This is a genomic window from Nostoc sp. S13 (genome assembly GCF_029379315.1).
Lineage (GTDB): Bacteria > Cyanobacteriota > Cyanobacteriia > Cyanobacteriales > Nostocaceae > Nostoc.
In genome coordinates this window covers 1-49,659 of the sequence record NZ_JAQYWQ010000041.1, presented here as the reverse complement: position 1 = coordinate 49,659, position 49,659 = coordinate 1, and the positions used below count along the sequence as shown (strand labels likewise).

The following is a 49,659-nucleotide window of genomic DNA, read 5'->3' as shown; positions in this document are numbered from 1 at the left end:
ATACAAGGTCAGTACCAAGTCGAGCGTTTTACATTTAATTAGGTTGAGCTACTTAACATTTACAACAGTTTTAATTTAATTTAACCACATATGTGTTGTAAGGGCACAGCAATGCTCATTGGTGTCAATTTAACGTGAATTCAATAGACCTCTCCCTCCCAGGCTCCCTCTTTGAAGCGGAAAGGGAGAAGCAAGACAAAAATCAGTTTTTTAAGCGGATAAAAAAATCGCCCCCTGAATTCAGGAGGCGCATCACCTTATGGAGACGTAGCATTGCTACGTCTCTACATTTAACTAGCAACGTATTCTTGCACATTGGCACGACGGCGACGCAGATGAGCCAAAGCTTGATGCTCTAACTGACGGACGCGTTCACGGCTGAGACTCAATCTCTCACCCACTTTTGCCAATGACATTTCATTACCATCCTCTAAACCAAAGCGTAGGGCTAAAACTTCTCGCTGTTGAGGGGTTAGTTCTGCTAGCAGGTTGTTCAAGTCTTGGCGTAAGAATTCCTGATTGGTGTAATACTCTGGTGATGGGCCGTCATCTTCAAGCATTTCTTGCAACTCAGTATCCTGGTTATCGCCAACTCGCACATCTAAAGACACTGGTTGACGCGCCATATTCAGGTACTCGCGGATCTGAGCAGGTTCTAGTTCCAGTTCTTTGGCAATTTCGGCTGGAGTCGGCGATCGCCCCAAGGTTTGAGCCAACTCGCGCTGCACTTTTTTGATTTTATTCAGTTTCTCAGTAATGTGGATCGGTAAGCGGATGGTGCGACCTTGTTGGGCGATCGCGCGGGTAATTGCTTGGCGAATCCACCAGTAAGCATAGGTTGAGAACTTATAACCCCTAGTTGGGTCAAATTTCTCCACACCCCGCTCTAATCCTAGTGTTCCTTCCTGGATTAAATCCAGAAACTCCATATTCCGCTTTTGGTACTTTTTGGCAATAGCAACTACCAAGCGCAAATTCGCTTCGATCATTTTTTGCTTTGCCCGCTTACCTTGCGCCACCGTCTGTTGTACCTCGGTTTCCGATTGTTCAACCTGGTCAGCCCACTCTGACATATTCGGCTCACGTTGCAGCTTCTTCGCCAAAGCTTCCTTAGCATCGATGAGCGTCATCATTTGTTGCACCTGCTTTCCATAGACAATTTCTTGTTCACGGGTTAGCAATGGTACACGACCAATTTCCCGTAGATAGGTTCGCACCATATCAACCGTGAATTTGGTATTGAGGTTTTCCGTTTGGGTGTTGACAGTAGGCATTGGTGCGTTATCCTCTACTCCGTAAACACAATGTATATTTTCTTACTAAAAACAATGGATAAAGGTAGTACATCTATCACTAAATATCGGGAGCTAGCAAAAGTGATTATCAATTGATACAGCCGCTTTTAAGACGGTAAGCCCCCAATTATAGGTTCCCCTACCTCCCCTAAATTTTCAATCTCTTATAAGCACGCTGGTTGTTTTTGAGAATTTTTCTTTTGGGTAGTTACTGACAGTATCGGAAAAATCCGAAGTCGGTATGAGTTCTACTTAGCTTTATAGTACGATAAATAAGGCAGATCGTAAAGTATCTTCAGATAAAGCTTAAAATTATAATTCAAAAGCGGTCATTTAGAGAAAAAAATTTAAACTTCCTTGAAATTACTGACTACATCTATAGTGACGCCAAAAACCCCTCTTCTGTAGCTAAAACCTAGCGGGATAACCGAACTTAATTTGCTATGACAATGGACGGATGTTACGAATTGGGGATTGGGCATTGGGCATTGGGCATTGGGCATTGGGCATTGGTTAGAGACTCATTATTTAACCAAGGACAAATGACTAACGACCAATAAGAAATAACTATCTAGAATCTAGAATCCCAGGTCAGCTTTCGCTAGTTCAGCAGCCGCGAATACTTCTGCGTCAGGTTTTTCTTCCCAGGCTGGCTCACCAATCTCTTCGTAAAAAGTTGCGTCGTAAGGACGGGTACGTACTACTACTGGCATCGGAACGGCATGACCCAAAATTAAGGCTTGTTGCTTCGAGTCTAACTTTGCCAACACCGATCGCAGTCCACTACCACCAGAGACACCCGTGAAAATCGCGTCAATGTCTTTTTCATCATTCAGCAAAGCGGTAATCCGAGTCCCAATCTGGGACATAACTTCATTATCTATGCCTGATGGACGTTGATCAACTACCAAAAGTGTGACGAAATATTTCCGCAGTTCACGGGCAATAGTCCCAAAAATAGTACTTTGTACCACTCCTGGGTCAAGGAAACGGTGCGCTTCTTCAATGGTAATCATCAATGGCGTGGGGCGATCGCTGGGATTTTTGCTCTGTAAAAATTTATCGGCTTTTTTGACGTAATGCTCGTGAATCCGTCGGGTGATCATATTCGTCACCAACATATAAGAGAGCATATTAGACTGGGAACCAAATTCTATCACAACATTCTTCCCAGATTCCAGGCACTGGACAATTTTACTAATGTAATTTTGGGGGCAAACCGCTCGCATATACTTCAAGCTGTCCATCCGCAAGAGTTTGCGCTGCAATGCCATAATCGAGCCTTTGTGTCCGCGCTTCTCGTCGCAGAACATCTCAATTTCTTCATTAGTCATATTCAGCAACTGGACAATCCAAGATTTGCCAAACTCACTATATAGAATATTGGCGTTATCTAAGGCTGCGTCAGAGAGTCCTAAATCTCGGCTACATAACTTAATATCTTCAACTTCAATTTGCTCGTAACTCAAATAAAGTTCTTGAGCATCACGCACACCCCGGCGCTTTGTCGATTCCGGGTCGAGGGTATAGACTTCAACTTTACTAGGAAAAAGTTGTTTTAAGCCCTTAACAGTACTGACGTTTTTACCTTCTGCGACTGCTTCCCAGCCATACTCAGAGTGCATATCAAAAATCAAGTTTACTGCCGCATTTTTACGGATAACCCCAGCTAAAATTAGCCGTGTTAGAAAGGATTTCCCAGTACCAGATTTGCCAAAAATCCCATTACTCCGTTCCACAAAGCGATTTAAATCGATGCAAACGGGCACATCCATATCTAAAGGTTTTCCGATGGAAAAATTGCGCCTTTGGGGGTCATCTTCCCAGCCAAATACGCGGCGAAAATCGTCAACACTTGCATCGTAAACTTGACTAAAGTGGCTAGGAATAGTTTTAACAGGCAACAATTCCATCGTCGTGCTCGTTTGTGGCACAAATGAAGCCAAACCCGTCATTGATGGGACGAAGGGATTTGCCGACTTGCCATTTGTGGGAGAGAAAGATTCTTCAGATTCGGGAGTGAACATCAACATCGGCGCGAGGTTGATAGTACCATAAGTACCACTTCCGGCTAAAACATCTCGTAAAAAAGTGTCTTCCCAATTGGGGGGATTAGCAGTAATTCGTGCATTAGCAGCTCCCAATGCTACATCTGTCAGCATACAAAAAAAACGCGATCGCATCCCTTGCACAACGAGAAACTTACCCACCCGCATATCTTCCACAGAAATGTCAGGATGCAATCGTACTTCTAAACCTTCAGTCAGAGAACCTTGAATGACCGAACCTAATGGCTGTCCCGAATTCATCTAATTAATTACATGATTGTTGGTGCGCTATCTTATGTTGAATTGTAATTGGATAGGGCAGAAGTTGCGAATTTGTCATTAGTCATTAGTCATTAGACTTATCCGGAAATGAGAACTTTATTTGGCTGAAACCTAGCTCTGGAGAGGGTTTTAGAGGTTCCTGTTTTATATAAGCTAAAAAGCCAGCTATGTAAGGGTTTCAGCTATTTTGAGGTTTATTTGTGGATAAGTCTATTAGTCATTAGTCATTTGTCTTGAGTTATTCTCTCCCAATGCCCCATGCCCAATGCCCCATGCCCCATGCCCCATGCCCAATGCCCAATGCCCCATTACCTAGTCAATCTCAATTGAAGTTGGCGCACTTGGGGTTGTTGGAGTGGTAATAATTAATGGTTTACGGAATTGGGCGTAAAGGCGATCGCGCCAGGTGAAAAATGGTTCATAATCTATATTCTCTGTAAAGATTGGCAATCCTTTTCCTCTAATAGAAGCTGGTAAATCCAGATAGGGGCCAGGGGGAAACTTGAGCAATATCGATAAGCCAGCCACTGCCAAGTCAGCTAAAGTCGGCTCATCTCCTGTTAAATAAGGACTATCTGCCAGTAACAATGTCAACGCTTCCAAGTCTTGTTTTAAGGATGCGATCGCAGACTGTATCACATCTGGGCTATAACCTACCCCAAAACCCAACAGTGTCAGGAAGTCAGTAGGTACTCCTCCAACCAGACTTTTAAATATATCTGGTGTTGAGGTGGGTAATAAAGACTTGCGGAAATTTTGATCTTGACTTATTGCAGCAAATAGTGCTTTGCGACCTTTGATGCCTATGGACTCATCAGCCCATTCTTCTATTAATAAAGTTAAACCCCGTTTTTTGGGATCTTGCGGTATTATTGGGCGATCGGGATATTCTAAGTCTAAATACTTAGCTATTTCCGTAGAATCCGCAATATATCTATTACGATCCTTTAATACCGGTACTTGTTTCTGACCAGTCAGCCGAAACAGTTCTACTTGTCCAATCCCAGGTGTAACCTCTATTTTGCGGTAATCTAGTCCTTTATAATCTAGAATTAGGCGCACTTTCTCTGAGTATTGAGATAGTTCCCATTGGTATAATTCCAGCATGTTGTATCCCTTGTAACTGGTCAATTTCTTAACTTTACAATTGTATCTTTAGTTAAAGTAATTTTTTTGACATTAGTTGCTTGTTGTCTATCTAATTGACATTATGGTTGAACTCATACCTGATTTTGGACAAAATTATCGATTTAGAAAAATAATATTATTTTTTGATTCATTAAAATATCAAATAACTAAATAATTTAATTTGGCATATTCTAGATTAACCATAACTGCTTAGTTGTAAGTCTTCAGCCGTTAATTTAATTTATACCACCCTGATGCTACTACTTTGTCTACCTAGTTTTGAAGGTTTATAGTCAGGACTTTAGTGTTTAGAAAATCACGACTAAAGTCCTGACTACCAAGTTGCTTACTCATCAATTTCAACTTGACAGACTACTAGATTAAAATATCTAGGTACTTAATTTCTGTAATTTTGCCGAATAATCAATGATTAATTCCGAGATATAGCCTTCTTTTGTATGAGATTCAGGATTTTTGAATCAACTATTAATTTACGTACAAGTTTGTATATAAATTGGCTTTTAAGTATAATCTTTCTGACAGCTTATTGTAGCTCATGATTTGTAGATGTGAGATTTTCCCACTTTCTTAAAGTTGGCGTTACCCCATCTGAGGCTTTTTAAATCTTTTTGGTGTGATAGAGGAAATTTGCTCAATTTACATAAAATATGTGCTAGATATATTTCATACTTATCAGCCTCATCTGAAGTTAGATATTTTATCTCATTAGCACAAATTATTTTGGGAAAAATCTTATTTCCCTCTTCCGTTAGATTTTGTACATAGTAAAATGTTATAAATCTTTATGTAGTGTGTGGACAAAAAGACAAACAAAATTTATGAAGACAAATTACAGCAAATTGCTGACTACGTTGACAGGCATAGCAGGATTTATTAGTTTCAGCCATCTCATTACTTTACCATCTGATGCGAAAGAGGCACTAAATCCTAACCCCAGTATTTTCAACGAAGCCCCCTATAACAAGGGCCAACGCCTTCAAGCAAACGCTCAATACACACCTGCTGAGGCTGCTTCCGAAATAGAAAAGGGCAATACCAAACGCCAAACAGTAGTACAGAAAAGTGGTGGAACCCTAAATCCCAAACCAAGTATTTTTAACGAGCCTCCCTATAACCGTGGTGGTAGTGTTACACCTAGTGAACCTGTACCCCGTACCCCACGTACTATCCCGGAAACTCAACCTACCACACCACCAACACAAGTACCATCCACTGATACACCTACTACAACTCCACCAGGGCCAGGAGCAAGCGATAATCAAGGCAAAAACTTGTTAGCGTTGGCAGAATCAAATGCTTCCTTTACAACCTTAACCAAGGCTTTGAAAGCAGCAGGATTGACCGGAGCTTTGCAAGGGAAAGATAACTTAACTATTTTTGCCCCCACTGATGCAGCTTTTGCTAAGTTGCCAGCAGATGCTTTGCAAGAATTGTTCAAACCAGCTAACAAAGAAGTATTGATCAAAATCTTAACTTACCATGTAGTACCTGGTAAGGTATTGTCCACTGATTTGAAGTCTGGCGAAGTTAAAAGCCTAGAAGGCGGTACAATCAACATTAAAGTTGATCCTGCTAACGGTGTAACTGTCAATGATGCTAAAGTGACACAGGCAGATATCACAGGCACTAACGGTGTAATCCACGCAATTGATCAGGTGATTTTACCTCCTGACTTGTAGTTTTTAGGTACAAGTACAACCTGCAACAGAGCTAGGTTGGTATAAAGTATTAATACGTAAAAATTCCCTTCACCGTTCAAATGTTAATTTTGGACGGTTTTTTGTAAGAACGGTGAGTTAAAAAGGAATTTTAACGATACCAGAAATAGCTCATTGTTCAGCTAGATTCTTCGCTAGTTAAAACCTCAAAGGAGCAAGTGACTACAATTGGCTGAGTTTCTAATCTAAATCACTGAGATATAGGCAGACTACCTTGTAGTATCATCTGACTTGCCCTAGCTTGACAGATGGGGCAGGCACAGCCAAACATCTGCATAGCAAGCTGTTTAACTCTTTCATTAGCACGTATTGATGGGTCTTGGCGATATTCTTGTGAAATAGGTGCAGCAACTGTCTGTGTGTCAGTGGGTGTTAAGGTAGGATTGGCTAAATCTTGGGGAGAAAGCTTCTTAGCAAAAGCTGGATTGACAGTTAGTAATATTAGAGCCAAAAAGCTTGAGCCGCAAAGCAAAGTCATTACAATTTTATTCATGATTTACACCAGTAGTAGACTAGATCTTTAAGTTGAGCTTAGACGAAAAAACTATAAATCGCCATAAAAATTCTTAATATCAATATCTGTCATAATTTCATTTCAGACACCAGTTTTATTTAAGTTGAGGCAAACTACCTTGTAATACCATCTGACTTACACGAGCTTGACAGGCAGGGCAGTCACAGCCAAACTTCTGTATAGCAAGCTCTTCGAGTGATTGAGTAGAGCCGATTGATGGAAATTCGGGCGATTTTTGAGTTACAGATATATTAATTGTCTGCGTCTGGTCGGAGTTCAACTTGGCAGAGGTTAAATTTTGAGGAGAAAACTCTTTCGCAAAAGCTGGATTGACAGTTAGGAGCGTCAAAGCAAAAAAGCTAGAGCAGCAAAGTAAAGTTATTACAATTTTATTCATGATTTTCCTGAGTGTTAGACCTTATTATTGGTTGACTTTAGCTAAAAAACCTAGAAATCGCCAGAAAAATTCAACTTGTTTTTAGTTACCAAGCGGCAATTGATAGAGCCGCTGATTTGCATCGAAATAACAATTACTTTTTGTTTGCAATCAGCTTTTGATCTTTATCTTGCATTTCCAAAAGTTCAGGGATAGTAACAAAGCTATAGCCCTGTTTCCGAAAGTTAGCAATAATTTCTGGTAAAGCCTGCACAGTTTTAGAGCGATTACCACCACCATCATGCATCAGCACAATTCCACCTGGTTTGGCCTCCCTGAACACATTATTAATTAATTTTGGTACAGCAGGACGCGAGTAGTCTACAGAGTCAGATGACCAGAGAATGATGGCATATTTGCTATTTCTAGCGTAAGTAGCCACCCCATTGTGCATGATTCCTCCTGGTGGTCGAAACAAATTTGTTTTAATCCCTGTGACTTGATAAATCAGGTCTGCTGTGTGGTCAATTTCATAGGCAGCTGCTTGTGGATTCAAGAATTGATACCAATGATGCCAAGTATGGTTGCCAATTACGTGACCTTCAGCAATCTCCCGCTTTACTAAGCTTGGATAATTCTTCACATTTTGTCCAATTAGGAAAAATGTGCCTTTGATTTGATTTTGTTTAAGAATATCCAGTACTTGCGCGGTACTCTCAGGCCATGGCCCATCATCAAAGGTGAGAGCAATTACTTTCTGAGCGGGAGTAAGTTTTGCTGACTCAACTATTGCTCCTTGAAAGCGTAGTGGCACAACATAGGAAAGACCCTTTATTTGTGCTTGTTGCTGCCAACTTTTAAGCATCGTCGCTTTTAGTTCTTCAATCTGCTGCTGAGTTCCAACCTTGCCTGCTAGATTGTTTACATTTATATTTTCTGTACTTTGAGCCTCAGATGAGCTTGACTTGAGAAGCATCATCATGCTTACACTCAAACTGGCACTCAAGACAAGCAACGTAATTAATATTTTTTGCAGACCAAAAAATGATTTATAGTTCTGCACTTCCTAGCTCCTTCAAGGGTCGAATCATCTTTTTTTCACAATACTTCGGGCAGTTTTTTAGACTTTTGTAAGACTTGTCATGGAACCTACAGCATGATTGGCATATTTTTTCAAGTTAGCTCCAACCCTGATTCGGAAAAAATGCCTGACTCTATGGATAATCTAATATCTACAAGCAATCCGATTTGATTCTTGAACTTATTTGCGTAGGCAGGGAGTAGGGAGTAGGGAGTAGGGAATGGGGAATCAGCCCTTTCGAGTTGTATGGAGTTTTTTCAAAAATCAAATAGGAGTCCTATATAAGCAAAACACTCACAATAAAGGTGAGAGCCTTCTTGCGCGTTAATTTTTGTAGACTATCGGGTGGTATGAGGGAAATTTCGAGAACTGTAAAAGCTAATTGCTCCCGCTTTATTAATATGAATATACTTAATGTAAGTTAAATATTTTATATCCTATTGACGAAGCCATTGCAAAATTATGACGAGCATGTGACTTTCCTTAAGTAATGAGGGCACAGGGCAAACCGTTAAAATAATTCGTAATTCGTAATTCGTAATTCGTAATGACGCTCTACGAGACTAAGGCGTAGCTTGCTTGGACGCAGGAGTACGCGGACTCGCTAACGTAATTAAGTTTTGTAATGGCGATTTGGCGCAAAGTCGGACTTCCAATAAATCATCCATTTTGTGAGGTAGGTAAGATGCTATTGGTGTCAACTTAACGTGAAAACAAGCCTAGAACCAGGTTTTAGAGATTATCTCGTTTATCTCGTTAACAGTCTCCGACTGCGAATGCCCGTAGTTGAGGCTCCACCTCCCTGACTTGCGGCAGAGCCGCCAGGAACACCATTTCCAGCCAGAGGCTGGAAACGAGGTTTTAAAGGAGTTTGGGCTTAAGTTGACATCAATGGTAAGATACCCACCCCACAAGAGGTCAGTGGATACTTTTTTATTTGAAAATCCCTTAACAGGTTACAGACTAGATATTACATCTCGTGCTACTGCTAAAGTCTGATCAATATCCTCTTCGGTGTGAGCAAAAGACGTAAACCCAGCTTCAAATTGAGAAGGTGCTAAGTAAACACCATGCTCTAACATCCCGCGATGGAAGCGTCCAAATTTAGCTGTATCAGACTTTTTCGCATCTTCGTAGTTATGAACTGGGCCAGAGGTATAGAATAAGCCGAACATCGCGCTGATTTGACCGCCGCAAATCGCATGACCATTTTCTTTGGCAATTTGCAGCAAACCATCTGCAAGCTTTTTAGTTATCCGGTCAAGATACTCGTAAGTACCTGGCTTTTGCAACAATTCTAAAGTCTTAATCCCAGCAGTCATGGCCAAAGGATTACCAGAAAGAGTCCCAGCTTGATATACGGGGCCGGCGGGTGCAACCATTGACATAATATCTCGACGACCACCATAGGCTCCCACTGGCAAACCACCACCAATCACCTTACCCAAGGTTGTTAAATCGGGAGTGAGGCCAAATTTTTCCTGAGCGCCACCGTAAGCAATACGGAAGCCTGTCATCACTTCGTCAAATACCAATAACGCTCCATGTTCGTGAGTCAGTTCCCGTAATCCTTCTAAGAAGCCAGCATCAGGTGCAATAAACCCAGCATTGCCGACGACTGGCTCAAGAATAACGCCAGCAATCTCGTCGCGGTTTTCTTCAAACAAGGCTTTGACGGCTTCTAAATCATTGAAAGGCGCAGTTAAAGTGGTGCTAGTTGCCGATTTAGGTACTCCCGGTGAGTCTGGCAAACCAAGTGTAGCAACACCAGAACCTGCCTTCACTAGAAACGCATCGGCGTGTCCGTGGTAGCAGCCTTCAAACTTGATGATTTTATCTCGGTTGGTGAAAGCCCGCATCAGTCGCAAAACTCCGATACAGGCTTCAGTTCCAGAGTTGACAAATCTAACCATTTCGATGCTAGGAACGGCATCAATGACCATTTCTGCCAAAACATTTTCTAAGACTGAGGGAGCACCGAAACTGGTGCCTTTTTCTAAAGCTTCATGCAACGCTGCAATGACTTCTGGATGGGCATGACCGCAAATAGCTGGCCCCCAGGTGCCTACATAGTCTATGTATTGGTTGCCATCTACATCCCAAATATATGCGCCTTTAACACGATCAAAAACTATGGGTTGTCCGCCCACAGATTTAAAGGCACGAACTGGAGAACTGACTCCTCCTGGCATGAGGTTTTGAGCAGCGGCGAAGACTTCTTGTGATTTTGTTGTTTTAATTGTGGTATTTACCAAGGTTCTCTCCTAACAGTGGGCAATAAAAAGCTCTATCTTAGGATAGGGTCAAATACTGATTAGAATTTCTATCATATAAAATTAGCTGAACCATAAAAATAACAATCACAATATGTTATACAAGTCGAATAAAGACTTGCCTTTAGATATTCAGACCCGATTATCTGAAGCATACCAGGATCTTTACCGAGCAGCTTTTAACTCGGCGATCCATTGGTATGGTGAAGCCTCAAAAGCTCACCAAGTAGCGTTGAGTGCTGTAAAGATGCAGTCTGCTATGGAACGGAATGCTCTTGTTTAGAGGTAGATACGATAGTGCAATTCAAAAAAAACATGCCAGTTGCTCTATTGAGAATGGTATCGTGAATCCATGAATTATTCTCATTAGAGCAAACTAGCTGGTATGTCTTCTAACGATTCGCGCTTACTACATTACGCCATCCCCGTTGAGGAAATTCGCTACGATGAACGAGGTCTAGTACCTGCAATTGTCCAAGATTATTTGGATGGTACTGTCCTGATGATGGCGTGGATGAATCAGCAGTCGTTACAAAAGACTTTAGAAACTCAAGAAACTTGGTTTTGGAGCCGTTCCCGGCAAGAATTGTGGCACAAGGGGGCGACTTCTGGACATATTCAGAAAGTGCAGAGTATCCGTTATGACTGTGATAGTGATGCGCTGCTCATAGGGGTAGAGCAATTAGGAGATGTTGCCTGCCATACTGGAGAACGCAGTTGCTTTCATCAAATAGAAGGGAAAATTGCCCCACCACCAGGGGATACATTGTCGCAATTGTTTCAAGTAATATGCGATCGCCGCGACAATCCGATTGAAAGTTCTTATACCTGTAAACTATTGGCAGGTGGCGATAACAAAATTTTGAAAAAGATCGGTGAGGAAACTGCTGAGGTGGTAATGGCCTTTAAGGATGATGAGGCAGATGCGATCGCAGGTGAAGTGGCTGATTTGCTATATCATACTTTGGTTGCCTTGGCTCACCATCAAGTTGATTTGAAATCGGTGTATCGCAAGCTCCAAGAACGTCGCAAATAAAGAATATAGATAAATGAGAGTAAAATGAGTGAGTAGGGAAAGTAGATAAAAAATCTTTGTTCCCCAACCTCGCCAGTCTCTAGAATTAAACAAGCAGGCCCTTTTTTATTGCCTATGACAGGTTAACTTAACCGTGTACCTAGAGATTAAACCTCTCTGGCTAAACCAATATGTGCCAACGACAATGAGATATTAGCATAGAATCACGCACACGTAATTTATACTTATAGCTGTTTGCAAATAAGTGAGGTACAAAATGCAGGACTCACGCATCAGATACAACGTTTTTCAGGTAAATGAAGTACACAGGTAGGGGCACAGCACTGCTCATTGGTGTCAACTTAAGGTGAAAGCCTTTTAAAACCTCGTTTCCAGCCTCTGGCTGGAAATGCACTTCATCGCGGCTCTGCCGCAAGTCTTGAGGCGGAGCCTCTCGGAATGCCTTCCCAGTCAGAGACTAGGAACGAGACAATCTCTAAAAGCTGGTTCTAGACTAACTTTCACGTTAAGTTGACACGGATGAGCACTGCTGTGCCCTTAAGATCATCTGTACGTTAGTTACCAAGTTGCAATCTGCTGTATAAAGAGTTTCTATCTCTTGCCTCCTACCTCAAAACCTGTAGCTTTGTACTTTATGCAAAAGAAAACTGCTGTATTAATTTCCAAAAGAAGGGGGCGAGCGCTTTTTGTTCTTGTCTCAGAAAAAATGCAAAGTACGAGCAATGCCTGCGGTTCTTGCTAGCCTACATACTACAGTTCATTTGACCCCATTCCTCATTCCCGTTTCTAGAAAATAAAAAATTTATCTGATAGCTAAACATTAGTATATATTTTATTTTTATCTATATAATTAACATTTTATTATTATTGCAAAAAAAATCTAATAATGGACTATTTTAAATAATATAATCTGTCCCAAATAATTATAGCGAAAAAACATGAAAAAGATAGCAATTGCCACCTTTGAAGCTCTTTAACTTTTAGCTATAGGAAGTATTTTTCCAGAATTAGCAAATGCAGCTACTGTAAAAATTTCTTCTTACGATGTTACTAATACACACCTGTCAGGCTTTGGTGGTTGGAATCATAATTATAATGGAACAATTAACAGTAACGGCAATGGAACTTATAACTACTCTGATGGCTCTGGAACACTAAATGATGGTCTTATAGGAACTGATCTTGGTAACACTCATCTTTTCTTCAAGTCAGATAACTCGACAATCAGTACTTTTCTCAACCAGAAATCAACAATTGCAAACATCAAGCTATTTTCATATGGCCCTACTGATAATGGTATTCCTGGCAACATTGACGCTGTAAATATAACAATCAATGGAATAAGTCAGACTTTTTCTACTATAGGGTTTCAGCCTGAAGGAATACCTCCTAATAATATTAATAGGCTAGTTAATGAACTAATTGACTTTTCTAATTCAATATTTCCAAACGTTGTAAGTGATAAAGTAACCTTCTCCAATTTTCAGACAAGTGGTAATTTCCCAGAGTATTACAGCATTTCGGAAATTGTTTTTGATCAAGCTGCTGCTTCTGTCCCTGAACCTCTTAGCCTTGGGGGTATAGCTGTTGCTGGTGCAATGGGATTATGGATGAAACGCAAGCGGAAAGCATCTTCAACTGTATAAAGATTTGTTTAGACTTTAGCACAAAGAATTAAAAAGAATGTGGAGTTGAATGCTCATATTTGGGGTTACAAACTTCTATCTAAAAGAGTTTCAGTCATTTAGTCAAATTTTTAACTGAAACTGAAACTGAGAAAATTGCTAAACATAAGAGTGATTAATCAGCCAAAATTCGATTCAGATACTGTAAAATTGCCACGACAATCAGCACACTCAAAGAAAAGCCGAGCCAGAAACTATCAGTAATAATTCGCGGTTGATCTAATGCCCATCCACCCAAGGGATGACCAATAAAATAGCCAACAGCCCAGCACACAGCGTTGATGGAGAAATAAACGCCGCGTTGATTTTCCGGGGCTAACTCAGTGACTAAAGAGGCAGCAGATGGGGTATAAGAAACAATCGCAACAGCAAATACTCCCAATGCCAATGCTACCCAAACCAGATTATGAGATGGGGCAGTACCGCTTACCCAAATCAGGCCAAAACCAATTGCCCACAAAATAGCAGACACAGTAAGTGCAAGTGTATGAGAACAGCGTTTTAAGGCACTAGTAACAGGCAATTGACAAATGATGGCTATCACTAGATGCCAAGCAAATAGAACGCTAATCGTAGTTTGGGCTAATCCTTCGGTAGTACTTTTAATAACAAAGTTTTTGAAGTAAAGCGGCAGGATGCTATGGATTTGAGAAATATAGATTGTGAAGAATATATTAACTGCTATGTAGACCAGGAAGCGGCGATCGCTTAATACTGCCATCCAAGAAGCAAAATGTTCTGTCTTTTCAGATTCCCCCATCTGCTGTTGTTCGGTTTCAATAATTCCCGCATAAATAACACCAAAAAATAACAGAAAAGAGATGGCATCAATCACAAATAGCCATCGATAACTTCCAATTATCGCGATCAAAAACCCTGCTAGCACAATTCCGATCGCTAACCCCAGATTATCTGCTAATCGGGCGATCGCAAAAGTTTCGCGGCGATTATCAATCTCACTGGCATCAGCAACAACAGCTTCAGCCGCCGGCCAATAAAAACCTATCCCTAAACCGCTAATCAAGCTACCAATTACCAAAATAGTAAAATTATTGGTTGCAGCTAAAACTAGAGAACCACTTGCTGAAATCGCCGTGGCTAGCAACAAAGTCCGGCGGCGTCCCCAGTGTTCAGAATCAGCTAAAGAACCACCTACAATCCGCCCTAGAATGCCGGAAATCGAGCCACTACCCAAGGCTACCCCGACACTGGTTGCAGATAAACCAACTTCATTGACAAAAAAGATGGGAGCGTAAAACAGGGTAAAGCCGGTGCCAACTTCCGAGAGAAATCTACCAATTGCGAAAATCCAAACCTGGGGATGTATCGAGGGCAGCCACGATGATAACTGGGATTGAGAAGCTAATTTCATCAGTTTAAATGTCATAGTTTCCTGACATTTTGGTAATTCTTATCATTGGCTACAATTTTCCTCACTCATTCCACAAGGTTTCCACAGGGATTTTAGCAGTTTTCCACAGGTGCTCAACGAACTAATGGGCTTCTTAGAGTCTGATTGGGGATTGTTAATTGACAGTGACAAGGAACTTTAAAGACTGAGTTTTTGTAAAGTAAAGTAACGAAAAATCGGCTTGAAACCTGATTATTTCGTTCGTATTTATTTTTTATACAATCGTTTTTAACATTTCGCAGCATTGACAAACCCACCCCCTCTTGGCGCACAATGATTCGGCTTGCTTTTGTAGTCCGTTCAACCGTTGGCATCAAATGTGTAAAATATATTACCACCAGATGTGGGCGCAGATTGTCGGGCTAGCGAAAGAGCGTGTGAGGTAGCCCTAAGCCGCTTCACCGCAAGCAACTTGTCCCTCTTGATTATCCTCATAGGAGGAAAATCTCATGAAAGCAACGGTTAGCATCTTTACAGAAATTCCCGAAACACTCCACGAATCTTTAAAAAACTACTTAGAAAAGCATCCCGATTGGGATGAAAACAGAGTGTTGACGGCGGCGTTATCATTGTTTTTACTCCAAAATGGAGATAGCGATCGCCGTGCTGCCCGAGTCTATCTGGAAACTTTGTTCCACCACTCCTCAGTAGAAATGCCCAGCATCGATTCACCCGCAACGGCTAATCTACTAGACACCCCATAGGTACTGGTATGTAGGGCGTTATTCTAACTCATGCCCTAATATGGGCACGGTTTGCCGTGCCCCATTAATACTGTCCGTTCGCTCATTCTTTTGACATCAGATCAATATTTAATAAAACCTATATCTGATATAGGTTTTAACTTTTGTAGGCAATTTCTGATTTCCCTTTTTATTACAACTTACTAGTTGAAATCAACTATAGCAATCCGATTTGATTTGTGAAAAAATCTAAGTATATGTAAGGTGTGTTATCGCGTAGCGTAACGCACCTGGAATCAGAGGTGGTGCGTTAGCCTTTGGCGTAACGCACCCTACGTATATTTCAAAAATCAAATATCAGTCCTATAGTAAGTTGTAATGTTTACGACGGGCTACGCCTACACTATTTTGGCAAAGCCTGAAACAGTAATTCTGTCGTCAGTAAGAAAGAAAAGTCAGATCGAAATAAGCGAACGGACAGTTAATCGGATTTTGAGCCGAAGCGATCGGCCATCTGGAGGCAATATTACAACAAAAAAGATCAGTAGATTCTGATCCTTAAAGAGGTTCCAACAGTTTCTGGTGTTGCTAAAACTAATTGGTAATAGTGCAAGATTTAGAATTGAAGCAAGACTTGAATATATTCGCTGGTCGTTAGTAGTTGTTATCTAGCGGTTTTCTTTTGGATACAAACACGTTCAGACAGTAGCAGACCTATGCGTGCCTAGGAACTCCACCTTAAGCACCGCCATATCTACCAAAACAGTCACAAGCAAAGAAATATTTTCCAGTGGACTATCTTCCCTGTCCACTGTCTTAAAGGGATAAATCGATATCTCAAATAACTACTTAGTCTGTATTTGAGGAATATCTACCTATTTTGATTGTCTAAATTTGTCTTTTACTAAAGCCAAAGAAATTCACCACCAACTCCCCCAAAAGTTAACAGTCAAGAGTTAAAAAACTCTAGACTATAAACTCAGGACTTGGCTTCTAACTGCTGGGGATAGCTAGGAGATTCAAACTTATACCCTACGCCACGTACAGTTTGAATTAATGCTGGCTGACTAGCATCAATTTCAATCTTCTTGCGAATTTGGCCTATATGCACATCTACAACTCGCTGGTCGCCGACATATTCATAGTCCCAGACCTCTTGGATTAGTTCTGCACGCCGCCAAACTCGACCTGGATGACTGGCTAAAAAATGCAATAAGTCAAATTCCAGAGCAGTTAAGAGTACTGGTTGGTTATTAAGTGCCACCTCCCGTCGCACCGGATCAATCATAAGTTTTTCAAATACCAAGCGTTTCTGCTCGGCGCTAGTTATCACTCGCTGACGCCTCAAAATAGCTCCGACTCTGACTTCTAGCTCTCCCAGCCCAAAAGGCTTGGTGAGATAGTCGTCAGCACCTTTAGAAAAACCGCGAATTTTGTCAGCTTCATCAGCACGGCTAGTCAACATCAAAACAAAAACACCATTACGACTTTGCATCTCTTGGCAGAGGTTAAACCCAGTGACATCTGGTAAATTCACATCTAAAATTACCAAATCAGGGTTAAATTGCTCAAATAGAGCTAAGGCTGTCTTTCCATCTTCGGCAGCCTCCACCTGATAGTTCTGCTTAATCAAAAAGCGTTGGATTAGATTCCGAACCGCAGGGTCGTCGTCAACTACAAGAATCTTGGCAGGAGCCATGACCATTACTTTGCACAAAAATTCGTAAGATTAACAAGAGGGTTGCTTAAAAACGCAGTTGCCACTTTGGGACTAACTAAGAACCTACATAGCTACGGTACAAGAATCCTGATCATTTTAAAGATAAATACTGTAATCAGGATTGTCAGCGATGAGAACACTAAACTTCTGTTAGCCACAGTATATAGGCGCTCTGGTTTTAGCCGCAACAACTGTTGCGGCTAAAACACCTTTTTGATCCCAGTTAGGTGGTAACTTAAAACGTTTTAATTTTAAATCGAGATGTGGATATATACCACAAGCGATTATTCAGTATAATTAAAAAAACTCTGTTAGGGTACAGTGAGTCGCCAAATCTGAAACAGTAAAGTTGATTTTTTCATCAAAACTATGTGTTTTAGGTATTCTCCGTTCAAATTCTAGATTAGAGCCAGAACTAGGCAACGACATGAGGGTATATACGGAGTTATGGCGATATGTTAAAGTGACTACAGTTGAAATTATAAAGTCGATCAAACTAACCCGTGCTACTATCCTGGTAGGGCATAAGATAGATCGAGACTTTAGTTGAGATCAAAACAAAACCTAAAGCTGTTTTTTCTTCGATAAAAGACTGCCGCTGACTGAGGCTGAAGTAACAAACTCCCATGAGCGATCAAAATCCCTACGAAAAACTTGGGGTATCAGAAGAGGCTAGCTTCGATGAAATTCAGGATGCTCGTAATCGCCTATTCGAGCAACATAGTGGCGATTCCAAGCATTTAGAAGTAATTGAAGCGGCTTACGATGCGATTTTAATGGATCGCTTACGGATGCGCCAGGAAGGTAAAATTAAAGTCCCTGAGCGTATTCGGTTTCCAGAGCTGCGAGTGCAATCGCCTCCTAAAGAAAGTCCAACCCCTAGCGAGCAGTCACCTGCATGGCTGCAACGGATGCTGGATCAGCCAACGCCTGCGGATATTCTCTTACCAGGAGCTTGGTTTCTTGGTTTGAGTTCTATTAGCCTGTTTTATCCAGAGGGAGGGGATCAGGTTTTGCAGTTAGCATTGGTGGTTGGGGTAGGTACCAGTATTTACTTTCTCAATCGCAAGGAAAGCAAATTTGGTCGAGCAGTTTTGTTCACCCTGGTCAGTTTAATAATTGGCTTAATCGCTGGTGGACTAGTTGCTAGCTGGCTTTTACCACAAATATCATTTACCAGTCTGGGAACGAATCAGTTCTCTACTGTAGTAACGTTTATATTGTTGTGGTTGGTTAGTAGCTTTCTACGCTAAATTGCTACCCGTAAGCAAGTTTCTATAAAGAAGACGTGGTTTATATGTGTTCTTCTTAAAATTTGAGAGTCAGGAGCCAGAATACCTTTTGTGGCTCCTATTTTAATTTGCGACCTGAATGTTGATTAATTCAATCTGTTACAGCTACAAAGCCTTTTTAGACAAGGTGTTTAGCTTTTAGATTCACTTTGCAAAAGCATTACACTGTACCTAAAAAGTCAGTGTGAGATGGATAGCAGGCGGTGACGATTCTATCTTTGCTCATGAGTAATGGTCAGCCCCAACTCTTGGAGACGCTACGCGAACGGGGAAGTCAAAAGTCAAAAGTCAAAAGTTAAAAGTAAGAACCCCCCACTGTATTGTTTGCAATCAGTGATGGGAGTATGTCATAACTAAATCTACAGCAGCGCTGAAATCCTTAACGATTAAGTCGGGGTGGTAAAGTTCCAATTGGGTGCGATCGCGGATGCCAGATTCCACAGCCATCACCTTAATACCATAATTTTTAGCTGCGGTGATATCGGCTTCGGTATCTCCCACCATCCAGGTATCAGCAGCCGGGGGTAGTTCTTCTAATGCCCTAGCCATTAACAAGGGCTTATCTTCAATATCGCGAGTTTTAACGTAGTCGTTATTCAGGCAATAACAACGATTTTCCGGGAAAAATCTGCCTAAATCGTGTTTTTTAAAGGCATAATCTAGTTCTCGAAATCGGCGCATGGTCATAACAGCCAAATCAATTCCAGCTTGTTGAATTTTTAACAATGCATCCACAGCACCAGGCGCGAGAGTGTCATAGTGAAAGTAAGGTTCTGTATGCACAGTTTGCCGCCGCAACTGGGCAAATTCTTGGGCTTGGGCTTCGTCTAACCCAGAATTTAAGGCAATTTGTTTTTCGGGAATGCGCGATCGCTTTAACTGCCAAAATTCCGCTTTCGGAAGTTCTTTCACTACTTGGTTTGGGCGATGGGTTTTCTCCAAACAGAATTGATAAACACGGTAGTACCGTTCGGAAACATCAATAATTGGGCCGTCGAAGTCAGTAATCAGTCTTAGCATCGGCGGAAAATGTTAATTCTTATTAAAATTATCTCAGATATATGGCTATTTTTCGAGAGTAACAAGCTACTCAACAGTCACAATCAGTTTTTTAAAATATTCACTGAAAGCGGGGTGAGCTTTTAATGTCCAGCCATTAACATTCATACAAAAATAAAGCCATCTGGTAGCTGCTGATTAAAATCAACTGTCATACCTTTGGTAAGAGCTTCTGCACAATGATACAAATCTTTAGTGAGAGGTTCAATAAAACTAGGGCTATGAGCAATATCTTTGTCAATTAAGTCTAAGAACGTTTCTGTATAAAATTTGGCTTTAATTTTGTGAAATTTTTTATTGGTTCTTTTTGCCTTTACATTGCTTTGGCTAGAGTAAAAGACTACCTGACTTTTAGCTTTCTAAGAAAAGCTATAAAATACTTACGTGGGTGTGCGTGACTAGTAACTTCTACAATAGCAATATAATTATGTCTATCACGAGACTTGACTTTCATCTTTTTTAGTTTAGTTTTCGCCTTCTATATCTAATTAATCTCAATATCTTTGACTCTGCAAGTTACTTACAAATCCAGGCTATCATCATTAAGTCCATATAAATACTACAAAAAAGGTAAATTGTACTGGGGCATCATTGCAAAGTACCGCGTTTGATTTGTTCGCTTTCAATAGCTTCAAATAAAGCGCGAAAGTTGCCTTCACCAAAACCTTTAGCTTGGAAACGGCGCTCAATAAACTCAAAGAAAAATGTTGGCTGTTCAAAAATGGGCTGGGTGAAAATTTGCAGTAGTAGGGGCGCAATTTGTTCTGCCCCTACAAGAGGATATTCTTGCCAATCCACCAGAATTTCCTGTTGAGCGATCGCTTCCAGTTCTAGGGGTGATAAGGTGAGTCCTGGGCGCTGTTTTAGTTGCGAGTAGTAGCTTTCGGGAACTGAGAGTAAGGATAAACCACTGGCACGAAATTTAGCAATCGCACTTACAAGATTAGTCGTCCGCAAGGCAATATGTTGAATTCCTGCCCCCCGGTTGACATCAAGAAACTCTTGAATTTGGGAATTGCTGGAAGCCGGTTCATTAATGGGCAATTGGACGCTACCATTGCGCGAAACCATCACCTGGCTGTGTAAACCAGAACGATCAGTTTTAATTTTAAATGCTTGCTGGGGTTGAAAATCTAGGATCTTTTCATACCAACCGACAGCAGACTCTAATTCACCAACTGCCACGTTCAATACTACGTGATCTATGGCGGTAAAAGTGTTGTCATTTGTCATTTGTCCTTTCTCAAAAACTAATGACGGATGACTACTGACTAATGACCTTTCTATCAACGTATGAGTCAGTCCACCCCAGGCGGCAATTTTGCCACATTTGAGGAATACCGTACCCACCTGGCGTTCCTGGATCGGTTGTAAGATTGTAGCACCGTGCATTTGAGCTAGTGCGATCGCGCCTTCGACATCTTCGACAGCAAAAGCGACATCTGCGACACCTGGTGGATATTGACGGAGAAACTCAGCTACTGGACTTGTGGGCAACAGTGGTGAAGATAGAAAAAAGCAGACAGTACCACTTTCCACCACTTCTGTACAAGTATGAAATGAACTGATGCGATCGGCTACTACTTGAAAACCAAGATGGTGTACAAACCAATCCCGCCATACTTTGGCGTCTTCTACATAGAAATGAACGTGATCAATTTTCATAGATACTGAAAAACCAGCATAAAAGTTTATATATCTGTAAATTTTGCCTTTTTTGCTAGATTTTCAGGTCTTTCATAAGCAAGAATTATCTAGGCGTTCTCTCACTTTAAAAGAACAAATGACTATCAGGTTGAATATTAATTTCCATTGGCACAGCTTGCGGTTCGGCAGAAAGGGCAAAGAAAATCGCATTGGCGGCAGTTTCAGGACTGAGCATTTTTTTCCGGTCTACTTTTAGGTTGACATTATCCCAGAAAGGAGAATCTACCCCACCAAAGTAGAATAGCGTGAACTTGATACCAAAACGCTTGAGTTCCTCTGCCATGCACTTGCTGAAACCGACAACACCAAACTTAGAAGCAGAATAAGCTGCTGCCATCCCCATCGAATGCTTGCCCAGAATTCCTACCACATTACAGATGTGACCAGACTTGCGCTTTTGCATCTCTTCAGCAGCCGCTTGAGTGGTGTAAAAGCTGCCTTTTAAGTTGACATCTAGCATCTTGTCTAAATCAGCGGGTTCCAGGCTGTTGTAAGGCTTGAGTATACCGGCACCAGCTGCATTCACCAAAATATCGATTTGACCAAACTTAGCGACGGTCTTTTGGATCAAAGTATCTACTTGTTGGGGGTCAGTAATATCGGTGGGAATACTCAAAACTTGCCCTGGTAAATCAGCTGCCAGTATTGTTAAACGAACCGCATCTCTCGCAGCCAGTACCAAGCGTACTCCGGTAGGTGCAAGTTTGTGTGTTAAAGCTGAACCAATACCACCAGTAGCACCGACAACGACAACAACTTTATCCTGCATTGGATTATTTACATTTATTTATATCTTTTTACATAATACTGAATTATAGGCTCAGGCTGTACGTAGACATTGAGAAAATATTTACTCACCGAGTAGCGCTGTTACCTCATATTCCTTGCCACTTGCTTTTAATGTAAATGTCGGAGATGATTCTAAATATTTGGTAAAACTAGAACCTAACTTTAATTTTTTGACAATTGAACTAGGAGATTCTCCGGTTATTTTCTGTAACTCTGAACCTAGCTTAGATACAGATAATTGAGTTTGGGGAGACTTTATTTGTATATCTTGAATAATTTTTACTAGTAATTTATCTAATGTTTTTCCATTAAGAATTTCTGCCGAATCTGATTTTTTTTCTTGCTCTTGAATAGATTGTGTAAATGAGTTATCTAGAACAGGGATTATTTCCTCAATTTCTGGTTGTTTGGGATTATGTTTAATATTGATATTCCATCTTTCTTGAAATAAACTCGCAATAGCCGCTAAACTACTTAATCGAGCATTGATTGATTCTTGCTCATTTTTAATTAAATCTTGAATTTGCTCAACCACTTTTTCAAAAGTTGGAACTTCTGCTGCCATTGCTAAGGAATAATGAGTTAATTTGTTAGTATTTCGGTTTTGTATATGCAAAGTTTGCCCTTGTCTACGTACCCAATAGACAATCAATCCCTGGTTTTGGAGTTCGTTACAGAGGTGAATTAAAATTCCATCGCTAGAACAGACTAAGATTTCTTTGACTGTTGGATAAGAGCGTAAAATACAAGCACCAAATGGGATCATTTTTGCATCAGCATTATTCTTACCGTCAGGCACATGGATAAGTTGATAACCACGATTATATAGTTCAATATCTTGTTTGCCAATACTGGGGTTTCTCCAGTTAGCAAATGCCATTTTAACTTGGAGAGGATACTCACATACACTGGCTAAAAATAATTCTGAATTAATATCTAATTTTAAGTTTTCTGCATCCAAAAGTAGAAGAGATATTCCTATTTCTAATTGATGTTTAATTTCATTTTTTTGCTGAATTCTCAGGAGCAATTTACTGAACGCAGCAGATTCTAACCAATCAGGCGATAATATAGTTTGCAGCAGTTCTTCAGCTAATGTCAAACTACAAGAGTCAAGACTTTTCTCTGTGGCTTTTTCTTCTAGCAGGTTTTTTACTAAAGGAACTTCCGTTGCTTCAGCCATAAAGACTTTAGTATGCCCGTTGCCGTTAGCAAGCAAGTCAGTTTCCAAGGAATCAGGGAATAGAGGCTCAAGGAATTGTTTACCACAATTTTTGCAGAAGTAATTCTGCTTGTCATTCCGACGACCATTTTTACGATATGAAGTAGATTCGCACCGGGGACATTTCATTTTGTGATTCAGGTGGTCTAGAGCAGATACTTGTCTTTAAATATATAGTATAAAAAAATACTGTCAATGTCAGATGGTATTGCCCAACACAAGAAAAACTCAAAGCAAAGGGAAATTAAATAATTCATAATTCTCACCTCCGGCGAGAAGCAAGCTACGTAATTCGTAATTCGTAATTTGTAATGACGCTCTCTACGAGACGCTACGCGAACGCTAACGTAATTCGTAATTAAGTTTTGCATTAGTGAAGCTTTAGCTAGTCCGCGAGCGTCTGGGGATTTTAATCCCACCGCAAAACTTGTCGCTTGTTGCGAGGGACTTAGACCCCTCAAAAATGTTAAATTCAACCCCTAGTTTCTGCTTGCACCATGTAGTAGCCCTCTAAGCAGCTAGAATTTAAGAAACACTTCAATTGACGCGGGCGAAAACGTAGTCGCGGGTGCGAGAATCCAGGGGGTTAGTAAAGATTTTATTTGTAGTACCAAATTCAACCATTTGAGTAATCCGATTTTCATTCCTACAAAAGAAAGCCGTAAAATCAGATAGGCGAGTTACTTGCTGCATATTGTGAGTAACCATCACAATTGTCAACTTAGAACGCAAGTTATGGATCAGATGCTCAATTTTCATGCTACCGACAGGATCAAGACCTGAACAAGGTTCATCCATCAACAGAACGTTTGGCTTGACTGCTAAAGCACGGGCAATACATAATCTTTGTTGTTGACCACCAGAAAGCTCTAAAGCAGATTTGTGCAGCTTATTTTTCACTTCATCCCAAAGTTCGGCAGTTTTGATGGCAGATTCAACGATTCCATCTAATTCTACTTTTGGATGCCATCCAACTAATTTCACCCCATAAGCAACATTATCGTAAACGCTCATGGGAAAAAGGTTTGGCTTGGGAAAAACCATACTAACTTGGCGACGTAAGCGATTGATGTTAACACGACGCTCATAAATACTCTGCCCAAAAAATTCTACTTTTCCTTCAACCCTCACTTCTTCTTCTAATTCACTCATGCGATTTAACGATTTAAGAAAAGTAGACTTGCCACAACCACTAGAACCAATAATTGCCGTGACTTGGTTTTGGTAAATATCCATTGACACGTCTTCAACTATCTTTTGAGTGTCGTAATAGAAGCTGAAGTTTTTGACTCTGATGGCTGGAATTAGTTTACTCATATTCCCAAAACGTGTGAAATAAAACTTGACTAAGTAAAACACTACAAATCAGCACTGTTGTTTCACTATGTTACTCCTAAAAGGAGATATTCATAGAAATTACGTAGCTATACGGTAGTCATACAGCAGATAAACTGCTATTAAGTACTTATTACATAAGATTATTCCTTTGTACAGTGCGTAAGTTATAAAGTATCCTCTGGCACCAGATGGTTCCACAAAAATTCTTAAGCCACGCTAGGACATACCTTAACCGAAACGCCCTGAAATGTAGTCGCGGGTGCGGGGGTCTAGTGGGTTGTTAAAGATTTGCTCTGTAGCGCCAAATTCAACCATTTGCCCAATCCGACTTTCATCGGTGCTGAAGAAAGCCGTAAAATCAGAGACGCGAGCGGCTTGCTGCATATTGTGAGTAACGATCGCAATTGTCAACTGAGACTGCAAACTATGGAGCAGTTCCTCAACTTTCATCGTAGCAATGGGGTCAAGAGCCGAGCAAGGCTCATCCATCAGCATAACTTTCGGCTTGACTGCTAAAGCACGAGCAATACATAATCTTTGCTGTTGACCACCAGAAAGCCCTAAAGCTGATTTATTCAGCTTATCTTTCACTTCATCCCAAAGAGCAGCGCTGTGAAGTGCAGATTCGACAATTTCATCTAATTCTACTTTTGAATACCTGCCTGCTATTCTCATCCCGTAGGCAACATTTTCGTAAATACTTATCGGAAAAGGATTCGGTTTTTGAAACACCATACCAATTTGGCGGCGTAACCGATTGATGTTGACACGAGGAGCATAAATATTCTGACCAAAAAATTCTACATCTCCTTCAACTTTCACTGGCCCTTCTAATTCGCTAATCCGATTCAGAATTTTGATGAAGGTAGATTTACCACAACCACTAGGCCCAATAATCGCCGTTACTTGGTTCCGATAAATATCCATTGACACCTTTTCGATCGCTTTTATTGTGCCATAGTAAAAGCTGATATTTTTAACTTTAATGGCTGGAATTAGCTTATTCATAACTTGCCCAAGATGCGAAAAAAATTATTTTTACTTGATTCTTCTCTGTCTAATAACTAAACGAGAGACAATACTGACACATAAAATTAAGCTGAGTAGAACTATAGAAGTAGTCCATACTAATTGGCTTTTTTGTGGGTCGGGGTCGTTGTAGAGGTTAAAAATCAATACTGGCAAGGAAGCTGTTGGACTTAACAATCCTTCTGACCAATCTAGACTAAATAAAGCAGTAAAAATTAAAGGTGCTGTTTCACCAGCAGCACGAGCTACAGCTAGTAAAATGCCTGTAGTAATTCCGGGAATTGCAGCAGTCACAACGATGCGAAAAGTAGTTTGGAAGCGAGTTCCACCTAAAGCAGCGGAGGCGAGGCGTTGAGATGTGGAAATAAGTTTTAAAGATTCTTCTGTTGTCAGTATAATTACGGGTAACATAATCACAGCTAAAGCAAAACCACCTGCGATCGCACTAAATCCTTTAGTTACCAAAACTATCACACCGTAAGCGAATACGCCTACAACAATTGAAGGCACACCTGTCAGAATACTGCTGATAAAACGAACAATACCAGCAATTGGATTCGTTTGACCAAATTCCGCCAAGAAAATTCCTGTCATTATCCCTGTGGGAATGCTTAAAATAGCACCAATTACCACCATGATTATGGTTCCCAGGATGGCATTACCAAAGCCATTGTCAATGACTGCTTTGACAAACATATCTGATTTCAGTCCAGATATTCCTCGGACAATAATTTCCCACAAAATTGATAATAAAGGAATAAGTGCCAGAACTGTCAAACCAAAAGCGATCGCATTCATTGCATAGGTAAATATTACTCGCTCTGTTGGCAGAGGACTACATAATTCTGTCGCCAGAGATTCATCAGTTTCAGGCTGGATGTAACCACTCATATTTTTTAGAATTTTTGATTTATAAATGTCTTGTAACACTGAGATGAGAAATTTTATCAGTGTTATGAAAGTTGCTTTTATTAAATAAATACAAAAGGCGCAAATAGAAAAAAAGAAAATTTAATTTTTGTTTAAGTCCCACTATAGCAATCCTAAATAAGTTGTGAAAACTAGTTTTTTAATCTAACCACAGAAACACAGCGAAAAGTCGGAGCGCCAGCTTCCGGCGATCTGAACTTTTCAAGACAGAGAACACGGAGAGGTAAGAAATAGAGATTTTCACAAATGATTTAAGACTGCTATGTATTTTCTATTTGTATTGGTTGTATATTTTTGGCAATCTTAAACTGAAATAGTATTATGCATTTTTTCTGCTAACCCATTTCACCAAAAGTACAGCACCAATATTTACAGCCAGAGTCAACACAAACAAAATCAATGCCAAATAGCTTAAAGCGCCTATATGCAATCCTGGTTCAGCTTCGGCAAATTCATTAGCTAATACAGAGGGAATTGTATAAGCTGGATCGAGTAAGGAGGCACTGATTTGAGCAGAGTTGCCAATCACCATAGTGACAGCCATTGTTTCGCCCAAAGCACGTCCTAAAGCGAGCATTGCTGCACTCACCATTCCCGAAAATCCAGCTGGTAGCAAGACTCGAAAAATTGTTTCCCAACGAGTGCCACCCAAAGCCATAGATGCGCTACGTAATTCTTTAGGAATAGCCATTAACACGTCACGAGTAATTGCTGCCATTGTGGGCAAAATCATGATGGCTAGAATAATTCCAGCAGTTAACATATTAGTTCCAGAAGGGTCTTCTGTATTAAAAAGTGCTATCCATTTAAAAGTGCTGGACAGCAACTTTTGTAGAGGTTCTAGAACTGGAATAAAAACAAAAATTGCCCACAAACCAATAATGACACTGGGAATTGCTGCAATTAATTCAACAACAAATGCTAAGGTTGTTCGTAGCGATGAAGGTAAGAAATTTTCACTCGTGACTAAGGCTACTGCTATTCCCACTGGCACAGCGAATAAAATAGCGATCGCACTACTCACTAAAGTTCCATAAATATAGGGTAATGCACCAAAAATCTGATTACCTGTATCCCAATCTTGACCCCACAAAAACCCCAGTCCAAACTGCTTAATGGCTGGTAGAGCTTCGTGTAAAATTACCCAACTCATCAAAAATAGCACTGCAACAGTAATCACGGCAAAAAAGTATACTAGCCGTGTAAAACATTGGTCAAACCATAAATTTGCGCCACCGATAGCTGTTAAATTGAAATTTTCATCGCCTAGATTTGAATCATGTGATGAATTTATGTCGGCTGGTTCAGATGAATTTGCCATTACAAATCAATAAAATAGATTTTTTTCTTGCTATCAGAGTAAGTTGTTAACTCACTCTATTAGGAGAGGAAAGTATAGCGCTTCTTATTTGTATACAATAGACATCTCCAGAAATTAAATATGCGTTATCTAGAACCCTTGTAGAGACGCGAAATTTCGCCTCTCTACATTCTTTTTCGGAGATGTCTAATACATTTTGACCTCTCTCCTTTTAGGAGAGAGGCTTTGAGGCTTACTCCCCAACGCTAGCTTTTAAGGGGGTGGGGCTTAGGTCTGTATTCCATACAATTGAGAACCGCTATAGTAAGATTGCAAGTTAAGGCTTCACAGAGCTGTTCACTGTCTGAAGTACCCGATTTGCCACATCAGATGGAATTTTGGTGTAGTTAAGGTCATCGTTATATTGTTGACCGTCTTTCAATACCCAATTAACCCATTTCTTAATAGCATCAGCTTTGGAAGCATTAGCATACTGTTTGTAAACTATTATCCAAGTAAGACCTACGATTGGATAACCTTGTCCTGGATCTCCGACAAAAACGCGGTAGTTGTCTGGAAAATTCACAGTTGACAAAGCTGCATTTGCAGATTCTAAAGAAGGAGCAACAAATTCTCCTTTCTTATTTTGTACCTGTGCTGATTTCAGGTTATTTTGGACAGCGTAGCTATATTCTACATAACCAATAGAACCGGAAGTACGAGATACTAAGGCAGCTACGCCTGGATTGCCTTTGCCTTTGAGGACGTTTGGCAGATTCCACTTGGGAGCAGTGTTAACTCCAACTCTACCTTTAAAATAACCACTGGTAGCACTTAAGTGGTTAGTAAAAATGAAAGTTGTACCGCTACCATCGGCGCGAACAACGAATTTAATTGATTGATTTGGTAAATTGACACCCGGATTATCAGCTTTAATTTTTGCGTCATTCCATTTGGTAATTTGACCTGAGAAAATTGCTGGTAGTGTACTCCGGGACAATTTAAGATCATTAACGCCTGGAAGATTATAAACCACAGAAACAGCACCGCCTGCTGTGGGTACTAAGATTACACCGTTCTTGACTTTAGCGATTTCATCATCTTTCATTGCAGCATCACTACCACCAAAGTCAACGGTTCCAGCAATAGTTTGACGAATACCACCGCCACTACCAATTGCTTGGTAATTAATTTTCAAGTCTGGATATTTCTTCTTAACTTCACGAGCATAGCGTTCATAAAGTGGAGCCGGAAAAGTTGCTCCTGCACCATTGAGAGTTTCAGCTTGTGCGATCGCACCAAAAAATGGACTAAGTGCAACAGAAGTTGTCACCACTGAAGTAGCAATGACACGATTCCAAATGGCGGTCGAAAAAATCATATTACCTCTGATTAAAGGAATACTTCTCTGCTGTAATTTCAGCCTTAAACTAAGCTACATTTTTTATGGTTAATTTTTCTTTAACGTTGGATAAATAAAAAGTTAAAGTACGTTTAATTTTTACTTTGAAACGTATTTTAATAATTTCTACTAGATTGTCTAAATTAATTTATCTAAAATATATCCAGGACTTACGCAAAATCACGAAAAAACGAACCCATTCGCGCAGCGTCTCGTTAGAGAAGGACGCAAAGGAATAAGGTTTCAGAGAGTTATTGTGTAAAGTTAGCAGGTTGGCGATGACTTGTCTCTAACGCTTGAAGACCTAGAGATATTAGCTCAAAGAGGCTTTCTTAGCTTCCATCACCGAGCATCGATACTTTAAAGCAGGATTGCAAAAGTTTTATCAAGGGTCGTCATTGGCATAACGGATTTGCCAATCAGATGCCATCTAAATTATTTGATGGTTGCTTGCGGCTACAATACATTACCAAAAGTATAAATAATCCTATTCCTGCCAGATATTTAATCGGCTCAGGTACGCTGGGATTAGGGGAAAAAAAGCCTTCGATCGCACCAGCAATAATCAACATTGGTACAATCCCAAATACTAGCTGTACCGCCTGAGAACCATACAATTTCAGTGCATCTCCACGGCGATATTTACCAGGAAATAAAATTGCTCTTGCTAATAAAAATCCCGCAGCCCCAGAAAAAAAGATCGCAGGTAATTCCAAGGAACCATGCGGAAACACAAATGCCCAAAAAGGATAAGCCAGATTATTTTGACCAACTAAAGTACCAACAGCACCAATCAATAAGCCATTAAATACCATTAAATAAGCTGTGTATGCTCCAGCCGTCATGCCACCAGCAACAGCCCCAAAACACACCGATAGGTTATTGATCATGATACTGCTGGATGCCAGAGGTTCAACGCCGACAATTGACCCCATCCACAACTTATGCTCATCTCGCACCTTAGTAATCAAACTTTCAGGTACTATCAACGACATAAAGCTGGGATTTTGCCAGGAATACCACCAAGCCACTAGCGCCCCCAGTAGAAACAGCGTCGTAGCCGCAGCAATATATGCAAATGTTTTCTGAATTACAGATGCTAATCCCCATCGATAAAATTCTTGGATTGCCTGCCATTCCTGTCGTCGCGAACCTTGGTAAATCTGCGTATAAGCACGAGTTGTTAAAGATTGTAAACTTTGGCTCAAAGTATTGCTGATTTGTTGTGTACGGGCACGAGCCAAATCTGCCGCCACTGAACGATATAAACTCGCTAACTCTCTAATTTCTGCTGCCCGTAAGGACTTTAGCCCTTTTTTTTCTATCTGCCTTAATAGAGCATCCAGACGTTGCCAATTCGGTTCTCGTCGCGCAATCCAACGTTGAATATTCATGAATTTTGGGAACACTGACTTTAACTTAGCTTAAGATAGCCTCAAATCCATCTCCGTAGTTTCAAGGAAAATTTGGTATTATGTCTGAAAATTTTGGATCTTCCGGTCAGATACAACCACTGAGTATCGGTAACGTTGTCAGTGCTGCGGTACGATTGTATCGTTCTCATCTGAAGACTTATTTGAAACTGGCTTTAATTGCTCACTTGTGGATTATAGTTCCGATCTACGGCTGGGCAAAATATGCAGCCATTTCTGGACTAATTTCACGCTTGGCTTTTGGAGAATTGATTTACCAACCTGAAAGTGTCCAAACTGCCAGCAGCCATGTTAATCCACGTCTTTGGTCATTTTTAAGCGTTGGTTTCCAAGTCGGAATATCTTTGCTGGTAATTTATTTGGGATTAGCGATCGTGGGTGGTGTCGTAGGTGTCTTGCTGGGAGGAGTCTTAGGAGGGATATTAGGTGTTAGTGCAGCTATTATAGGCACAATTATCGGAGTAATTGTAACGGTAATTCTTGTGCTGTTGGGACTAACCTGGTTCTACTCGCGTTGGGTGGTAGCTGAGGTGCCCTTAGCAGTTGAGGAAAATATCAATAGTGGCGAAAGTGTTGCCAGAAGTTGGGAGTTAACTAAAGCCTCAGTATTTCGCATTCAGGGCGTTGTTTTAGTTGCTTTTATCGTTACACTACCATTGGTGTTTGTATTAAACTATATACCCAACCTATTCCTCTTAAAGCTTGAGCAAGGTTCTACTATCTACTGGATTGTGTATGTTATTTCTTTGATCGGCAGCTTAATAGGTGGAATTTTTGTAATGCCATTCTGGCAAGCACTAAAAGCTGTTTTATACTTAGACTTGCGTAGTCGGCGTGAGGGTCTAGGTTTGCAATTACGAAAACCTCCCTCGCCAGATTTCCGTTAATTCAACACCTTAATTCAACTCTATTAATTTTCAATTAGTTAATATATGCGCTTTTTTAATCGCATCACATTCCAGACTCCAGAAAGTGTAGAGTTGGAATTTATTTTAGCGGGAATCGGCAATCGAGCTTTAGCACTGCTGATTGATTATACAGTCTTGGTTGTAACCTTGTTTGTGTTTTTCCTTGCCTGGACTGTCTTTTCGACGCAACTGTTTAATTTTTTTGATGCTCAGAATTTAGGAATTTGGTTAATAGCAATTTTCTTCATTATTGCCTTTGCAATTTACATTAGCTATTTTGTATTTTTTGAAACCTTATGGTTTGGACAAACTCCTGGTAAACGGGTTGCTAAAATCCGCGTGGTTCGAGATGATGGTAGACTTATCGGGTTACAACAAGCAACTCTACGTGCTTTACTGCGACCCTTTGATGAAACTTTATTTATTGGCGCTTTTTTAATTATGTTGGGTAGCCGCGAAAAGCGCTTAGGTGATTTGGCAGCTGGCACAATTGTGATTCAAGCCCAAACACCGACTGCATCAGCGACATTAACAATTTCAGAACAGGCAAAGGTACTCCATGAACAGTTAATCCAAATTGCCGATTTATCATTATTGTTGCCGGATGATTTTGCTGTGATTCGTGACTATTTGCAGCGACGTGGTGCAATGTCGCTAAAAGCAAGAGCCTCACTATCTCTAAAGTTAGCCGAGCAAGTTGTAGCTATTATTAATTTAGAAAAGTTGCCAGAAGCTGTTACACCTGATGTATTTTTAGAAGCTGTTTATCTTGTTTATCAACAACCGGAATTTTAGGCTGGAGATTTTATTTAGAGCATTAGACATCTGGTGAAATTAAATATGCGTTATCTAGAACCCTTGTAGAGACGCGAGATTTCGCCTCTCTACATTCTTTTTCACAGATGTCTATTGACAAAAGGCTAGGTTTACCTTATGTCGACTTTATCCATTTTTTTCACAAGCTCAAGCTATCACTGTAACCTTTGTGGGACAGTAGTTTTACTTTTTGAACTTCTTACAAAGTTGGGCGCACGGAAACCGTGACGCACCCACTTTGCGCTTCATCGATAAGCTGTGACGTGGAAAAAGTATTTGCCAAAAAGCCAGGGTTTTTGCCGGATATTCGAGAGTAATGTTTCCCATCTTTATATGCTTTATCTCAAGAGGCATGATTACAAGAAAATCGTGCTTTTCAATTTATTTTATCGGCGCGATCGCCCCTAAATTAGAAATTGCACCTGCGCGGACTAGAAAATTCAGGTTTCTTAGCCCTTGTCATGCGGGTTTTGTTTGTGTAGCCGCTTTTCCAGCGTTGTTATATAAAAACCTAGACTTATCAGATCCAATGCCCAATGCCCAATGCCCAATGCCCAATGCCCCCTCAAGTACGTCCAGTGAGGTTGGCAATTACAGCTGCTAACTCACCCGCATTAACTGGCTTCGGGACGTGGAGTTGAAAGCCTGCCAACAGGGCTTGCGTGCGCTCTTCTACCCTAGCATAGGCTGTCAGCGCCACTGCTGGAATCCGTCCTCCTTGATCTGTTGGCAGCGCCCTCACTTTCCGAATTAGTGTGTAGCCATCTTCTTGGGGCATACTAATGTCGCTCACTAGTACATGGGGTTTAAATTCTTGCAGGGCAAGCAGTGCCTCAGAAGCAGATGCAGCTGCTATGACTTGGATGCCATACTGTCTCAGAATTGTGGTGAGCAAATGACGCGCGTCTGCCTCATCATCGACGATCAGCACCCGTAAGTCATCTAGCTTCGGCAGGTAATTATTAACCTCTTGGGCATCCACCAAAGATGAAAGCTCTTCTGCTGTATTAGCCTCGACATCAACGGCTTTCATTGGCAGATTGACAATGAATGTCGCCCCCTGTCCAATTCCTGGACTTTGGGCAGAGACTGTCCCACCGTGTAATTCTACTAAGTGGCGGACGATCGCTAATCCTAATCCTAGTCCACCATGCGATCGCGTCCTGGAACTGTCGGCTTGACAAAAGCGTTCAAATACATGGGACAGAAATTCGGCAGCAATTCCCCCTCCCGTATCGCTAACCCGAATTTGTACATGGGATTGAATGCGCTGTAATTGCACATCAACTCTTCCCTTCTTGGGTGTAAACTTAACGGCGTTGGAGAGCAAATTCCACACAACCTGTTGCAAGCGGTTGGCATCACCCACAATTACCCCGACTTCCGGGTTAAATCTACACTTGATGCTAATTTCTTTGGCTTGAGCTGCTGGGCGCACAGTCTCGATTGCTGCCTCTACAAGTGTTACAAGTTTTACCTGATGAATATTTAGATGGAGTGTGCCTCTAATAATTCGGGAGACATCTAGAATATCTTCAATCAGTTGCGCCAGGGATTTGGTGTTACGCTCAATTGTCTCTAGTGCCTGGCCAGTAGTAGTTTCATTAAACTTACGCCTCGTAAGTAGTTGCGTCCAGCCCATTATGGCATTTAGGGGTGTGCGGAGTTCGTGAGAAAGTGTGGCCAGAAACTCATCTTTTATGCACCTTGCAACTTCTGCATCGGCGCGTGTTGTCTGTTCGCGTTCTTGCTCTGCTTGTTTGCGTTCTGTAATATCGCGTTGAGTTCCCCAGACTCTGACTAAAAGCCCATTTTCGACAATTCCTACCAGATTATTCCAAAAATATTTGGAATTACCTTGCTGATCTATTTTGTGGGACTCTGCATCAATTAATCGGTAGTTAGAACGGATAAAACTACGCAGGTATGCAATATTATCTAGATCGGAGGAAACGAGAAAGTCTCCTAGTCTGGCGCTGATAATTTCTTCGCTACGAGAATAGCCATACAACTGCGCCATAACATTGTTGCATTCTGCTAGGTAGGCATATTGGTAAAAATGTTGAATTTGTTCATCTTCTGGACAATGTGGCGAAATTGGTACTTCCAGTTCGATGCAGCAAATACCTTCTGAACTCTGCTCTACAAAAGTGCGGTAGCGTTCTTCGCTTTTGGAAAGAGCAAGCTCTACTTGTTTGCGTTCGCTTAAATCAAGTACAAAACTGATAATATCGTCTGAATTATTTTCTAACAAGGCACAACCTAACAGGATGGGAACGCGGCTGTCATCTTTGCGGATATATTCGTTCTCAAAGAGCTGACACACACCTTTGGTTGTGAGTTCTGCGATCGCGCGATCGTGAGCTTCAATATATTCTGGTGGTATCATGTCGCGCCATCTAACTCGCCCTGCTAGCAAATCCTCTTGCGAATAACCAACCATTTGTAAAAAAGTATCATTCGCCTCTGCGATCGCTCCATCCATTTTGGCTACAATTACCCCAATAATGTTGGAGTCTACCAACCTTCTAAACCTGGCCTCGCTCACCTGAAGATATTGTTTAGCAGTGCGTAACTCGGAATTGAGCAAGCTAATAAGTATTGTCACCAGCACAAAGAAACCTAACCGCACTACGCTGTCGAGACTCGCAACGAAGAGCGAAAACACTGGCTCTAAAAAAAAGTAGCTGACGGCTAAAGTAGACAAAGCGGTAGCCAGCAATCCTGCTTCCATGCCGCCATACCAGGCACTAACTGCCACCGCCGCAAAAAACAGCAGGAAAATAGTTGGTTCCAATAGTGACTGTAGCAATAGTGTTAGCACCAATCCGCTACCAACAGCCAATAGTGCCACAGCATAAGACGCTAGCAGGAAACGTATTCCTTTCAATGTGGCTTCTCCTTTTATGCAGCTAGCTAAAGGATTATTTCCAAAATCAGCTAGAGAATGCGTAGGCGTAGCCCGTCGTAGACATCGCTCAACACCTATTTATTATGCATCGGAAAAACACACATCTAAGCAATTAGTTGCCACGAATCTATCTAAAGTAGTAATACTTAGTTTATGCAAAGCTTCAATAGCTGATAATTATCGCTCTAATTATAGATATTTGATTTTCGACTCTCTATCAAACAGTAGATATTTGTTAACTTTTTAAATTAATTTCCTTTAGGATATAAGTCATCATTTTACCTTTACCTTTAACCTCAATTAAACCTCGTTTCTCCAATAAGTATTTATCCTTTAAAAGCTGATATGTTTCTTCACAAACCTGAATACTACCTGCTATACCATGTGATTCCATTCTACTAGCTGTATTGACTGTATCTCCCCAAAGGTCGTAGGCAAACTTTTTCAGCCCAATCACCCCTGCTACTACTGGCCCTGTACTAATGCCAATACGAATGCGAAAGGATTGGTTATTTTCTTGGTTAAACATAGCTATAGCATTTTGCATATCCAAGGCCATGTTAGCCATTGCTGGAGCATGGTCGTTAGACTGATTTGGCAACCCGGCAACAGCCATATAGGCATCGCCAATGGTTTTGATTTTCTCTACCCCATGACGTTCTGCCAATTGGTCGAACAAACAGAATATTGTATTTAATAACTCGACTAATTTCGCAGGAGATGTCCGAGTTGAAAGCTCTGTAAAACCAACAATATCGGCAAATAGCACCGTAACTTCTAGAAAGCTATTGGCAATAGTTGTATACTGTTGTTTTAATTGTTCTACAATCATCTCTGGTAGAATATTTAGTAGCAACATTTCTGATTTTTGCTGCGCTAGTTCCATTGCCTTGCGAGCATAAAATTCTTTTTTTCGCAAGCGTTCGTATAAAAAGACAGAAAAGACACAAATTAAACAAGTCCAAAAGAAATATAAACCCTGCTCAATGTAAAAAGCTGAGGGATTTTTTAAGATTGGATTATATAAGATATATAAAATAAAATAGCAAACAATTGTCCCAATTTGCGCTATTAAATGTATCCAGCATTGCACTGGAACGATTGTAGCTTGAGTGAGAAACATCAGATTCCAGATATTGTTTCTAGGTTCTAGATTATTAAACAGCAAAGCGATACAAATTTGGACAGCACAAGTTACAGACCAGCATAAACTCAACAAAATTAAGTTTGGGTAACGACGACCTATAGAGGTTTTACATAAACCCCAACAAATAAGTATGAATAGTTCTACTACAATACCGATTTTCAAGGCATATATTTTATCTTGGAATTGCGAGTTTGCCCAAAGAAAAAAAGCGATTAAAGTCAAACCAGCCACTAAGAGAATCTGCGCCTGCAATTGCAGCCGTTTCAGTTGAAAGCTCTGTCGCTGTTCCTTGTAGGATTCGGCAAAGTTATTGTTGGTTTGCCGATAGGACATTCCGTGACTAATCAGCGCGTCTAGTTGGGTTTTTTCTGAGTTATTTAGATGAATCATGCACTTTTTGCGTTATTAGTAATCAAGGGAGTAGGGAGTAGGCAGTGGGGGAGCAAAGGAGCAGGGAAGAAATAACTAATGCCCAATACTTCTCTACGAAAGGCTGCGCCAACGGCTTCTCTGCGAGACGCTACGCGTAGCTTGCTTCCCCGTAGGGGTACGCTCAGTAGAAGTGCCCAATGCCCAATGCCCAATGCCCAATGCCCAATGCCCAATGCCCAATGCCCAATTTCCAAAATGGCTCGTACCCCTACATTAAATTTTGATCGTGGCACATTAATTCTGCATCCACCACCACGCGGCAAAGGTTGGATGGACTATGCCACATGGGATGATAGAGTTGAAAAATTCCGCATTCCCGCAATTAGATACCGATCGCTAGTGGAAGCACTACAAGCGGAAGATGTTAATTTTATCGATGAGGCGAAGCAATTTTATCCTGTAGATTTGGTTCCCAGTCTGGAAATGGAACCCTATGCCCACCAGACTGAAGCGCTAGCAGCTTGGAAACTGGCGGGTAGACTGGGGGTCGTTGTGCTTCCCACGGCGGCGGGAAAGACTTATTTAGCACAAATGGCGATGCAGTCAACGCCGCGCACGACGCTGATTGTAGTGCCAACTTTGGATTTAATGCATCAATGGTATGCACACTTGGTAGCGGCTTTCCCTGATGCTGAGGTGGGATTGCTGGGAGGTGGTTCGCGGGATAGAACGGCAATTTTAATTGCAACTTATGATAGTGCAGCAATTCACGCTGAGACGTTAGGGAATCAATATGCGTTGATTGTTTTTGATGAATGTCATCATTTACCGACAGATTTTAATCGGGTGATTGCTGAATATGCGATCGCACCTTATCGGCTGGGACTCTCGGCTACACCGGAACGCACTGATGGTAAACACGCTGACTTAAATATCCTGATTGGGCAAGAAGTATATCGCAAACGCGCTGAAGATTTGGCAGGGAAGGCTTTGGCAGAGCATGAAATTGTCCAAATTAAGGTAAAGTTATCGCAACTTGAGCGGGAAAGATACAATCAACTAATTCAAACCCGCAACGATTTTTTGAAGCAATCTAAGATTTCTTTAGGGAGTCTGCAAGGTTGGCAAATGTTCGTGCAAATGAGTGCGCGATCGCAATCTGGACGTAGAGCTATGTTAGCGCACCGGGAAGCGAAAGATATTGCTTTGGGTACTGATGGTAAATTGCGAATTCTGGCTGATTTATTGGCAGAACATTATCCGGCAAGAATTTTGATTTTTACTGCTGATAATGCAACGGTTTATCGGATTTCTCAAGAGTTGCTAATTCCGGCAATTACTCATCAAACTCCTGTGAAGGAACGGCATGAAATATTAACAAAGTTTCGAGAGGGTAAATATAATACTTTGGTTGCTTCTCATGTGTTGAATGAAGGTGTTGATGTGCCTGCGGCTTCTATAGCGATTATTTTATCTGGCACGGGTTCGGCTAGAGAGTATACTCAACGTCTGGGGAGGGTTTTACGGAAGGGGAATATTGAGAATAAGCGAGCTATTTTGTATGAGGTGGTGGCGGAGGATACGAGTGAGGAGGGGACTTCGGCTAGGCGAAGAGGGGAGACCAGGAACGAACCGCAGAGGCGGGGAGGACGCAGAGAGGAGGAGGAGAAGGGGAAGCTAGAGGTTGTGTATGGGACTGGGAAGGAACGGAGTTTGAAGGCGGCGGAACAGCTAGAAATAAATTATTCAATCCAAAATCCAAAACTTGTACTGAACGAAATCGAAGTATCTAAAATCCAAAATTCAGCAGATGTTACCGACAGACTTACTGATGCATCGCCAAAGCGGGGAGGAGATTATTCCGAAGAGACTGAAGATTGATCAGAAAACTTCGGAGTTGGCGATTGAGTTAATTAATTATTTTCAATCAGCAGTGGGGAAGACTCAGGGTGTGCTTGAGCGACAACTGACTGATTTTGAAGGAGATTCTACAGATTATCGGGTGAAGCGGGGATTAGCTTATATTCTCAAAAGCAGTTTTTGCACTTTTGAGGTGATTAGTCCTTTGGAACCACAAATGTTAAGAGAACGGGTGTTTTCGCTAGCTGCAAAGTCTGTTTCTAGTCGGGAATCAACACAAGTTACTCTTGGTAAAGTTGCTGATGAGTTAACTCAAGAACTTGAACGAGAAGTTTTACTAGAACAGGTTCGTAATGGACTATATGCTGATTTATCTGAGAATAAGATTTTGACTGTGTTTGATGCACCAACAGCACCAGATTTTTTGAATCGATATAATTTATCTCAGGTGCAGGGTGTATTTTATAAAGCCAGTCAACTTGTATTAAATGCTCACCGGAATGTTCCGGGTGAATATAAGCTGTTATTTCGCTATCTGAAGTTGTTTCAATTGATGGCTTATATTGAGGGTGATGCTGATCACGGGTTTACAATTACTATTGATGGGCCGACGAGTTTGTTTAATTCTAGTACGCGGTATGGGTTAGCGATCGCTAAACTTATTCCGGCTTTACTTCACGTTACTAGATGGAGTCTTTCTTCGATTCTCCAAAGCCGCGACGCTTATACAAATACTTGGAAAACTGGACGTTTCACCCTCAATTCCGAATGTGGTTTGGTATCCCATTATCCACCAGGTAAGCCCTACGATAGTATGCTAGAAGCATCCTTTGCTGATAAGTGGGATGCGTTAAAAAGTGGTTGGGCGTTAGAGCGAGAAGTTGATTTGATCCCAATTCCCGGTAGTGTGATGATTCCTGATTTTCGCTTGGTGCATCCTGATGGACGTACCTTCTTATTAGAAATTGTTGGGTATTGGCGACCAGAATATTTACAAAAGAAGTTTTCTCAGGTACGGCGGGCTGGACGTGATGACTTAATTTTGGCAATTTCCGAGCGACTTAATTTAGAAAAGGCGGGAGTAAAATTAAATGATGTCCCCGGAAGAATTGTTTGGTTTAAAGATAAGTTATTGCCGAAGGCTGTGTTAGCTGTAATGGATTGATTAAGGAGAAATGAGATGAAAAGTATAGAAACAATAGCCACAGTTACCAAAGATGGTAAGATTACAGCGCAGTTACCATTGGATATTCCAGAAGGTGAACATCAGGTGGTAATAGTAATTGATGAAAAGCTTTTGACTGAGGAAACAGAGAAGAGAGAAAAGAAAGCGCCTCTTAAATTTTCCGCCTATCCTGTAGGATTAGTCTCGGAAAGTTTAACTTTCCGTAGAGAAGACCTTTATGCAAACGACTAATAACTCTGTTTTCATCGATACAAATATTTTAGTTTATGCAAATTTAGCCTTGTCACCATTTCATGTACAAGCTACAGAACGACTTCAAGCATTTGCAGAACAAGGTATTGATTTATGGATTAGTCGTCAAACTTTAAGAGAATATTTGGCAGCAATGACAAAACGAGGCGACTTAACCGGGAATATTCCTATTACATCTTTAGTGGCAGATGTACGGTATTTTGCTAATTATTTTCGCTTGGTTGAAGATAATTTGCTAGTGACAGAAAGGTTACTGGCACTCATGGAGGAAATTCCTAGCGGTGGTAAGCAAGTTCATGATGCAAATATTGTCGCCACAATGTTAGTTTATGGCATTCCTCAATTACTCACTCACAACACAAGTGATTTTGCAAGATTTTCTGGGTTAATTACTGTCTTGCCATTACAAGGTTAGATTGCTTGTTATTACTACTCGTGAAAATTTACTTCACGTTGTGAAATACAGTCTATTTGGTAATTGTACAATCCCACTGATTAACTCCAAACACTTCTGCGTTCCCAAAACTGGGCGACTCTTTTTTCCCACTCCTCCCAGTAATCTTTGATGACTGCTGATTCAAACCAAAATACCTCAGCTGGCATTTCTGGAATCGCTACTACCAACAGAGCGTGCTTTAGCTGAATACCATAATCTCGATAATACGCGTTAGCTGCTCCTATGTATGCCGTAAGTTGCAGTGGATGTTCATATAAATGCTCAATTGAGCCTTTGGGTTTGTCTGCTGTTTTCCACTCGCAAATACAGGGAATACCTTGATAGCTGGCAATACAATCAACTTTGCCAGAATAGCTCAAATCATGATGAAAAACTGAGCCTTCCACGAGTCTAACTGTGTCGATTTGTTTTAAAACGGGCTGGATACTCTCCCAATAAGGGCGACTCGCTTCGGGACAAACAGGGTTTTGACCAAGGAGGTAGCGCTCAATTTGTTTGTGTGTTTGAGTTCCCCGACGACTAGCAGATGTAGTAATGCGGGTAGCTTCTTCTGTACCAACACGCGCTTTCCAGTTTGATAATCTGTCTCGATCTGCTTGTGATTTGGTGGCATTAAGTATTGTAGTCACGCTGGGAAAGCGATTTCCTTTGGCATCTACATAATATTGTTTACCATTTTCTCTCTTGGATGTGGCATTAATCCGTGGTAGCAGTTGGGTATCAAATTGCATCTGTTGGTGTGTTAACTTTGAGATTCCCTCAAGAAGGAAAGTGAATAAAATCCCTTTCTATTGTAAGGAGTGGGTCTGGAGGTAAGGGTTTGTTACAGTGGAAAATGTAACTTTTATCGGTTATTCCTTCAAATCATCCGTTTCTATCTCCTGTCGTTCCAGCAATTTTTTGCGTAGGCATAGTTCAACCCTGGCATCGCTTCACCTCAAAGTAGTAAAATTCAAGTTCTCAGCCTCAACGTTTAAGCTTTAATCTCAAATTTACGCGATGTGCAACTTATTCTTAAAACCCCGCTTCCATTCCTCTCCCTCACAGGGAGAGAGGCTTTAATTCTTGCTCCCCAACGCTAGTAGGGAAGGGGTTGGGGGTTAGGTTTGAGAGAAAGTTGCACACGGCACGGCGTAAATTTATAAGTTTCAATCTCGGAGTTTCGTGTTCAAAGGTCGAAACTTCGAGCAAAAAGGTCAAACATCCCAGCTAAAAGGTCGAACATCCAAGCTAAAAGGTCGAACTTCCAAGCTAAAAGGTCGAACTTCCGAGTTCAAAGGTCGAAGTTATAAGCTAAAAGGTTGGAGTTCCAAGTTAAAAGGTTGGAGTTCCAAGTTAAAAGGTCGAAGTTCCGTGTTCAGAGGTCGAAGTTCCGTGTTTATTTTTTTAACGAACGGCAAAGGACGCATTCGCGTAGCGTCTCGTAGAGAAGGACGCAAAGAGAAGGAAGAAATGCTTAACTGAACTGTATTGCGCCATAGGTTATAAACCGATTAATAGCTAAAAGGTTTGAGTCCACTTGAGTGGGCTTGGGCTATTAGCTTTGCGATTGATTGCAAGGCGAGATAGGGGGTTAATTGCTAAAGGTGTGTGATATATTTCCGAAATACACAGAGCTACATTTGTATCTCCCAGTGCGATGTCGTATTTTATTACTAAATTATGGAACCTGTAACATTAACAGCAGTTGCAACAGCGATCGCTACTATAGTTTTAACTAAAGCCCTAGAAAAAACTGGCGAAAAGCTTGGGGAAGCTGCATTAGACAAAAGTCGTGAGTTAATCGAACAGCTAGATAATAAAAATAAGTTGCCCTTGCTAGCGAATGCGACACAGCAAAATCCACAGCAGCCATTAGATTATGGCAAAGCAGTGCTGGAGTTGAAAGCAGCAGCAGACGCAGATAGTGAAATTGCTCAATCTGTGCGGGAAGTGGAAGCAGCCGCAAATGATGATTCCCAAGTAGCGCCAAAAGTCCAGGCGCTAGCAAATGACCTAAACTCGCAACCAGCAGGCGTTATCAATTCTACAAAGTTAGCTGACTCTGTTAAAAACGTCTTTCAGGGAAATACTTTCACTGGTACTAATAACTTCTGACTGTACCCGTCTGTTGGGGAACAGGTAAAGTTAAATCCCTCTACTGAAACACCGCAAAATTTACCCCTCAGTGGGGTGGTGGAGTTTGTTGGACGTGAAGTTGAATTGCAAAACCTGCATCAGATGTTGCAGGAAAATAATCAGGTAGCCATTGCTGCGATCGCTGGCATGGGTGGACTGGGTAAAACAGAACTGGCCTTACAATATGCAATGGCTCACCGTGAAATTTACAAAGGTGGAATTTGCTGGTTGCTGGCAAAGGCTGGAGATGTGGGCATTCAAGTTGTGCAGTTTGCCAGAACTTGCCTTGACTTAAACCCACCAGATAATTTAACAGAAGATCCTAACCAAAAATTACTCGCGCAAGTGCAATATTGCTTTCAGCATTGGCGTGAGGGCGGCGATGTGCTGCTAGTATTAGACGATGTTGGAGAATATCAGCAAGTTAAGCCTTATCTACCTTCGCCATCTTCTCGGTTTAAAGTGTTGATTACCACGCGCCAACACTTAGGAGCATCTATAAAGGAATTATCTCTAGATGTATTGCAACCAGAAGAAGCGCTGGAGTTATTAGAGTCATTTTTTAAAGAAACACCACAGCGAATTGAGCAAGAATTGGCTGTTGCAAATCAGTTGTGTAAATGGTTGGGATATTTGCCTTTGGGTTTGGAATTAGTCGGGCGATATTTGGCGCGAAAACAAGACCTCTCTTTCACAGAAATGTTACGGCGGTTGGAGAAAAAGCGACTAGAACAACCCGCCCTTATTAAACTAGAAGCCGATATGACCGCAAAAGGAGGTGTATTAGCAGCCTTTGAGTTGAGTTGGCAGGAATTAGAAGACAGCCATAAGCAGCTTGGTTGTCTGCTGAGTTTATTTGCCGCCGCACCTATATCTTGGAAATTGGTGGAACAGTGTTTACCAGAGAAGGACCAGGAAGAGTTAGAGGAAATTAGAGATGATACCTTGGTGAAACTACATTTGCTACAGCGTAAAGGTGAGGGAATTTACCAACTGCATCCACTGCTAAGAGAGTTTTTTCAATATAAGTGTACAGGTTTAGAACAGGCGGAGGAATTAAAGCGATCGCTTTGCAAGGTAATGGTAGCAGTCGCCCAAAATATTCCTCAAACCCCTACCCTTGAGCAAATCACTACCGTTTCCCCTGCCATTTCTCATTTAGCAGAAGTTGCCACAGTTTACCAAGCTTGGTTAAGCGATGATGATTTAATCTGTCCTTTTATAGGCTTGGGTAAATTTTACGAAGGTCAAGGATCTTACACCCAAGCATTACCGTGGCGTGAACAATGTTTATCAGCTGCTAGAGAACGTTTTGGGGATGAACACCCAGATGGGGCAACTAGCCTAAACGATTTGGCAGGACTCTATGATTCACAAGGAAGGTACAGCGAAGCCGAATCTTTGTACATCCAAGCTTTGTCCATGAGAAAACGCCTGCTGGGTGATGAACACCCAAATATGGCAATTAGCCTAAACAATTTGGCAGAACTCTACCGTTTACAGGGAAGGTACAACGAAGCCGAACCTTTGTACATCGAAGCTTTATCCATAAGAAAACGCCTGCTGGGGAATGAACACCCAGATGTGGCACAAAGCCTGAACAATTTGGCATTACTCTACTACTCACATGGAAGCTACAGCAAAGCCGAACCTTTGTTCATCCAAGCTTTGTCCATGAATAAACGCCTGCTGGGTGATGAACACCCAAATATGGCAATTAGCCTAAACAATTTGGCAGAACTCTACCGTTTACAGGGAAGGTACAGCGAAGCCGAACCTTTGTACAAGGAAGCTTTTTCCATGAGAAAACGCTTGCTGGGCGATGAACACCCAGATGTGGCACAAAGCCTGAACAGTTTGGCATTACTCTACTACTCACAGGGAAGCTACAGCGAAGCCGAACATTTATACATTGAGGCTTTGTCCATGAGAAAACGCTTCCTGGAGAATGAACACCCAGATGTGGCACAAAGCCTGAACAATTTGGCAGAACTCTACCGTTTACAGGGAAGGTACAACGAAGCCGAACCTTTGTACATCGAAGCTTTATCCATAAGAAAACGCCTGCTGGGGAATGAACACCCAGATGTGGCACAAAGCCTGAACAATTTGGCATTACTCTACTACTCACATGGAAGCTACAGGGATGCTGAACCTTTGTTCATCGAAGCTTTATCCATGAGAAAACGCTTGCTGGGAGATGAACACCCAGATGTGGCACAAAGCCTGAGCAATTTGGCAGCACTCTACTATTCACAGGAAAGGTACAGCGATGCCGAACCTTTGTTCATCGAAGCTTTATCCATGAGAAAACGCTTGCTGGGAAATGAACACCCAGATGTGGCAATTAGCCTGAAGAATTTGGCAAAACTCTACCATTTACAGGGAAGGTACAGCGATGCCGAACCTTTGTTCATCCAAGCTTTGGATATTTGTGAGCAACGCTTAGGGGTCGATCATCCCCTAACTGTTACTGTGCATGAAAATTTAGCAGATTTGCGCGAGCGCCTCTCCTCAAATCCAGAATAAGCTAGTTTTATGCAAAGCGTATCATCCTAAAACTTGAAAGAGCGATCGCTTTAACTTGGCCTTTCCTGTTCTGAACTCACAGTTTCGTGTTCCAAACGAGAATGTTCCTGTTGAAAGCTCGACGTTTCGTGTTCTGAGGTGGAATGATGGTGTTGTAAAGGCGATCGCTTTGATAAAATTTCTTGGGGAATGCTGCGCGATCGCTAACCCACAGTTAACATCAGTATCATTTTACTTACATAGGCTATGCCTACGCCGGTCAGAGATATCGCTCTTGTGTAGATGGTAAAATCACAAGCCATGTCTTCTCTGCGAGACGCTACGCGTAGCTTGCTTCTCCGTAGGAGTACGACCGACTACGGCTACATCTGTGAGAGTTGAGAGATGAATATAATTGCGTTCGCTTTTTTTTAGAGAAAGTTTTACAAAAAGCTATATGACCAGGGTTTATCTAGATACGAGTATTTATAATCGTCCATTTGACGACCAAACACAGCCAAAAATATTTTTGGAAACACAAGCTATTATCTTAATTTTACAAATGGTAGAAGCAAGATTAATAGAATTAGTTAATTCTTCAGTTCTAGAATATGAAAATAGCCGTAACCCTTTTGTTGTCAATAAGTAATCAATGGAGCGATACTTACAAATAGCTACTTTAAGAGTATTAGTAGATGAAAATATTAGAAACAGAGCAGAACAACTTGAACAACTTGGTATTAAATCTATTGATGCACTTCATGTAGCGTGTGCGGAAGCTTCTCAAAGTGATTATTTTATCACTTGTGACAGGAGATTAATCAACCGATGTCATAATTTATCACTTATAGTCATCAACCCAAATAATTTTATCTTTGAGGTAGAAAATGAAAATTAAAGTTATTAATGAACAAGAAAATTTACAAGAAGTAATGGAGGTTTTACTCATCCACTTAGAACCATCGAAGGTAATGAAATTTTGGGCAGCTTGTAAATTAAGTGAAGCTGACTATTTAGAACTGAAAAAACAACTGTTTGCTCAAGAAACAGTTGCTAGTTTATACGCCAAAATCAAAGAATATGAAGATGGAGATAGTCAACAATCCTCAGAATAAAACCCTGAGGTGAAATGATGAGGTTAAGCACTTTTGAAAGTATAAACCCGTTCTTGAGTCAACTACGCTGCATAAACAAGAGATTGACGAATATCTTCTGCTTCTAAATCAGGATATTCTTCTAAAATTTCTTCTATAGGCTTTGCATGAGCTACCAAATTTACCACTAAACAAACTGGAATCCGCATCCCGCGAATGCAAGCTTGTCCAGCCATAATGCTAGGGTCAAATGTAATTCTCTCCAGACCTAACATAAATGATCGCTCCAAAATCTTTTTATTGCCATTTTACTTACTCAAAAGAAGCTCTTGCTTTCTCAAAAGCAGCTTTTACTTACTCATTTTGGTGTTTTCCGCAAGCAAAATCAGCTTTTACTTTCTTAAAAGCAGCTTTTGCTTACTCATTTTGGTGTTTTCCGCAAGCAAAATCAGCTTTTGCTTACTCATTTAAGTAATTCACGCATTCGTTTTGGTATATCATTGAGCCGAAAGAAAAGCGACGCCGAATAGCCCGCACTTCGGCAAGCTCAGTGATCATCGGAGACATCGCTCTAGAAAATAAGTGTAAATCTACAGGCGACGTCTACGACGGGCTACGCTGTTGCAACTCGTGATCGCGAATTGCAACAGCGTGCGATACGGGTATGGCAGAAATTGCGATTCAAGCATCAGCAGTCGTTTGAGCAAGGGAGTGATGGAATGCAGTTTATCATGTTGTTAGGGGTAGACTGCTGTAGTCGCAATCGGTAAAGGACGTTAGCCACACTTAAATTGACAGTTAAATAAAACAGCAGCGAATATCTTTGCCAGAATACTGAATCATAAAATGGGAAAATAAGGGTGAGCAATACCACCCTCGAATTTGCAGGGCTATTTACCCAAGACAGATACTTATGTCCGGTTGGGCACGACAAATAATTAAAGTCTCTCTTAACTATGCCTAATTCCCAATCCCTCAAGCCAGATTTTCAGAACAGATAATTAGCAACTTTTATCAGTCAAATCTATGACTTCAACCGTTCCTTCCCAAACTCACAAGCCGCCCACTCAAGCAATAGGAGCCAAAATTTTCCACTCCTGTAACATCATTAGTCTGTTTATCATGCTCACCAGTGGATTACAAATTTACAACGCCAACCCTGTTTTTGGTGGACGTGCAGGTTTGCACATTCCTGGGATATTTACTTTAGGAGGTTGGCTGGCAGGAGGTAGACACTGGCATTTTGCAGCAATGTGGCTATTCTCGCTGAATCTTTTGTGGTATGGAATTTACGTTTTCATTACTCGGCGCTGGCGACATCGGTTTGTCAGTGCCAATGACCTCAAAGCATTACAAAAAACTCAAAATTCCCAGCGTCTAATTTATGCTTGGCATCGGATTACCTATACAGCAATTATTCCTATCTTGCTACTGGCATTATTTACAGGAATAGGAATGTATAAACCTGCTCAATTTCCCTGGATTGTGGATCTATTTGGCAGTTGGCAAGCATTGCGAATTGTTCACTTTGCCTCAGTGCCGATGGTTATCTTATTTGCAGTGATTCACTCTCGATTAGGGCAAAAAGCTGGAGGCACTCAACTAACAGAATCGATGTTTTGGTAAAGGAACTATCAAAGACGCAAACACCAATAACCAATAACTAATAAATCTTTTTTAAAGCCGAAAAATATGAACTTTTTTGATAAATTGAATCGTAATATCTTGCAAAATCAAAGCTTACTGTTTGTAGGACTTGATCCAAATCCAGAGATGATACCTGTGCGTTATAAATCTGAAGAACTCATCGCTGGTTTGGGGAAGTGGCTAGAATTCATTATTGCTGAAACGGCCGATTACGTTTGTGCATATAAACCGACGCTTGGCTTTTATGAAGCGTTAGGTATTCCAGGTTTAGAACTGCTTTACAAAACTTTAGCAGCTATTCCAGCCCACATCCCAGTTATTTTAGATGCCAAACATAGTGACTTAAATACTAGTACCATCTTTGCCCGAACCGTGTTTACAGAATGGCAGATAGATGCAATCACTCTCAGTCCCTATACAGGACAAGATCATGTAGCACCTTTTTTGGTTTATCTTGATAAAGCAGTGTTTATCTTATGCTGTACTTCTAATCCAAGTGCAGAAGCTTTACAGCAATATCCTACCAACGAATCACCCCTTTATTTACAAGTGGTAAAAGAATCAAAAACCTGGGGGACTCCAGAACAATTGGGTTTGGAAGTGGGAACTACAAATCCTGAAATTTTAGCACTTATTCGAGCAATTGCCCCTGAACGAATCATTATGGCGCGTAGCATCTGGGCGGAGGGTCAAAGCCTGAAGCAAATTTTAGAAGCAGGTTTGAATGCTAACGGTGATGGTTTGCTGATTCCTGTTCCTCAAGATATGTTGGGAAATACAAAACTATCTGAGGAAGTCCAGTCTTTACGCGCAGAAATTAATCAAATCAAAGCTGAAATTATTCATCAAAATTCAACTTGTTCTGTGTGGTTCCCTGATGTTTGTTTGCTAAATCAGCACCCCCAACAGGATTTGATTTTACAACTTTATGATATTGACTGTATTATGTTTGGCAGCTTTGTCCAAGCATCGGGAGCGATATTTCCTTATTACATCGACTTACGCAAAATTATTTCCAATCCCCAAGTTTTTAATCAAGTTCTCACTGCATATCAGGATATTTTGAAGAATCTCAATTTTGACCGGTTAGCAGGTATTCCCTATGGTTCTTTACCTACTGCGACTGGTTTAGCTTTGCGCCTTCATTGTCCGATGATTTTCCCACGTAAAGAGGTGAAGGCGCACGGAACTCGGAAAGTAATTGAGGGGAATTTTCATCCTGGTGAAACAGTTGTGGTGGTTGACGATATTCTCATTAGCGGCAAAAGTGTCATGGAAGGGGCAGAAAAGTTGAAATCAGCAGGATTAAATGTTAATGATATTGTGGTATTGATCGACCATGAACAAGGAGTGAAAGATAGGTTACAGCAAAATGGTTATCGCGGTCATGCAGTTTTAACTATTTCGGAAATTACTAATACTCTGTATCAAGCTGGGCGAATAAATGAGGAGCAATTTTTGGCTTTTACTGAAAGTTAATAATCGGAATAATCGGGAGTGGGGAGTAGGGAGTGGGGAATGGGGGAAGATTTTTGTTATCGAACAGAATTCAGGAGTCAGGAGTCAGAATACAGGAAAGGTATTCTGTACGACTGGTGGATGAATAATCGG

45 protein-coding genes and 1 pseudogene are annotated in these 49,659 nt (G+C 41.1%); 22 read left to right on the top strand and 24 right to left on the bottom strand.

The genetic code is table 11. From position 1 onward, the window contains the following. Positions 1-290: 290 nt before the first annotated feature. From PUQ00_RS15015 to PUQ00_RS15005, 3 genes are all read right to left on the bottom strand, one after another. On the bottom strand, positions 291-1,274 hold the full coding sequence (locus PUQ00_RS15015; protein WP_300417862.1) for an RNA polymerase sigma factor, RpoD/SigA family: 984 nt from the start codon (positions 1,272-1,274) through the stop codon (positions 291-293). A gap of 368 nt (positions 1,275-1,642) precedes the next feature. Then, on the bottom strand, positions 1,643-1,798 hold the full coding sequence (locus PUQ00_RS15010; protein WP_300417859.1) for a hypothetical protein: 156 nt from the start codon (positions 1,796-1,798) through the stop codon (positions 1,643-1,645). Positions 1,799-1,873: 75 nt separating this feature from the next. Further along, positions 1,874-3,604, bottom strand: coding sequence for an ATP-binding protein (locus tag PUQ00_RS15005; RefSeq protein ID WP_300417857.1), 1,731 nt, complete (start codon positions 3,602-3,604; stop codon positions 1,874-1,876). A gap of 254 nt (positions 3,605-3,858) precedes the next feature. Between PUQ00_RS15005 and PUQ00_RS15000 the strand changes: the two genes are divergently transcribed. After that, the gene (locus PUQ00_RS15000; protein WP_300417854.1) at positions 3,859-3,987 is read left to right on the top strand and encodes a hypothetical protein; all 129 of its coding nucleotides are present in this window, start codon (positions 3,859-3,861) and stop codon (positions 3,985-3,987) included. On the opposite strand, the gene PUQ00_RS14995 is transcribed toward PUQ00_RS15000, so the two are convergent. After that, the gene (locus PUQ00_RS14995; protein WP_300417851.1) at positions 3,938-4,732 is read right to left on the bottom strand and encodes a glutathione S-transferase family protein; all 795 of its coding nucleotides are present in this window, start codon (positions 4,730-4,732) and stop codon (positions 3,938-3,940) included. The genes PUQ00_RS15000 and PUQ00_RS14995 overlap by 50 nt on opposite strands. An 860-nt stretch (positions 4,733-5,592) precedes the next feature. Between PUQ00_RS14995 and PUQ00_RS14990 the strand changes: the two genes are divergently transcribed. Continuing rightward, positions 5,593-6,453 carry a fasciclin domain-containing protein gene (locus PUQ00_RS14990; RefSeq protein ID WP_300417849.1) on the top strand — a complete coding sequence of 287 codons (861 nt, stop codon included), beginning with the start codon at positions 5,593-5,595 and terminating at the stop codon, positions 6,451-6,453. 229 nt (positions 6,454-6,682) lie between these two features. On the opposite strand, the gene PUQ00_RS14985 is transcribed toward PUQ00_RS14990, so the two are convergent. The 4 genes from PUQ00_RS14985 to hemL form a co-directional block, all read right to left on the bottom strand. After that, positions 6,683-6,985: a hypothetical protein gene (locus tag PUQ00_RS14985; RefSeq protein ID WP_300417846.1), complete on the bottom strand. Its 303-nt coding sequence runs from the start codon at positions 6,983-6,985 to the stop codon at positions 6,683-6,685. Between the two features lie 115 nt (positions 6,986-7,100). Continuing rightward, on the bottom strand, positions 7,101-7,403 hold the full coding sequence (locus PUQ00_RS14980; RefSeq protein WP_300417844.1) for a hypothetical protein: 303 nt from the start codon (positions 7,401-7,403) through the stop codon (positions 7,101-7,103). A gap of 133 nt (positions 7,404-7,536) precedes the next feature. Then, positions 7,537-8,445 (bottom strand): polysaccharide deacetylase family protein, encoded by a 909-nt coding sequence (locus PUQ00_RS14975; protein WP_300417842.1) that lies wholly within the window; start codon positions 8,443-8,445, stop codon positions 7,537-7,539. 974 nt (positions 8,446-9,419) lie between these two features. After that, positions 9,420-10,718: a glutamate-1-semialdehyde 2,1-aminomutase gene (hemL, locus tag PUQ00_RS14970; protein WP_300417840.1), complete on the bottom strand. Its 1,299-nt coding sequence runs from the start codon at positions 10,716-10,718 to the stop codon at positions 9,420-9,422. Between the two features lie 112 nt (positions 10,719-10,830). On the opposite strand from hemL, the gene PUQ00_RS14965 reads away from it, so the two are divergent. The 3 genes from PUQ00_RS14965 (at position 10,831) to PUQ00_RS32825 (ending at position 13,418) form a co-directional block, all read left to right on the top strand. Next, positions 10,831-11,019 carry a ChaB family protein gene (locus PUQ00_RS14965; protein ID WP_300417838.1) on the top strand — a complete coding sequence of 63 codons (189 nt, stop codon included), beginning with the start codon at positions 10,831-10,833 and terminating at the stop codon, positions 11,017-11,019. Positions 11,020-11,121: 102 nt separating this feature from the next. Beyond that, the gene (gene hisIE / locus PUQ00_RS14960; protein ID WP_300417836.1) at positions 11,122-11,772 is read left to right on the top strand and encodes a bifunctional phosphoribosyl-AMP cyclohydrolase/phosphoribosyl-ATP diphosphatase HisIE; all 651 of its coding nucleotides are present in this window, start codon (positions 11,122-11,124) and stop codon (positions 11,770-11,772) included. A gap of 986 nt (positions 11,773-12,758) precedes the next feature. After that, a complete protein-coding gene (locus PUQ00_RS32825) occupies positions 12,759-13,418 on the top strand; it encodes a PEP-CTERM sorting domain-containing protein (RefSeq protein WP_366145961.1) in 660 nt (219 codons plus the stop codon). 154 nt (positions 13,419-13,572) lie between these two features. Here the strand turns inward: PUQ00_RS32825 and PUQ00_RS14950 are convergent, their stop codons facing one another. Beyond that, positions 13,573-14,844: an MFS transporter gene (locus PUQ00_RS14950; protein WP_300417833.1), complete on the bottom strand. Its 1,272-nt coding sequence runs from the start codon at positions 14,842-14,844 to the stop codon at positions 13,573-13,575. Positions 14,845-15,317: 473 nt separating this feature from the next. On the opposite strand from PUQ00_RS14950, the pseudogene PUQ00_RS14945 reads away from it, so the two are divergent. Then, positions 15,318-15,509 (top strand): annotated as a pseudogene (locus PUQ00_RS14945) (DUF2811 domain-containing protein); the annotation flags it as partial. 1,021 nt (positions 15,510-16,530) lie between these two features. Here PUQ00_RS14945 and PUQ00_RS14940 read toward each other — a convergent pair. After that, a complete protein-coding gene (locus PUQ00_RS14940) occupies positions 16,531-17,250 on the bottom strand; it encodes a response regulator transcription factor (protein ID WP_300417830.1) in 720 nt (239 codons plus the stop codon). Between the two features lie 647 nt (positions 17,251-17,897). On the opposite strand from PUQ00_RS14940, the gene PUQ00_RS14935 reads away from it, so the two are divergent. Beyond that, positions 17,898-18,524, top strand: a complete 627-nt coding sequence (locus tag PUQ00_RS14935) for a CPP1-like family protein (protein WP_300417827.1) — start codon at positions 17,898-17,900, stop codon at positions 18,522-18,524. 369 nt (positions 18,525-18,893) lie between these two features. Here the strand turns inward: PUQ00_RS14935 and PUQ00_RS14930 are convergent, their stop codons facing one another. The 10 genes from PUQ00_RS14930 to PUQ00_RS14885 all read right to left on the bottom strand — a co-directional run bounded on the left by PUQ00_RS14930 (position 18,894) and on the right by PUQ00_RS14885 (position 30,733). Further along, positions 18,894-19,583, bottom strand: coding sequence for an HAD family hydrolase (locus PUQ00_RS14930; protein WP_300417824.1), 690 nt, complete (start codon positions 19,581-19,583; stop codon positions 18,894-18,896). A 627-nt stretch (positions 19,584-20,210) separates the two neighbouring features. Then, entirely contained in the window at positions 20,211-21,287 is a 1,077-nt protein-coding gene (gene hppD, locus PUQ00_RS14925) for a 4-hydroxyphenylpyruvate dioxygenase (protein ID WP_300417820.1), read from the bottom strand. Positions 21,288-21,393: 106 nt separating this feature from the next. Beyond that, the gene (locus PUQ00_RS14920; RefSeq protein WP_300417817.1) at positions 21,394-22,098 is read right to left on the bottom strand and encodes an SDR family oxidoreductase; all 705 of its coding nucleotides are present in this window, start codon (positions 22,096-22,098) and stop codon (positions 21,394-21,396) included. 81 nt (positions 22,099-22,179) lie between these two features. Continuing rightward, entirely contained in the window at positions 22,180-23,337 is a 1,158-nt protein-coding gene (locus PUQ00_RS14915; protein WP_300417784.1) for an NYN domain-containing protein, read from the bottom strand. A gap of 540 nt (positions 23,338-23,877) precedes the next feature. Then, positions 23,878-24,657, bottom strand: coding sequence for a phosphate ABC transporter ATP-binding protein PstB (pstB, locus tag PUQ00_RS14910; protein ID WP_300417782.1), 780 nt, complete (start codon positions 24,655-24,657; stop codon positions 23,878-23,880). 249 nt (positions 24,658-24,906) lie between these two features. Further along, entirely contained in the window at positions 24,907-25,686 is a 780-nt protein-coding gene (gene pstB / locus PUQ00_RS14905) for a phosphate ABC transporter ATP-binding protein PstB (protein WP_300417780.1), read from the bottom strand. Between the two features lie 30 nt (positions 25,687-25,716). Next, on the bottom strand, positions 25,717-26,598 hold the full coding sequence (gene pstA, locus PUQ00_RS14900) for a phosphate ABC transporter permease PstA (protein WP_300417778.1): 882 nt from the start codon (positions 26,596-26,598) through the stop codon (positions 25,717-25,719). Positions 26,599-26,956: 358 nt separating this feature from the next. After that, a complete protein-coding gene (gene pstC, locus PUQ00_RS14895; RefSeq protein WP_300417777.1) occupies positions 26,957-27,958 on the bottom strand; it encodes a phosphate ABC transporter permease subunit PstC in 1,002 nt (333 codons plus the stop codon). A 316-nt stretch (positions 27,959-28,274) separates the two neighbouring features. Further along, positions 28,275-29,318 carry a phosphate ABC transporter substrate-binding protein PstS gene (pstS, locus tag PUQ00_RS14890; protein WP_300417775.1) on the bottom strand — a complete coding sequence of 348 codons (1,044 nt, stop codon included), beginning with the start codon at positions 29,316-29,318 and terminating at the stop codon, positions 28,275-28,277. Positions 29,319-29,758: 440 nt separating this feature from the next. Further along, positions 29,759-30,733, bottom strand: coding sequence for a stage II sporulation protein M (locus tag PUQ00_RS14885; protein ID WP_300417773.1), 975 nt, complete (start codon positions 30,731-30,733; stop codon positions 29,759-29,761). A gap of 80 nt (positions 30,734-30,813) precedes the next feature. On the opposite strand from PUQ00_RS14885, the gene PUQ00_RS14880 reads away from it, so the two are divergent. The 3 genes from PUQ00_RS14880 (at position 30,814) to PUQ00_RS14870 (ending at position 33,100) form a co-directional block, all read left to right on the top strand. Next, positions 30,814-31,659, top strand: a complete 846-nt coding sequence (locus PUQ00_RS14880; protein WP_300417771.1) for a hypothetical protein — start codon at positions 30,814-30,816, stop codon at positions 31,657-31,659. Between the two features lie 45 nt (positions 31,660-31,704). Then, positions 31,705-32,475 (top strand): RDD family protein, encoded by a 771-nt coding sequence (locus PUQ00_RS14875; protein ID WP_300417769.1) that lies wholly within the window; start codon positions 31,705-31,707, stop codon positions 32,473-32,475. A 373-nt stretch (positions 32,476-32,848) separates the two neighbouring features. After that, on the top strand, positions 32,849-33,100 hold the full coding sequence (locus tag PUQ00_RS14870; protein WP_300417767.1) for a hypothetical protein: 252 nt from the start codon (positions 32,849-32,851) through the stop codon (positions 33,098-33,100). Here the strand turns inward: PUQ00_RS14870 and PUQ00_RS14865 are convergent. Then, the gene (locus PUQ00_RS14865; protein WP_300417765.1) at positions 33,062-35,386 is read right to left on the bottom strand and encodes an ATP-binding protein; all 2,325 of its coding nucleotides are present in this window, start codon (positions 35,384-35,386) and stop codon (positions 33,062-33,064) included. The two genes, PUQ00_RS14870 and PUQ00_RS14865, sit on opposite strands and share 39 nt — an antisense overlap. 256 nt (positions 35,387-35,642) lie before the next feature. Beyond that, positions 35,643-36,944, bottom strand: coding sequence for an adenylate/guanylate cyclase domain-containing protein (locus PUQ00_RS14860; RefSeq protein WP_300417763.1), 1,302 nt, complete (start codon positions 36,942-36,944; stop codon positions 35,643-35,645). A 237-nt stretch (positions 36,945-37,181) separates the two neighbouring features. On the opposite strand from PUQ00_RS14860, the gene PUQ00_RS14855 reads away from it, so the two are divergent. Genes PUQ00_RS14855 through PUQ00_RS14840 form a run of 4 tightly spaced genes read left to right on the top strand, consistent with a single transcriptional unit; the run spans position 37,182 to position 40,639 of the window. After that, positions 37,182-38,807 (top strand): DEAD/DEAH box helicase family protein, encoded by a 1,626-nt coding sequence (locus PUQ00_RS14855; RefSeq protein ID WP_300417865.1) that lies wholly within the window; start codon positions 37,182-37,184, stop codon positions 38,805-38,807. Next, the gene (locus PUQ00_RS14850; protein WP_300417761.1) at positions 38,737-39,951 is read left to right on the top strand and encodes a DUF790 family protein; all 1,215 of its coding nucleotides are present in this window, start codon (positions 38,737-38,739) and stop codon (positions 39,949-39,951) included. Before PUQ00_RS14855 ends, PUQ00_RS14850 begins: the two co-directional genes overlap by 71 nt. A gap of 15 nt (positions 39,952-39,966) precedes the next feature. Next, positions 39,967-40,203 carry a hypothetical protein gene (locus PUQ00_RS14845; protein ID WP_300417759.1) on the top strand — a complete coding sequence of 79 codons (237 nt, stop codon included), beginning with the start codon at positions 39,967-39,969 and terminating at the stop codon, positions 40,201-40,203. Continuing rightward, on the top strand, positions 40,190-40,639 hold the full coding sequence (locus PUQ00_RS14840) for a type II toxin-antitoxin system VapC family toxin (RefSeq protein ID WP_300417756.1): 450 nt from the start codon (positions 40,190-40,192) through the stop codon (positions 40,637-40,639). The genes PUQ00_RS14845 and PUQ00_RS14840 overlap by 14 nt, the downstream gene beginning before the upstream one ends. Before the next feature lie 80 nt (positions 40,640-40,719). Here PUQ00_RS14840 and PUQ00_RS14835 read toward each other — a convergent pair whose 3' ends face one another. After that, positions 40,720-41,412 carry a PD-(D/E)XK nuclease family protein gene (locus PUQ00_RS14835; RefSeq protein WP_300417754.1) on the bottom strand — a complete coding sequence of 231 codons (693 nt, stop codon included), beginning with the start codon at positions 41,410-41,412 and terminating at the stop codon, positions 40,720-40,722. Between the two features lie 433 nt (positions 41,413-41,845). On the opposite strand from PUQ00_RS14835, the gene PUQ00_RS14830 reads away from it, so the two are divergent. From PUQ00_RS14830 to PUQ00_RS14810, 5 genes are all read left to right on the top strand, one after another. Next, on the top strand, positions 41,846-42,145 hold the full coding sequence (locus PUQ00_RS14830; protein WP_300417751.1) for a hypothetical protein: 300 nt from the start codon (positions 41,846-41,848) through the stop codon (positions 42,143-42,145). A gap of 198 nt (positions 42,146-42,343) precedes the next feature. Further along, positions 42,344-42,778 carry a hypothetical protein gene (locus PUQ00_RS14825; protein WP_300417750.1) on the top strand — a complete coding sequence of 145 codons (435 nt, stop codon included), beginning with the start codon at positions 42,344-42,346 and terminating at the stop codon, positions 42,776-42,778. Positions 42,779-42,853: 75 nt separating this feature from the next. Continuing rightward, a complete protein-coding gene (locus PUQ00_RS14820; RefSeq protein WP_300417748.1) occupies positions 42,854-45,328 on the top strand; it encodes a tetratricopeptide repeat protein in 2,475 nt (824 codons plus the stop codon). A 631-nt stretch (positions 45,329-45,959) separates the two neighbouring features. Continuing rightward, a complete protein-coding gene (locus PUQ00_RS14815; RefSeq protein WP_300417746.1) occupies positions 45,960-46,205 on the top strand; it encodes a PIN domain-containing protein in 246 nt (81 codons plus the stop codon). After that, positions 46,195-46,422: a hypothetical protein gene (locus PUQ00_RS14810; protein ID WP_300417744.1), complete on the top strand. Its 228-nt coding sequence runs from the start codon at positions 46,195-46,197 to the stop codon at positions 46,420-46,422. Before PUQ00_RS14815 ends, PUQ00_RS14810 begins: the two co-directional genes overlap by 11 nt. A gap of 62 nt (positions 46,423-46,484) precedes the next feature. On the opposite strand, the gene PUQ00_RS14805 is transcribed toward PUQ00_RS14810, so the two are convergent. Next, entirely contained in the window at positions 46,485-46,676 is a 192-nt protein-coding gene (locus PUQ00_RS14805) for a DUF433 domain-containing protein (RefSeq protein WP_300417742.1), read from the bottom strand. Between the two features lie 2 nt (positions 46,677-46,678). Between PUQ00_RS14805 and PUQ00_RS14800 the strand changes: the two genes are divergently transcribed. The 3 genes from PUQ00_RS14800 to PUQ00_RS14790 all read left to right on the top strand — a co-directional run bounded on the left by PUQ00_RS14800 (position 46,679) and on the right by PUQ00_RS14790 (position 49,527). Further along, positions 46,679-46,876 (top strand): hypothetical protein, encoded by a 198-nt coding sequence (locus PUQ00_RS14800; protein ID WP_300417740.1) that lies wholly within the window; start codon positions 46,679-46,681, stop codon positions 46,874-46,876. 551 nt (positions 46,877-47,427) lie between these two features. Further along, the gene (locus PUQ00_RS14795; protein ID WP_300417737.1) at positions 47,428-48,027 is read left to right on the top strand and encodes a cytochrome b/b6 domain-containing protein; all 600 of its coding nucleotides are present in this window, start codon (positions 47,428-47,430) and stop codon (positions 48,025-48,027) included. Between the two features lie 66 nt (positions 48,028-48,093). Next, on the top strand, positions 48,094-49,527 hold the full coding sequence (locus PUQ00_RS14790) for a bifunctional orotidine-5'-phosphate decarboxylase/orotate phosphoribosyltransferase (protein ID WP_300417734.1): 1,434 nt from the start codon (positions 48,094-48,096) through the stop codon (positions 49,525-49,527). Positions 49,528-49,659: the final 132 nt, after the last annotated feature.

Excerpts from the sequence above, each read along its gene's own strand:
- PUQ00_RS15015 (WP_300417862.1), bottom strand. The coding sequence starts at position 1,274 with ATGCCTACTGTCAACACCCAAACGGAAAACCTCAATACCAAATTCACG.
- PUQ00_RS15010 (WP_300417859.1), bottom strand. The coding sequence starts at position 1,798 with ATGCCCAATGCCCAATGCCCAATGCCCAATCCCCAATTCGTAACATCC.
- PUQ00_RS15005 (WP_300417857.1), bottom strand. The coding sequence starts at position 3,604 with ATGAATTCGGGACAGCCATTAGGTTCGGTCATTCAAGGTTCTCTGACT.
- PUQ00_RS14995 (WP_300417851.1), bottom strand. The coding sequence starts at position 4,732 with ATGCTGGAATTATACCAATGGGAACTATCTCAATACTCAGAGAAAGTG.
- PUQ00_RS14990 (WP_300417849.1), top strand. The coding sequence starts at position 5,593 with ATGAAGACAAATTACAGCAAATTGCTGACTACGTTGACAGGCATAGCA.
- PUQ00_RS14985 (WP_300417846.1), bottom strand. The coding sequence starts at position 6,985 with ATGAATAAAATTGTAATGACTTTGCTTTGCGGCTCAAGCTTTTTGGCT.
- PUQ00_RS14980 (WP_300417844.1), bottom strand. The coding sequence starts at position 7,403 with ATGAATAAAATTGTAATAACTTTACTTTGCTGCTCTAGCTTTTTTGCT.
- PUQ00_RS14965 (WP_300417838.1), top strand. The coding sequence starts at position 10,831 with ATGTTATACAAGTCGAATAAAGACTTGCCTTTAGATATTCAGACCCGA.
- hisIE (WP_300417836.1), top strand. The coding sequence starts at position 11,122 with ATGTCTTCTAACGATTCGCGCTTACTACATTACGCCATCCCCGTTGAG.
- PUQ00_RS14950 (WP_300417833.1), bottom strand. The coding sequence starts at position 14,844 with ATGACATTTAAACTGATGAAATTAGCTTCTCAATCCCAGTTATCATCG.
- PUQ00_RS14940 (WP_300417830.1), bottom strand. The coding sequence starts at position 17,250 with ATGGCTCCTGCCAAGATTCTTGTAGTTGACGACGACCCTGCGGTTCGG.
- PUQ00_RS14935 (WP_300417827.1), top strand. The coding sequence starts at position 17,898 with ATGAGCGATCAAAATCCCTACGAAAAACTTGGGGTATCAGAAGAGGCT.
- PUQ00_RS14930 (WP_300417824.1), bottom strand. The coding sequence starts at position 19,583 with ATGCTAAGACTGATTACTGACTTCGACGGCCCAATTATTGATGTTTCC.
- hppD (WP_300417820.1), bottom strand. The coding sequence starts at position 21,287 with ATGAAAATTGATCACGTTCATTTCTATGTAGAAGACGCCAAAGTATGG.
- PUQ00_RS14920 (WP_300417817.1), bottom strand. The coding sequence starts at position 22,098 with ATGCAGGATAAAGTTGTTGTCGTTGTCGGTGCTACTGGTGGTATTGGT.
- pstB (WP_300417782.1), bottom strand. The coding sequence starts at position 24,657 with ATGAGTAAACTAATTCCAGCCATCAGAGTCAAAAACTTCAGCTTCTAT.
- pstB (WP_300417780.1), bottom strand. The coding sequence starts at position 25,686 with ATGAATAAGCTAATTCCAGCCATTAAAGTTAAAAATATCAGCTTTTAC.
- pstA (WP_300417778.1), bottom strand. The coding sequence starts at position 26,598 with ATGAGTGGTTACATCCAGCCTGAAACTGATGAATCTCTGGCGACAGAA.
- pstC (WP_300417777.1), bottom strand. The coding sequence starts at position 27,958 with ATGGCAAATTCATCTGAACCAGCCGACATAAATTCATCACATGATTCA.
- pstS (WP_300417775.1), bottom strand. The coding sequence starts at position 29,318 with ATGATTTTTTCGACCGCCATTTGGAATCGTGTCATTGCTACTTCAGTG.
- PUQ00_RS14885 (WP_300417773.1), bottom strand. The coding sequence starts at position 30,733 with ATGAATATTCAACGTTGGATTGCGCGACGAGAACCGAATTGGCAACGT.
- PUQ00_RS14880 (WP_300417771.1), top strand. The coding sequence starts at position 30,814 with ATGTCTGAAAATTTTGGATCTTCCGGTCAGATACAACCACTGAGTATC.
- PUQ00_RS14875 (WP_300417769.1), top strand. The coding sequence starts at position 31,705 with ATGCGCTTTTTTAATCGCATCACATTCCAGACTCCAGAAAGTGTAGAG.
- PUQ00_RS14870 (WP_300417767.1), top strand. The coding sequence starts at position 32,849 with ATGATTACAAGAAAATCGTGCTTTTCAATTTATTTTATCGGCGCGATC.
- PUQ00_RS14860 (WP_300417763.1), bottom strand. The coding sequence starts at position 36,944 with ATGATTCATCTAAATAACTCAGAAAAAACCCAACTAGACGCGCTGATT.
- PUQ00_RS14855 (WP_300417865.1), top strand. The coding sequence starts at position 37,182 with ATGGCTCGTACCCCTACATTAAATTTTGATCGTGGCACATTAATTCTG.
- PUQ00_RS14850 (WP_300417761.1), top strand. The coding sequence starts at position 38,737 with ATGTTACCGACAGACTTACTGATGCATCGCCAAAGCGGGGAGGAGATT.
- PUQ00_RS14845 (WP_300417759.1), top strand. The coding sequence starts at position 39,967 with ATGAAAAGTATAGAAACAATAGCCACAGTTACCAAAGATGGTAAGATT.
- PUQ00_RS14840 (WP_300417756.1), top strand. The coding sequence starts at position 40,190 with ATGCAAACGACTAATAACTCTGTTTTCATCGATACAAATATTTTAGTT.
- PUQ00_RS14835 (WP_300417754.1), bottom strand. The coding sequence starts at position 41,412 with ATGCAATTTGATACCCAACTGCTACCACGGATTAATGCCACATCCAAG.
- PUQ00_RS14825 (WP_300417750.1), top strand. The coding sequence starts at position 42,344 with ATGGAACCTGTAACATTAACAGCAGTTGCAACAGCGATCGCTACTATA.
- PUQ00_RS14815 (WP_300417746.1), top strand. The coding sequence starts at position 45,960 with ATGGAGCGATACTTACAAATAGCTACTTTAAGAGTATTAGTAGATGAA.
- PUQ00_RS14810 (WP_300417744.1), top strand. The coding sequence starts at position 46,195 with ATGAAAATTAAAGTTATTAATGAACAAGAAAATTTACAAGAAGTAATG.
- PUQ00_RS14805 (WP_300417742.1), bottom strand. The coding sequence starts at position 46,676 with ATGTTAGGTCTGGAGAGAATTACATTTGACCCTAGCATTATGGCTGGA.
- PUQ00_RS14800 (WP_300417740.1), top strand. The coding sequence starts at position 46,679 with ATGATCGCTCCAAAATCTTTTTATTGCCATTTTACTTACTCAAAAGAA.
- PUQ00_RS14795 (WP_300417737.1), top strand. The coding sequence starts at position 47,428 with ATGACTTCAACCGTTCCTTCCCAAACTCACAAGCCGCCCACTCAAGCA.
- PUQ00_RS14790 (WP_300417734.1), top strand. The coding sequence starts at position 48,094 with ATGAACTTTTTTGATAAATTGAATCGTAATATCTTGCAAAATCAAAGC.